General features: G+C 70.0%; 51 protein-coding genes, 2 tRNA genes and 1 pseudogene (1 of these 54 cut by a window edge). 39 read left to right on the top strand and 15 right to left on the bottom strand.

The features are described from left to right. The 4 genes from ACT3T5_RS14250 to ACT3T5_RS14235 form a co-directional block, all read left to right on the top strand. On the top strand, positions 1–1218 hold the 3' portion of the coding sequence (locus ACT3T5_RS14250; protein WP_444594685.1) for an enolase C-terminal domain-like protein. It extends 96 nt beyond the left edge of the window; 1218 of the gene's 1314 nt are visible here — the last part of the coding sequence; its start codon lies beyond the left edge, outside the window; the stop codon is at positions 1216–1218. Further along, the gene (locus tag ACT3T5_RS14245; protein WP_444594684.1) at positions 1202–2530 is read left to right on the top strand and encodes an alpha-L-fucosidase; all 1329 of its coding nucleotides are present in this window, start codon (positions 1202–1204) and stop codon (positions 2528–2530) included. The genes ACT3T5_RS14250 and ACT3T5_RS14245 overlap by 17 nt, the downstream gene beginning before the upstream one ends. A gap of 68 nt (positions 2531–2598) precedes the next feature. Then, a complete protein-coding gene (locus tag ACT3T5_RS14240; RefSeq protein WP_444594683.1) occupies positions 2599–3579 on the top strand; it encodes an aldo/keto reductase in 981 nt (326 codons plus the stop codon). A 61-nt stretch (positions 3580–3640) separates the two neighbouring features. Then, on the top strand, positions 3641–4522 hold the full coding sequence (locus tag ACT3T5_RS14235) for an amidohydrolase family protein (RefSeq protein WP_444594682.1): 882 nt from the start codon (positions 3641–3643) through the stop codon (positions 4520–4522). Positions 4523–4570: 48 nt separating this feature from the next. Here ACT3T5_RS14235 and ACT3T5_RS14230 read toward each other — a convergent pair whose 3' ends face one another. After that, entirely contained in the window at positions 4571–5263 is a 693-nt protein-coding gene (locus ACT3T5_RS14230) for a FadR/GntR family transcriptional regulator (protein WP_444579321.1), read from the bottom strand. Between the two features lie 283 nt (positions 5264–5546). Between ACT3T5_RS14230 and ACT3T5_RS14225 the strand changes: the two genes are divergently transcribed. The 3 genes from ACT3T5_RS14225 to ACT3T5_RS14215 all read left to right on the top strand — a co-directional run bounded on the left by ACT3T5_RS14225 (position 5547) and on the right by ACT3T5_RS14215 (position 9819). Then, on the top strand, positions 5547–8129 hold the full coding sequence (locus ACT3T5_RS14225) for an ATP-dependent Clp protease ATP-binding subunit (RefSeq protein WP_444594681.1): 2583 nt from the start codon (positions 5547–5549) through the stop codon (positions 8127–8129). 203 nt (positions 8130–8332) lie between these two features. Beyond that, positions 8333–9313 carry a DedA family protein gene (locus ACT3T5_RS14220; protein ID WP_444594680.1) on the top strand — a complete coding sequence of 327 codons (981 nt, stop codon included), beginning with the start codon at positions 8333–8335 and terminating at the stop codon, positions 9311–9313. Next, on the top strand, positions 9310–9819 hold the full coding sequence (locus tag ACT3T5_RS14215; RefSeq protein ID WP_444594679.1) for an amino-acid N-acetyltransferase: 510 nt from the start codon (positions 9310–9312) through the stop codon (positions 9817–9819). Before ACT3T5_RS14220 ends, ACT3T5_RS14215 begins: the two co-directional genes overlap by 4 nt. A gap of 38 nt (positions 9820–9857) precedes the next feature. On the opposite strand, the gene ACT3T5_RS14210 is transcribed toward ACT3T5_RS14215, so the two are convergent. From ACT3T5_RS14210 to ACT3T5_RS14200, 3 genes are all read right to left on the bottom strand, one after another. Then, a complete protein-coding gene (locus ACT3T5_RS14210) occupies positions 9858–10847 on the bottom strand; it encodes an A/G-specific adenine glycosylase (protein WP_444594678.1) in 990 nt (329 codons plus the stop codon). 5 nt (positions 10848–10852) lie between these two features. Next, positions 10853–11269 carry a large conductance mechanosensitive channel protein MscL gene (gene mscL, locus ACT3T5_RS14205; protein ID WP_444594677.1) on the bottom strand — a complete coding sequence of 139 codons (417 nt, stop codon included), beginning with the start codon at positions 11267–11269 and terminating at the stop codon, positions 10853–10855. A gap of 61 nt (positions 11270–11330) precedes the next feature. Continuing rightward, the gene (locus tag ACT3T5_RS14200; protein WP_444594676.1) at positions 11331–11966 is read right to left on the bottom strand and encodes an SAF domain-containing protein; all 636 of its coding nucleotides are present in this window, start codon (positions 11964–11966) and stop codon (positions 11331–11333) included. Between the two features lie 167 nt (positions 11967–12133). Here ACT3T5_RS14200 and ACT3T5_RS14195 point away from each other — a divergent pair, with 167 nt between their 5' ends. Further along, positions 12134–12307: a hypothetical protein gene (locus ACT3T5_RS14195; protein WP_444594709.1), complete on the top strand. Its 174-nt coding sequence runs from the start codon at positions 12134–12136 to the stop codon at positions 12305–12307. 62 nt (positions 12308–12369) lie between these two features. On the opposite strand, the pseudogene ACT3T5_RS14190 reads toward ACT3T5_RS14195, so the two are convergent. Then, positions 12370–12561, bottom strand: a pseudogene (locus ACT3T5_RS14190) (FmdB family zinc ribbon protein); the annotation flags it as partial. Next, on the bottom strand, positions 12524–13228 hold the full coding sequence (locus ACT3T5_RS14185) for a 5-formyltetrahydrofolate cyclo-ligase (protein WP_444594675.1): 705 nt from the start codon (positions 13226–13228) through the stop codon (positions 12524–12526). The gene ACT3T5_RS14185 and the pseudogene ACT3T5_RS14190, both read right to left, overlap by 38 nt. 428 nt (positions 13229–13656) lie before the next feature. Here ACT3T5_RS14185 and ACT3T5_RS14180 point away from each other — a divergent pair, with 428 nt between their 5' ends. The 7 genes from ACT3T5_RS14180 (at position 13657) to ACT3T5_RS14150 (ending at position 19772) form a co-directional block, all read left to right on the top strand. Further along, the gene (locus ACT3T5_RS14180) at positions 13657–14283 is read left to right on the top strand and encodes a GNAT family N-acetyltransferase (RefSeq protein ID WP_444594674.1); all 627 of its coding nucleotides are present in this window, start codon (positions 13657–13659) and stop codon (positions 14281–14283) included. A 36-nt stretch (positions 14284–14319) separates the two neighbouring features. Further along, the gene (locus ACT3T5_RS14175; RefSeq protein WP_444594673.1) at positions 14320–15198 is read left to right on the top strand and encodes a hypothetical protein; all 879 of its coding nucleotides are present in this window, start codon (positions 14320–14322) and stop codon (positions 15196–15198) included. A 31-nt stretch (positions 15199–15229) separates the two neighbouring features. Beyond that, a complete protein-coding gene (locus ACT3T5_RS14170; protein WP_444594672.1) occupies positions 15230–16516 on the top strand; it encodes an alanine racemase in 1287 nt (428 codons plus the stop codon). 48 nt (positions 16517–16564) lie between these two features. Beyond that, positions 16565–17875, top strand: coding sequence for a D-arabinono-1,4-lactone oxidase (locus tag ACT3T5_RS14165; protein WP_444594671.1), 1311 nt, complete (start codon positions 16565–16567; stop codon positions 17873–17875). A 125-nt stretch (positions 17876–18000) separates the two neighbouring features. After that, complete coding sequence (locus tag ACT3T5_RS14160; RefSeq protein WP_444594670.1) at positions 18001–18894, top strand: inositol monophosphatase family protein; 894 nt, start codon at positions 18001–18003, stop codon at positions 18892–18894. A 76-nt stretch (positions 18895–18970) separates the two neighbouring features. Then, positions 18971–19043 (top strand) — tRNA-Ala (locus ACT3T5_RS14155). Between the two features lie 117 nt (positions 19044–19160). Further along, positions 19161–19772 (top strand): GNAT family N-acetyltransferase, encoded by a 612-nt coding sequence (locus tag ACT3T5_RS14150; RefSeq protein ID WP_444594669.1) that lies wholly within the window; start codon positions 19161–19163, stop codon positions 19770–19772. Here the strand turns inward: ACT3T5_RS14150 and ACT3T5_RS14145 are convergent. Next, positions 19726–20064 (bottom strand): hypothetical protein, encoded by a 339-nt coding sequence (locus ACT3T5_RS14145; RefSeq protein ID WP_444594668.1) that lies wholly within the window; start codon positions 20062–20064, stop codon positions 19726–19728. The genes ACT3T5_RS14150 and ACT3T5_RS14145 overlap by 47 nt on opposite strands. A gap of 226 nt (positions 20065–20290) precedes the next feature. On the opposite strand from ACT3T5_RS14145, the gene ACT3T5_RS14140 reads away from it, so the two are divergent. From ACT3T5_RS14140 to ACT3T5_RS14130, 3 genes are all read left to right on the top strand, one after another. Further along, positions 20291–21016: an alpha/beta fold hydrolase gene (locus ACT3T5_RS14140; RefSeq protein WP_444594667.1), complete on the top strand. Its 726-nt coding sequence runs from the start codon at positions 20291–20293 to the stop codon at positions 21014–21016. A 54-nt stretch (positions 21017–21070) separates the two neighbouring features. Next, positions 21071–21616, top strand: coding sequence for a LysR substrate-binding domain-containing protein (locus ACT3T5_RS14135; RefSeq protein WP_444594666.1), 546 nt, complete (start codon positions 21071–21073; stop codon positions 21614–21616). A gap of 107 nt (positions 21617–21723) precedes the next feature. Beyond that, the gene (locus ACT3T5_RS14130; protein WP_444594708.1) at positions 21724–22239 is read left to right on the top strand and encodes an S-ribosylhomocysteine lyase; all 516 of its coding nucleotides are present in this window, start codon (positions 21724–21726) and stop codon (positions 22237–22239) included. Here the strand turns inward: ACT3T5_RS14130 and malQ are convergent. Together malQ and ACT3T5_RS14120 are read right to left on the bottom strand one after the other, a co-directional pair. Beyond that, on the bottom strand, positions 22226–24349 hold the full coding sequence (malQ, locus tag ACT3T5_RS14125; protein ID WP_444594665.1) for a 4-alpha-glucanotransferase: 2124 nt from the start codon (positions 24347–24349) through the stop codon (positions 22226–22228). The genes ACT3T5_RS14130 and malQ overlap by 14 nt on opposite strands. Positions 24350–24400: 51 nt before the next feature. Continuing rightward, positions 24401–26002, bottom strand: coding sequence for a dolichyl-phosphate-mannose--protein mannosyltransferase (locus ACT3T5_RS14120; RefSeq protein ID WP_444594664.1), 1602 nt, complete (start codon positions 26000–26002; stop codon positions 24401–24403). A gap of 78 nt (positions 26003–26080) precedes the next feature. Here ACT3T5_RS14120 and rsmI point away from each other — a divergent pair, with 78 nt between their 5' ends. Continuing rightward, positions 26081–26923, top strand: coding sequence for a 16S rRNA (cytidine(1402)-2'-O)-methyltransferase (rsmI, locus tag ACT3T5_RS14115; protein WP_444594663.1), 843 nt, complete (start codon positions 26081–26083; stop codon positions 26921–26923). Between the two features lie 105 nt (positions 26924–27028). Here the strand turns inward: rsmI and rpmF are convergent, their stop codons facing one another. Then, entirely contained in the window at positions 27029–27199 is a 171-nt protein-coding gene (gene rpmF / locus ACT3T5_RS14110; protein WP_193118138.1) for a 50S ribosomal protein L32, read from the bottom strand. A 304-nt stretch (positions 27200–27503) separates the two neighbouring features. Between rpmF and ACT3T5_RS14105 the strand changes: the two genes are divergently transcribed. From ACT3T5_RS14105 to ACT3T5_RS14090, 4 genes are all read left to right on the top strand, one after another. Beyond that, complete coding sequence (locus ACT3T5_RS14105; protein WP_444594662.1) at positions 27504–28559, top strand: TatD family hydrolase; 1056 nt, start codon at positions 27504–27506, stop codon at positions 28557–28559. After that, entirely contained in the window at positions 28556–29524 is a 969-nt protein-coding gene (gene rsmA / locus ACT3T5_RS14100) for a 16S rRNA (adenine(1518)-N(6)/adenine(1519)-N(6))-dimethyltransferase RsmA (protein ID WP_444594661.1), read from the top strand. Before ACT3T5_RS14105 ends, rsmA begins: the two co-directional genes overlap by 4 nt. Further along, complete coding sequence (locus tag ACT3T5_RS14095) at positions 29524–30450, top strand: 4-(cytidine 5'-diphospho)-2-C-methyl-D-erythritol kinase (protein ID WP_444594660.1); 927 nt, start codon at positions 29524–29526, stop codon at positions 30448–30450. Before rsmA ends, ACT3T5_RS14095 begins: the two co-directional genes overlap by 1 nt. Before the next feature lie 768 nt (positions 30451–31218). Continuing rightward, positions 31219–32880 carry a DUF222 domain-containing protein gene (locus tag ACT3T5_RS14090; protein WP_444594659.1) on the top strand — a complete coding sequence of 554 codons (1662 nt, stop codon included), beginning with the start codon at positions 31219–31221 and terminating at the stop codon, positions 32878–32880. Positions 32881–32922: 42 nt separating this feature from the next. Here ACT3T5_RS14090 and ACT3T5_RS14085 read toward each other — a convergent pair whose 3' ends face one another. The 3 genes from ACT3T5_RS14085 to ACT3T5_RS14075 form a co-directional block, all read right to left on the bottom strand. Further along, on the bottom strand, positions 32923–34788 hold the full coding sequence (locus tag ACT3T5_RS14085) for an ABC-F family ATP-binding cassette domain-containing protein (protein WP_444594658.1): 1866 nt from the start codon (positions 34786–34788) through the stop codon (positions 32923–32925). Positions 34789–34885: 97 nt separating this feature from the next. Beyond that, positions 34886–35422, bottom strand: a complete 537-nt coding sequence (locus ACT3T5_RS14080; RefSeq protein WP_444594657.1) for a MarR family winged helix-turn-helix transcriptional regulator — start codon at positions 35420–35422, stop codon at positions 34886–34888. A 299-nt stretch (positions 35423–35721) separates the two neighbouring features. Continuing rightward, positions 35722–36369, bottom strand: coding sequence for a TetR/AcrR family transcriptional regulator (locus ACT3T5_RS14075; RefSeq protein ID WP_444579361.1), 648 nt, complete (start codon positions 36367–36369; stop codon positions 35722–35724). 295 nt (positions 36370–36664) lie between these two features. Between ACT3T5_RS14075 and ACT3T5_RS14070 the strand changes: the two genes are divergently transcribed. The 15 genes from ACT3T5_RS14070 (at position 36665) to ACT3T5_RS14000 (ending at position 53725) form a co-directional block, all read left to right on the top strand. Further along, positions 36665–36736, top strand: a tRNA-Gln gene (locus ACT3T5_RS14070). Between the two features lie 62 nt (positions 36737–36798). Then, entirely contained in the window at positions 36799–38298 is a 1500-nt protein-coding gene (gene glmU / locus ACT3T5_RS14065; protein ID WP_444594656.1) for a bifunctional UDP-N-acetylglucosamine diphosphorylase/glucosamine-1-phosphate N-acetyltransferase GlmU, read from the top strand. Then, a complete protein-coding gene (locus ACT3T5_RS14060; protein ID WP_193118129.1) occupies positions 38295–39275 on the top strand; it encodes a ribose-phosphate diphosphokinase in 981 nt (326 codons plus the stop codon). The genes glmU and ACT3T5_RS14060 overlap by 4 nt, the downstream gene beginning before the upstream one ends. Positions 39276–39573: 298 nt before the next feature. Then, a complete protein-coding gene (locus ACT3T5_RS14055; protein ID WP_444579364.1) occupies positions 39574–40182 on the top strand; it encodes a 50S ribosomal protein L25/general stress protein Ctc in 609 nt (202 codons plus the stop codon). A 226-nt stretch (positions 40183–40408) separates the two neighbouring features. Beyond that, positions 40409–41023, top strand: coding sequence for an aminoacyl-tRNA hydrolase (gene pth / locus ACT3T5_RS14050; RefSeq protein ID WP_444579366.1), 615 nt, complete (start codon positions 40409–40411; stop codon positions 41021–41023). Beyond that, positions 41020–44655, top strand: a complete 3636-nt coding sequence (gene mfd / locus ACT3T5_RS14045; protein WP_444594655.1) for a transcription-repair coupling factor — start codon at positions 41020–41022, stop codon at positions 44653–44655. The genes pth and mfd overlap by 4 nt, the downstream gene beginning before the upstream one ends. A gap of 10 nt (positions 44656–44665) precedes the next feature. Then, positions 44666–45583, top strand: coding sequence for a MazG nucleotide pyrophosphohydrolase domain-containing protein (locus ACT3T5_RS14040; protein ID WP_444594654.1), 918 nt, complete (start codon positions 44666–44668; stop codon positions 45581–45583). A 66-nt stretch (positions 45584–45649) separates the two neighbouring features. After that, positions 45650–46942 carry a phosphopyruvate hydratase gene (gene eno, locus ACT3T5_RS14035; protein ID WP_444579370.1) on the top strand — a complete coding sequence of 431 codons (1293 nt, stop codon included), beginning with the start codon at positions 45650–45652 and terminating at the stop codon, positions 46940–46942. Positions 46943–47188: 246 nt separating this feature from the next. Further along, positions 47189–47659: an FtsB family cell division protein gene (locus ACT3T5_RS14030; protein WP_444579372.1), complete on the top strand. Its 471-nt coding sequence runs from the start codon at positions 47189–47191 to the stop codon at positions 47657–47659. Continuing rightward, positions 47656–48204 (top strand): DUF501 domain-containing protein, encoded by a 549-nt coding sequence (locus tag ACT3T5_RS14025; protein WP_444594653.1) that lies wholly within the window; start codon positions 47656–47658, stop codon positions 48202–48204. The genes ACT3T5_RS14030 and ACT3T5_RS14025 overlap by 4 nt, the downstream gene beginning before the upstream one ends. Then, entirely contained in the window at positions 48201–49154 is a 954-nt protein-coding gene (locus ACT3T5_RS14020) for a Ppx/GppA phosphatase family protein (RefSeq protein ID WP_444579376.1), read from the top strand. The genes ACT3T5_RS14025 and ACT3T5_RS14020 overlap by 4 nt, the downstream gene beginning before the upstream one ends. A 122-nt stretch (positions 49155–49276) precedes the next feature. Continuing rightward, positions 49277–50650, top strand: coding sequence for an NAD(P)/FAD-dependent oxidoreductase (locus ACT3T5_RS14015; protein ID WP_444579377.1), 1374 nt, complete (start codon positions 49277–49279; stop codon positions 50648–50650). Positions 50651–50881: 231 nt separating this feature from the next. Then, the gene (nagB, locus tag ACT3T5_RS14010; protein ID WP_444579378.1) at positions 50882–51679 is read left to right on the top strand and encodes a glucosamine-6-phosphate deaminase; all 798 of its coding nucleotides are present in this window, start codon (positions 50882–50884) and stop codon (positions 51677–51679) included. A 52-nt stretch (positions 51680–51731) separates the two neighbouring features. Beyond that, a complete protein-coding gene (locus ACT3T5_RS14005; protein WP_444579380.1) occupies positions 51732–53255 on the top strand; it encodes an NCS2 family permease in 1524 nt (507 codons plus the stop codon). Then, positions 53252–53725: a MarR family winged helix-turn-helix transcriptional regulator gene (locus tag ACT3T5_RS14000; protein WP_444579382.1), complete on the top strand. Its 474-nt coding sequence runs from the start codon at positions 53252–53254 to the stop codon at positions 53723–53725. The genes ACT3T5_RS14005 and ACT3T5_RS14000 overlap by 4 nt, the downstream gene beginning before the upstream one ends. Positions 53726–53782: 57 nt before the next feature. Here the strand turns inward: ACT3T5_RS14000 and ACT3T5_RS13995 are convergent, their stop codons facing one another. Both ACT3T5_RS13995 and serC read right to left on the bottom strand, forming a co-directional pair. Continuing rightward, positions 53783–54025: a hypothetical protein gene (locus ACT3T5_RS13995; protein WP_444594652.1), complete on the bottom strand. Its 243-nt coding sequence runs from the start codon at positions 54023–54025 to the stop codon at positions 53783–53785. Between the two features lie 22 nt (positions 54026–54047). After that, positions 54048–55205, bottom strand: coding sequence for a phosphoserine transaminase (gene serC, locus ACT3T5_RS13990; RefSeq protein ID WP_444579384.1), 1158 nt, complete (start codon positions 55203–55205; stop codon positions 54048–54050). A 130-nt stretch (positions 55206–55335) separates the two neighbouring features. Between serC and ACT3T5_RS13985 the strand changes: the two genes are divergently transcribed. Beyond that, positions 55336–56034: a demethylmenaquinone methyltransferase gene (locus tag ACT3T5_RS13985; protein ID WP_444579386.1), complete on the top strand. Its 699-nt coding sequence runs from the start codon at positions 55336–55338 to the stop codon at positions 56032–56034. Positions 56035–56401: the final 367 nt, after the last annotated feature.

The raw sequence follows: 56401 nt of genomic DNA, 5'->3' as shown, positions 1-56401 counted from the left end.
TCGGCGGCCTACGCCGAGCTGCGCACGAGCGACGGCGGCGTCGGTTACGGCCTCGTCTTCACCATCGGCCGAGGCAACGACGTGCAGTGCGCGGCCATCGAGGCGCTCGCCGGACATGTCGTCGGGCGCGAGGTCGACGAGCTGCTCGCCCATCTCGGCGACTTCTCCCGAGACCTGGTCGGCGATTCGCAGCTGCGCTGGCTGGGTCCGGAGAAGGGCGTCATGCACATGGCGATCGGTGCCGTGGTCAACGCGGCATGGGACCTGCGGGCACGCCGGGAGGGCAAGCCTCTGTGGTTGCTGCTCGCAGAGCTGAGCCCAGAGGAGATCGTCGATCTCGTCGACTTCCGCTATCTCACCGATGCCCTCACCCGCGACGAGGCCCTCGAGATCCTGCGTCGCGGCGAGCCCGGGAAGGCTGACCGCATCGCCCAGCTCCAGGCACAGGGCGTGCCCGCCTACACCACCACGCCCGGCTGGCTCGGCTACAGCGACGAGAAGCTCGTTCGGCTGCTGCGCGAAGCGCGGGACGAGGGATTCGCGATGGTCAAGCTCAAGGTCGGAGCCGACATCGAGGACGATGTGCGCCGCATGCGGATCGCCCGGGAGACGATGGGGGAGGGTTACCCCATCGCGATGGATGCGAACCAGCGCTGGGACGTGGCCGATGCCATCGCCTGGCTCGAACAGCTCGCTCCCTATGACCCCGCCTGGATCGAAGAGCCCACCAGCCCCGACGACGTGCTCGCCCATGCTGCGATCCGCACCGCCATCGCCCCGCTGCGAGTGGCCACAGGGGAGCAGATGCAGAACCGGATCATCGCGAAGCAGCTGCTGCAGGCCGGCTCGATCGATGTGCTCCAGCTCGACGCGGCGCGGGTGGGAGGAGTCAACGAGAACATCGCGATCCTCCTCCTGGCCGCGAAGTTCGACATCCCCGTGTGCCCGCACGCCGGCGGCGTCGGACTGTGCGAGCTGGTCCAGCACTACGCCTTCTTCGACGCGGCAGCGGTGGCCGGGCCGCGATCGGACCGGTTCATCGAGTACGTGCACCATCTGCACGAGCACTTCGAGGACCCCGTCGTCATCCGGGACGGCGCCTACCAGGCACCGACACAGGCAGGTTCCAGCGCCGGCATGCACGAGGCGTCCATCCGGGATCACCTGTTCCCGGAGGGGACCGTCTGGAAGGATCCGAGCCATGTCGTCGTCGCCTGATCTCGGGGCACCCCCGCACTCTGAGGGCGTGGTCGGCGCGGACCCCCACGCCTGGTTCGACGAAGCCCGTTTCGGCCTCTTCGTCCACTTCGGTCTCTACGCTATCCCGGCGCGCCACGAATGGTCGATGACGCGCGAGCACCGCACGCTCGAGGACTACAGCCGCTATACGGAGTTCTTCGACCCCGACCGCTTCGACGCCCCGGACATCGCCCGCCGGGCCCGCGAGGCCGGGATGCGCTACGCCGTGCTCACCACCAAGCATCATGAAGGCTTCTGCCTGTTCGAGACGGAGCACACGGACTACTCGGCGCCGGACGTCTGCGGCCGTGATCTGGTGCGGGAGTTCGTCGACGCTCTGCGCGCCGAGGGCCTCCACGTCGGGTTCTACCATTCGCTGCTCGACTGGGCGCATCCGGACTTCACGATCGATGTCAGCCATCCGCTGCGCGATCGGCCGGATGTCGAGGCCCTGAACTCCGGGCGGGACATGGCCCGATACCGCACGTACCTCCATGCTCAGGTGCGCGAGCTGCTCACGAACTACGGGCGGATCGACTACCTGTTCTTCGACTTCACCAACCCTGAGCGGGACGGCAAGGGCCCCGAGGACTGGGACGCCGAGAAGCTGCGGGCGATGGTGCGCGAGCTGCAGCCCACCTGCGTGGTCAACGACCGGCTCGGCATCCCCGGGGACCTCGTCACGCCCGAGCAGTACCAGCCGGCCGCCCCGATGACCTCGGCCGATGGTGCTCTCATGCGGTGGGAAGCCTGCCAGACCACCAACGGTTCCTGGGGGTACGACCGCGACAACCACGACCACAAGAGCCCGGACCTGCTGGTGCGGATGCTCGTCGATTCCGTGGCCAAGGGCGGCAATCTGCTGCTGAACGTCGGGCCCGACGGTCGGGGCGCCATCTCATCGGCCGATCGGGAGATCCTCCGCCGGGTCGGGGAGTGGATGGACCTGCACGCCGCGTCGGTCCATGGAGCCGGTCCTGCCGACGGCCTGGTCGCGCCGCAGGGAACCATGCTCACCCGGCGCGGGGACCGGCTGTACGTGCACCTGACGACCTGGCCGATGCAGCACCTCCACCTTCCCGGCCTGTCGGGACGCGTGCGCTTCGCACGATTCCTGCATGATGGGTCCGAGGTCGCCCTGAGCACGATCGACCCGGACCAGCAGGCCATGAACATGACCCCGGCAGGTCTCGGACCCGATGTGCTGACGATGACCCTGCCCATCCGTCGGCCCGACCTGCTGCTGCCGGTGATCGAGCTCCGGCTCGATCAGACCTCCGGTTCGATCTGACTCCCGGCCCGATCCGCCCCGGGCGCTCAGAGCAACCCGTCGATCCCCACCTTCGAGGAGTGAAACCCATGGAGTCAGCAACTCCCGATCCCGTCGAGACCGCCCGCCATCGTCGTCCCGGGCCCGCCCGCCTGCCGGAGCTCGGCTTCGGCGCCGCCCAGCTTGGGAACATCTTCCGGGTCACCACCGACGAGGAGGCCCGCGGCGCTGTCGAGGCCGCCTGGGAGGGTGGCATCCGCCTGTACGACACGGCGCCCCACTACGGGGTCGGCACCAGCGAACGTCGCCTCGGAGCGCTGCTCGCCCCCTACCCCCGCGAGGAGTACCTGGTCTCGACGAAGGTGGGCCGCCTGCTGGTCCCCGGGCCCGGGGACGGCGACGACATGGCGAACGAGTTCGCCGTGCCGAACGACTTCGTGCGCCGGTGGGACATGACCGAGGAGGGCATCCGTCGCAGCCATGCCGAGTCGCTCGAGCGCTTGGGCCTGGACCGCGTGGACATCCTCTACCTCCACGACCCCGAGGAGGCGCCCGAGGAGCACTCGATGGACGAAGCGCTCGCCGCACTCGTCGCGATGCGCGACGAAGGGCTCATCAGCCGCATCGGGGTCGGCTCCAAGGACGCCGACGTGCTCACGCGTGCGGTGCGCACCGGCCTGATCGACGTGGTCATGATGTCGGGTCGCTACACGCTGCTCGAGCAGCCGGCCGCCGCCGAGCTGCTGCCCGCATGCCTCGAGCACGGTGTCGAGGTCGTGGCGGTCTCGGTGTTCAACTCCGGGATCCTCTCGCGCCCTGTGGTGCCCGATACGGCGAAGTACGAGTACGGCGACGCCCCCGAGGATCTTCTGCAGCGAGCGCGCGAGCTGGCCGAGCTCGCCCGGGAGCATGGCGTCGAGCTGCCGGATCTGGCGATCCGGTATCCGCTGCGGCACCCGGCGATCGCCTCGGTCGTGCTGGGCATGCGCACCGCGGACCAGGTGCGCCAGAACATCGAGCGCATCGGCCAGGACATCCCCGAGGAGCTGTGGGAGCAGATCGGTGCGTGAGCCGGCAGGGGACCGTCGCACGAGCGCTGAGCTCCCGGACAGCCCTCCCACCAGCACCGGGATGACCGACACGGGTATCACCGACACCCACCTGCACCTGTGGGACCGCTCCGGCGGCGGGTACGGCTGGCTCGGCGGGGCACCGGAGGCGCTGCGCCGTGACGCCCGCTGGGAGGAGGTCGCCCCGCAGCAGGTCGCGCTCGGCACCACGCGCGTCGTGCTGGTGCAGGCCGACGACACGCTCGCGGACACCAGGGCGCTGCAGGACTCCGCGGCACGCATCGACACCCTGCCGGGGAGCGTGGACCAGGTCGACGTCGTCGCCTGGCTGCCGCTCGCCGATCCCGTGGCCACGGCGACGCTGCTGGATGACGCCGCGGCGATGCGCCGCGTCGTCGGGGTGCGCCATCTGGTCCACGATGATCCCGATCCCGGGTTCCTCGACCGGCCCGAGGTCCGGGAGAGCCTCACGCTGCTCGCCGGCCACGGGGTGCCGCTGGACGTCCCGGATGCCTTCCCCCGGCATCTGGACCAGGCGACCCGTCTCGCCGACGAGGTCGACAGCCTGGTCGTGGTGCTCGACCACCTCGGGAAGCCGCCGCTCGGGGACTCCCGGGACCTGCCTCGATGGGAGGAGTCCCTGAGAGCGTTCGCGGCGCGGGGGACGACGATCGCCAAGCTCTCCGGCCTGGCCACGAGCGGGCAGGGCTACAGCGCCGGTGCGGATCTCCGCCGTGCGGTGGACCTGGCGCTGGAGCTGTTCGGCCCCGAGCGGCTGATGTACGGCAGTGACTGGCCGATCGCTCCCGTGCCCTTCGATCTCGGTTCCGGCACGGGCGACCTGCTGGCTCTGCTGGCGGACCTGCCGGCGGCGGACCGCGAGCAGATCCTGCACGGCACGGCGGCGCGCGTCTATCGGCGAGCGGCCGACGGCGGGCGCTGACCCTTCGGGGTCCAGTCGATCGCGCGGTCCAGCCGATCCCCGGGTCGGTCAGTCGACCGTGGTCCCCTTCAGGATCCAGCTCTCGACGCCTCCGATGTGGGCGGCGGCGTGCACCCGTGCGAGGTCTCCGCGACCGGCCTTCAGGGCGTCGAGGATGCGGCGGTGCTCGGCGAGCGTGGATTCCACGGCGGCATCCTCCGTGAGCCCTCGCCAGACCCGTGCCCGGGCGGTCGCGCTGGCGAGGCCCTCGAGCATCGAGGTGAGGTAGGCGTTGGGGCATCGGCTGGTGATGAGCTGATGGAAGTCGATGTCCGCCTGGACCAGCTCCTCGACCGAGGAGTGGTCGGACAGATCGACCATGAGCTGCTCGAGGCGCTCGAAGTCGTGATCGCTCAGATGCGGGCAGGCCTGTTCGACGGCCGTCGGCTCGAGCAGCCGCCGCACCTCGAGGATCTGCCCTTCACCGGAGCCCTGGTGCAGATCGAGGATGAACCCGAGGGACTCCACGAGCACGCTCGGTGCGAGCGAGGTGACATAGGTGCCGTCGCCCTGGCGCACGTCGAGCACGCGGATCACGGAGAGCGCTTTGACGGCCTCGCGCAGGGAGTTGCGGCTCACGCCGATGCGCTCCGCGAGCTCCTTCTCCGGGGGAAGGCGGTCCGCAGGTCCGAGCTCGCCGTCGATGATCATCTGCTTGATCGCGTCGATGGCCCGGTCGGTCACGGCGTGCGGTGCTGGCATCGCGTCCTACTCCTCGCTGGACCGGCGTACGTGCCGGTCACGACGTGTTCGATGCTAGTCGACCGTCGCCTCCCGCGGGGCGGGTAAGGCGCAGCAGCCCGCGACCGGGAGGGGGACGCCCGAGGCCGGGCAGTCGGGAGGCGGGAGAGCCGGAACTCGGGGGCAGGGGCGAGTCGTGACAGCACGGCATCGGCCGGGCGTCACGCCAGCGGCGAACAGGCGGGGCATCTGCGCCGAACCCGCGTAGTCTCGATCCATCACCACCACCGGACGGGGGAGGACCATGTTCGAACGCTTCACCGATCGCGCCCGCCGCGTCGTCGTCCTGGCGCAGGACGAGGCACGGCTGCTGAATCACAACTACATCGGCACCGAGCACATCCTGCTCGGGCTGATCCACGAGGCCGAAGGGGTCGGCGCCAAGGCGCTCGAAGCCCTCGGCGTCACCCTCGATGCAGTGCGCGAGCAGGTTCGCGACATCATCGGCGAGGGCAACCAGACCCCCAGCGGCCACATCCCCTTCACGCCCCGTGCGAAGAAGGTGCTCGAGCTGAGCCTGCGCGAGGCGCTGCAGCTGGGCCATAACTACATCGGCACCGAGCACATCCTGCTGGGTCTGCTGCGCGAGGGCGAGGGCACGGCCGTCAAGGTCCTCTCCCGTCTCAAGGCCGAGCCGTCGGCCGTGCGCCAGGAAGTCATCGAGCGCCTCTCGGGCTACCAGGGCAAGGAGCCGGCCACGGCCGGCGGTCCGTCCGAGGGCCAGCCTGCCGGGTCGCTCGTGCTGGACCAGTTCGGTCGCAACCTCACCCAGGCTGCCCGCGAGGGCAAGCTCGACCCGGTCATCGGGCGGGACAAGGAAGCCGAGCGCGTGATGCAGGTGCTCTCGCGCCGCACCAAGAACAACCCTGTGCTGATCGGTGAGCCGGGCGTCGGCAAGACTGCGGTCGTCGAGGGCCTGGCCCAGGCGATCACCGCCGGGGACGTCCCCGAGACGCTCAAGGACAAGCAGCTCTACACGCTCGACCTCGGGTCGCTGGTGGCGGGTTCCCGCTACCGCGGTGACTTCGAGGAGCGCCTGAAGAAGGTGCTCAAGGAGATCCGCACCCGCGGTGACATCATCCTGTTCATCGATGAGATCCACACCCTCGTGGGTGCCGGTGCCGCCGAGGGCGCGATCGATGCCGCCAGCATCCTCAAGCCGATGCTGGCCCGCGGCGAGCTGCAGACCATCGGGGCGACCACCCTCGAGGAGTACCGCAAGCACATCGAGAAGGACGCGGCTCTCGAGCGCCGCTTCCAGCCGATCCAGGTGGATCAGCCTTCGGTCGCGCTGACGGTCGAGATCCTCAAGGGGCTGCGCGACAAGTACGAGGCGCATCACCGGGTGACCATCACCGATGCCGCGCTGGTGGCCGCCGCGAACCTCGCCGACCGCTACGTCAACGACCGCTTCCTGCCGGACAAGGCGATCGACCTGATCGACGAGGCCGGTGCGCGCCTGCGCATCCGTCGTCTCACCGCGCCGCCCGAGCTCAAGGAGTTCGACGCCCAGATCGAGACGGCGCGCACGAAGAAGGAGGAGGCGATCGACGGGCAGGACTTCGAACTCGCCGCCTCCCTGCGTGATGAGGAGCAGCAGCTCAAGACGCAGCGCGACGAGAAGGAGAAGGCCTGGCGCCACGGCGAGACCGACGCGGTGACCACGGTCTCCGAGGAGGTCATCGCCGAGGTGCTCGCCGCCTCGACCGGCATCCCGATCGTCAAGCTCACCGAGGAGGAGTCCTCGCGTCTGCTCAACATGGAGGACGAGCTGCACAAGCGCGTCATCGGTCAGCACGAGGCGATCCGGGCACTGTCCCAGGCGATCCGCCGCACCCGTGCCGGGCTCAAGGACCCCAAGCGTCCCGGTGGCTCGTTCATCTTCGCCGGCTCCACCGGCGTCGGGAAGACCGAGCTCGCGAAGGCGCTCGCGGAGTTCCTGTTCGGGGACGACGAGTCGCTCATCCAGCTCGACATGTCCGAGTTCGGCGAGAAGCACACGGCCTCGCGCCTGTTCGGCTCGCCTCCCGGCTACGTCGGCTACGACGAGGGCGGCCAGCTCACCGAGAAGGTGCGTCGCAAGCCGTTCTCCGTCGTGCTGTTCGACGAGGTGGAGAAGGCCCATGTGGACATCTTCAACTCGCTGCTGCAGATCCTCGAGGACGGCCGGCTCACGGACTCCCAGGGCCGCGTGGTCGACTTCAAGAACACCGTGATCATCATGACCACCAACCTCGGTACCCGGGACATCGCCAAGGGCGTCTCCATGGGCTTCACCGCGGGCGGCGATCTGAACACCGATTACGAGCGCATGAAGTCCAAGGTGCACGAGGAGCTCAAGCAGCACTTCAAGCCCGAGTTCCTCAACCGCGTCGATGACGTGGTCGTGTTCCCGCAGCTGTCGCAGGACGAGATCGTGCAGATCGTCGACCTGATGGTCGCGAAGCTCGCCGTGCGACTGGCGGAGAAGGACATGACCATCGAGCTCACCGACGGGGCCAAGAAGCTGCTCGCCGAGAAGGGCTACGACCCGGTCCTCGGTGCGCGGCCCCTGCGCCGCACCATCCAGCGCGACATCGAGGACGTCCTCTCGGAGAAGATCCTCTTCGGCCAGGTCCATGTGGGCGACACGATCGTCGTCGACGCGGAGGGCGAGGGTCTCCTCGGCGAGCTGACCTTCAGCCGCCGCGACGAGAACGGTGTTCTCGAGTCGATCACCGAGACGGTCGATGTGGAGTCGGTGACCAAGGCCCGTGCCGAGGAGCTGTCCCGTCCCGACGGGGCGGCGAGCCCGGGCACGGACAACGCGGAGGCCAGCGCCTCCTGACCGGTATGAGGCCGGCCCCGTCCGTGTGGACAGGGCCGGCCTCTCCGGATTGCGGTGGTACCCGGTCGACCACCGCAGCACGCCCCGCTCGACGGGCTCTTACCGCGGCGACGCCAGTCGCGGTCGGAGCCCGTCGAGCGGCAGCACTGCTGAGACGACGCTGACACCGTCACCAGGACCGAGGAACAGGAGGGACAGATCGCATGGGCGGATTCGTCGACTGGATGCTGTCCCTGACCGGCCAGGTCGAGGACTGGATCATGGTCGTCGCCGACGCCTGGTGGATCTACCTCGTCGTCTACGGCTTCGCGGCGTTCGACGGCTTCTTCCCGACGGTTCCCAGCGAATCGACGATCGTCTCGCTCTCCTCGCTCTGGTCCTCCTCCGGCCGCCCCTACATCATCCTGATCGGTATCGCGGCCTGGATGGGCGCCTGGACAGGGGACAACCTCGGGTACTACCTGGGCCGGAAGATCGGCTGGCACCGCTTCAAATTCTTGCGCGAGGGCAAGGGCCGACGAGCCGTCGAGGCCGCCGAGGCGGGCCTGGAGCGCCGGGCCCTCGTCTTCCTCATGACAGCTCGCTACATCCCCTTCGGTCGGACCGCGGTGAACCTGGTGGCCGGAGCAGTCCGCTACCCGCACAAGGAGTTCTGGCCGCGGTCGTTGCTGTCCACGTTCGTGTGGGCCGCCTACTCCTGCGCCATCGGTGCGGTGGCTGGGGCCTGGTTCGGCGAGCATCACCTGTTGGCGATCACCGCGGCGCTGGTCGCCGCCGTCGTGCTCGCCCTCGTCGCGGAGCGGGTGATCAATGCCGTGCACAACGCCCTCGACCGTCGGGCGGAGCAGAAGGCCGCTGACAGCACAGACAGCACTGGCCCCGCTGCTCACGTCGACGGCACCGGCACCGCATTGGCTCACGATGACACCGCCACCGCTACCGCTACCGCCAGCGCCAGCGCCAGCGCCGCCACCGGCGCTACCGCCACCGCCACGGGTGCCGATGCGACCGCCGGGGCCACCGACGCCGGCGATGGCACCGCCGACCGGGTTGCTGCTGGATCCGCGGCCCCGCTCGAGCGCTCCGAGCAGACCGACGCGGAGGAGCCGAGCACCTCCGAGGAGGATCTGCTCCTCACCGAGTCCGGAAGCATTCCCGCACAGAGTCAGGACAGCCCTGCATGACCCTCATCATCCGCCCTGCTCTGCCGGCAGACGTCCGCGGGATCAATCGACTGGTCGAGCCGATGACCCACACGGGGATCCTGCTCGGGAAGGACCTGGTCTCCTATTACGAGGCCGTCCAGGAGTTCCTGGTCGCTGTCGATGAGGAGGGTGCAGTCGTCGGCTGCGGTGCCCTCCACGTGATGTGGGAGGACCTCGCCGAGGTCCGGACCCTCGCCGTGAGCGATGCGCAGCGCGGCACGGGACTGGGGCACCGCCTGCTGGATGCGCTGCTGGACCGTGCCCTGCAGCTGGGCCTGAGCCGCGTCTTCTGCCTCACCTTCGAGGTCGACTTCTTCACGCGGCACGGCTTCGAGGTCATGGCTGACGTGGTGGACCCTGAGATCTACAACCAGCTTCTGCGATCACCCGACGAGGGCATCGCGGAGTTCCTCGATCTGGCCCGCGTCAAGCCCAACACCCTCGGCAACACCCGCATGATCAAGGCACTGCTCCCGAGCGACTGAGCGCCATGAATCTGTCGACGTCGGCCCACGCTGGTGCCTCAGGGGAGACGCAGTCGCTCTGCCGAGCGCACCGCGAGCCCGTCCGCCACGAGCGAGGCCTCGCATCGGGCGACCCGCTCAGGATCTGTGGTGTCCAGGGCGAGCAGCACTTCGTGCGTCGCCTCTCCGTCACGTCGCAGCACGGCCATGATCTGTCCTCGCAGCTGTCGATCCGTGCCCTCGAAGGTCTGCCGGCGGCGGGACCCCTCGGGCGCGGCAGGGCTGCCTGCGGCCACCCATGCGCACCCGGCCTCGGCCAGAGGGCACTGCACGCACCGTGGGGACCGCGCCGTGCACACGAGGGCCCCGAGCTCCATCACCGCCTGGTTCCAGGCGACGGATCGATGACGTTGCGGCGGAAGGCACCTGGTGGCCAGGGCACGTTCGGCCGCGGAGTAGGACGGGGCCGGGAGGGGGAGCCCCTGGACGCTGCGTGCGAGCACACGACGGATGTTGGTGTCCACGACGACGGCGCGCTGATGATGGGCGAAGGCGGTCACCGCGGCAGCGGTGTATTCGCCGATCCCGGGCAGCGCCCTTAGCGCTTCGAGGCCATGGGGCACTGCACCACCGTGCTCCCGGACGATCATCTGCGCGCACTCCTGCAGGCGCAGCGCCCGACGGGGGTAGCCGAGTCGGTCCCATGCCCGCAGGACCTCTGCGGTCGGGGCGTCCGCGAGGTCGGCGGGCGTCGGCCAGCGCTGCATCCAGTCGGTCCAGCGCGGCAGGACACGGACCACCGGGGTCTGCTGCAGCATCACCTCGGAGACGAGCACGGCCCAGGGAGTGGCGTCGTCGTGGCGCCAGGGGAGGTCGCGTCCGTGGTGTCCGAACCAGTCGATCACGGTGTCGATGATCGTCTCGAGCTCCGGGTCATCCTTCGCGCTCTCGGCATCGAGAGGTGGCTCGGGCTCGACATGACCGACGCGGGGCGGGACCTCTCGGTCCCGCCCCGCGTCGAGGTGGTGCGGTGCGTGAGCACCTGTCATATCGTTCAGGCCTGGGGCGGGGTGGTGCCGCCGTGCTGCACGACGAGCGCATCGCGGATCTCGGTGAGGAGGACGATGTCCTCGGAGATCGCGGTCTCCTCCTCCTCGGGGAGCCCACGACGACGACGGTCGAGCTTGCGGGCATGCGCGATCGGCAGCACGAAGACGAAGTAGACGACGGCCGCGGTGATCAGGAACGCGATGATCGCGGAGAGGATCCCACCGATGTCGACCAGGGTCGAGTCGTTGGTGATCTTGAAGGCGAGGCCGTTGACATTGCCGCCGCCGAAGACGTTGATGATCGGCTGGATCAGGTTGTCCACGAATGCACCGATGAGCGCGGTGAACGCGGAGCCGATCACGACACCGACCGCGAGGTCGATGACGTTGCCCTGCATGACGAAGTCCTTGAAGCCCTTCATGGGACATCCTTACTGAGGAGGGGGAGAGCGGGACGGACCGTCGAGATGGCCCATCGGGACTCTAGCCGATCAGAGAGATGCTCAACCAGCCTTCATGGAGTGAGTGGGCCAGGTCTCCTGATCGGTGCCGCTCCACAGCGACCAGCACCTCCGCGGGGACACCCGCTCCCGGAGCCACGATCGAGGAGCCTGAGGGCTGCGCGGCCGGGACCTCGACCACCCGCGCGGCGATGCGCTCGGGAGTCCCGAGGTCCGGCCCCGTGCTGAGGATCTCGATCTCGGCACCCGGTGTCAGCCGGGAGGCGAGAGCCGCTGGGACCGGGACGGCCATCAGGACGGACCCCTCGGGCACCTCTGTCGCGCCCCCGCCCGTGAGCACCCCGGGAAGCACGGGTGCTCCGGCCGGCAGGGGCAGCGCCGTCTCCCGGCCCACCAGTTCCTCCCGCGTGGCCGGTGCTCCGGCCGGTACCAGTTCCGCCGCGATCCGTATCTCGTGCAGCTGGTGCGCGGAGAGCTCCGTGCCTGCCGGGAGATCGACGGCGGTGACCACCATGGAGCGCCCGTGGACGGCCGGCGGCAGCAGTGCCGGGGCGAGGGCTGCGATCAGGAGCGCCGCCGCGAGCACGGCGAGGGTTCGGCGGCGTCGACGCACGGAGCGTCGCAGGAGCGGAAGCTGTGCACGGATCCAGGTGAGCATGAGGACGACGCTAGGTCGGCGCGCAGGCGCTGATCTCCTCGGGCCCGCTCACGGTGGATGAACGGCCTCTGGGGAGGAGAGGTCGCGGTCCGGCAGATCGGTCCGGCAGATCAGCCCATCAGCTCTGCCGCGGAGATCGTGCCTTGACGTCCCGGTGTCAGGACGCGGTGGTCGCTGCTGCTGCCGGCTTCGAGGTCGAGGCGCCGCTGCTGGAGCTGTCGCTGCTCGAGGCGGAGCTCGCAGAGGATGCGGAGGAGGCTGAGGAGCTCGAATCACTCGAGGAGCTGCTCGACCCCGAGGTCGCGGAGGACGACGAGGAGGCAGCGGAATCCGTGGAGTAGAAGCCGGGGCCCTTGAAGACGATGCCCACGGAGTCGAAGACCTTGCGGAGGGTGTCCTGAGTGCACTCGGGGCAGGTCACCAGCGAATTCTCGCTGAAGCTCTGGTACTGCTCGAACCGATGACCGCAGCTCTTGCAGGCGTAGACATAGGTGGGCACGCGGAGTCCTCCGGAATGTTCTCTCAACAGGGCCGCGGAAGACGCGACCGCGAAGAGTCTACGACTCCTGGACCCATCCCGGCGCTCCGGGGCCATCGATCGTGACCAGGCAGACGAGGCCGGCGGCGGTGAGCACTGCCGGGATGGGGACGTCGTGCTCGCCCCGGGGGAGAGCTCCGGCGTCGAGCACCTCGTCGGGATGCACGACGGCCACGACGTCGGTCCGTGAGGAGATCCCGGACAGGGCCCGATCGTAATAACCGGCGCCGTGGCCGATCCGGGTCCCCGCACGATCCACCGCCACGGCGGGGGCGAGCACCAGAAGCGCGTGCGCGAGGGCGTCGGGCCCGTGATGCCGGCCCGTCGGCTCCTTGCCGAAGCCGCGGCCGGGGGAGTCGACGAAGGGCGAGGTGCCGTCCCAGGACACCCAGTCGAGCTCACGGCCGGCGGCGACGGGGAAGATCAGCTGTGCGCCGAGCTCGGAGAGCCGTCGGGCCAGGGGCATCACATCTGCCTCGGTGGGCGTGGGGTGATAGGCGGCCACGAGCGGAGGGCCGGAGGCGCCGTCGGCGCGGTCTGCTCCGGTGCCGCTCTCGCACGCCGCGCGCACCAGGTCGAGCAGGGGGGCGGCGTGCGCGAGGAGCTGCTGCGACTCCTGGTCGCGCCGCAGGGCGCCCTCGGTGCCGCCGTAGGATCGTGTGCGCCGTGCCCGCATTGTGGTGCGGAGCACTTTCTTGCGAGCCGCCATCGCCTCGGTATCCATGGGCCAAGACTCCCATATCCCCTCGAGCATCCCCACGAGCGCTGCTCGGGCACCGAAACCCGCGCGGTAACGCTTGCGGGAACCAGGGCGGGTGGCATTCCTGCACGGAGTTCTTGCACACGGGTCTCATTCCTTCTCCGACTCGTCCCGGCATCCGTGAATGGCTTTATGCGCCCCTCTCCGAGCTTGATTCCAGCGCCCGGGGAGTTCCCGCCGGGACGCCGTGCCCGGGGTGCCCTGCGAGTCCCGCGAGTCCCGCGAGTCCCGCGAGCAGTGTCCCGCCCGTGCCTGCCCGTGCCTGCCCGTGCCTGCCCGTGCCTGCCCGTGCCTGCCCGTGCCTGTCCGTGCCTGCCCGTGCCCCGCCCGTGCCGGGCCCGAGAGGCCGGACCGCGTGCGGGGGCGGGTCCGCTGACGTCTACGATGACGAGATGGTTCATGTGTGGCCGCTGACACTCCGTGACGGGGAGCTCGCCCTGCGGCCCCTGCGACGCCGAGACCGCGCGGACTTCGAGCGGCTGCGGGAGCGCAATCGGGACTGGCTGCGCCCCTGGGACGCGACCGATCCCGATCGTCCCGCCCGACAGATCCCCTTCGCTGCGCTGCGACGTTGGAACGAGCAGCAGGCGCGGCTCGGGCTCTATCTCCCTCTGGTGATCACGGTGCGTGGTCGGGTGGTCGGCCAGATCACGGCGGGCCCGATCCAGTACGGCGCGCTGCGCAGCGCGGTCCTGGGCTACTGGATCGACCGGGAGCAGGCGGGAGCGGGTCTGGTCCCGCGGTCGGTGGCCCTGGTGATCGACCATCTGTTCGCCGAGCTCGGCATCCATCGGATCGAGGTGACGGTGCGCCCGGAGAACGCCTCGAGCCTGCGGGTGGTCCAGAAGCTGCATCTGCGTCCCGAAGGGCTGAGGCGCTCCGCGATCCACGTCGACGGATCGTGGAGGGATCATCTCGTCTTCGCGCTCACCGCCGAGGAGATCGTCACCGGACATGACGGTCGGGGAGTTCTCGCCAGACTTCATCACGAGTTCCCTCCCGACACGCCCACGGGGTGACCAGGGAAATCACATCGGTGTCATTACTGTAGAGGCGTGGAGTCCATTAATCTCGGCGCCGTCCTGTTCGGCCTTCTGCTGCTGCTCTGGGTGGCCTATGCCCTGCCGCGCACGGCCAGCCGCCGCGAGGTGATGGGACGCGCACGCGCCTCGGAACTCTCCGAGATGTCCTCGGAGGCCCGGGATCTGTCCGCGGCCGTCCATTCCCGCCGCTCTTCCCACGAGGTGAATGCCGCCATGTCCCAGGACCGTCTTCTGCTGCGTCCCGCTGATCCGACCAGTCGACCGCGATTCGACGCGGTGCCCGGTGCCCGCATCGACCTCCTCGAGGAGCGGACCCGGTCGCGCCGTCTGATGCGGATCTTCCTCGCGGGGATGATCGCGCTCACCCTCGCCCTGGCCGCCCTGGCGATCGCAGGGGTCGTCGCATGGTGGATCCCGGTGATCGCTGTCGTCGCCGTGGCGATCTACCTCGTGGGCCTGCGTCGGGCCGAGCTGGAGCGTCGGGCCCGCGTCACGCGAGCGGCAACCCTGAGCCGCCAGGAGCGTGCTCAGCGGGAGACTGCTCGTCGTGCCGCCGATTCTGCCGTCCCTGCGGTCGAGCCCGTGATCGCCCACGCCCCGCCGGAGAAGCCCGTGCAGCGAGCGCCGCTCGAGGCGACGACCGAGCGCGCCGCGCATCAGGTCACGGCCGCCGGCGAGTGGACGCCGCGTCCGGTCCCGCGTCCCACCTACGCGCTGCGCGGTGAGGTCGATGACCTCGCCACCCGCCACGCCGCTCATCGTCAGAGCATGCAGCCTGCGTCGGTGCCGCTCGAGAGCGGCTCCGTCGAGGAGCTCGAAGCGGTTGACGAGGCCTACGCGCCCGCTCAGAACCTGCACCTCGACGAAATCCTCGCCCGCAGACGGGCCTGATCGCCCAGGCCCCCCTGAACGGAGTCTCGAGATGAGTGCGCTGGCACGGATGGCCCGGATCGACCGGGCGCTCGCCCGTGAGGGCTGGGCGGAGCGGCCCGTCGGCGTCCTGGACCTCGATGCGTTCGACGCCAACCTCGAGGACCTCGCCCATCGCGCGCAGGGCACCCCGATCCGGGTCGCCTCGAAATCGCTCCGAGTCCGGGCCCTTCTGGACCGTGTGCTCGCACATCCGGCCTTTCAGGGCGTCCTCGCCTACACGGTGCCCGAGGCGATCTGGCTGGCGGAGCGCGGGGTCGACGACATCGTGGTCGCGTACCCGACAGCTGAGCGCGGCGCACTGCGGCTCCTCCTGACCGATCCGGAGGCGCTGGACGCGATCACCCTCATGGTCGACGAGACCGCGCAGCTCGATCTGATCCTCGCCGCGACCGCCGACATGCGGCCTCGCCGTGGCGGGCGACGCCTGCGGATCGCGATCGAGCTCGACGTCTCCTATGCGCCGGTCCGAGGGCTTCGCTTCGGCGCTCTCCGGTCCCCGGTCCGCACCCCGGAGCAGGCGGTCGCCCTGGCTCGCGAGGTCGTCCGCCGTCCAGAGCTCGAGCTGGTCGGACTGATGGCCTACGAGGGGCATATCGCGGGCGTCGCCGACTCCGCCCGCACGCCGTACGCGGCCGCCGTGCGGGTGATGAAGGCCCTCTCGCGCCGGGAGATCGCGCAGCGGCGGGCCGACGTGGTCGCGGCAGTGCGCACCGTCGCCGATCTGGAGTTCGTCAACGGCGGCGGCACCGGATCGATCGAGTCGACCGGTGCCGAGCCCGCCGTGTCCGAGATCGCCGCCGGATCGGGTCTGATCGGACCGGCGCTCTTCGACGGCTATCGGGGCTTCCGCCCGCAGCCCGCCCTCCATCTGGGGTTCTCGGTGGTGCGGCGTCCCGCCCCCGGTGTCGCGACCCTTCTCGGCGGCGGCTGGATCGCGAGCGGGGTCACCGGCGCGGACCGGCAGCCGACGATCGCCCACCCCGCCGGGCTCACCTTCGCCGCGCAGGAAGGGGCGGGCGAGGTGCAGACGCCCGTGCTCGGCGCCGCTGCGGACACGCTGCGGGTGGGGGACACCGTCTGGCTCCGCCATGCCAAGGCAGGGGAGCCCGCCGAGCACCTCCTGGGCTACGTGCTGGTTGCGGACGTCGGCGCCGGTACTGGAGCCGGCTCTGGCTCTGGCTCTGGCTCTGGCTCCCGACAGAGCGACGACGCGGGCCAGATCGAGATCGTCGAGTTCACCCCGACCTATCGTGGCGAGGGCACAGCGTTCCTCTGAGCAGTGCCGGAGCCTTCGGACCGATCATCACGCAGCGAAGGAGCTTCCGTGCGCAACACCTCCGTCCCCACCAGCACCTGGAGCGGTGCCCATCGATGGGCACCGAGGCACCTCGTGGCCCCGCGCGACGAGGGGGAGGTGCTCGCCGGGATCGCCCGGGCCCGGGGCAGCAGGATCCCGCTGCGGGTGATCGGGGGCGGGCACTCCTTCACCCCGCTGGCCGCGACCGACGGCGTGGCCATGTCCCTCGATGCGCACCAGGGTCTCGTGCACGCGGATCCCGTCACCGGCCTGGTGACCCTGCGCGGCGGCACCCGCCTGTGGGAGATCGCCGACCTGCTCGCCCCGTACGGGCTGGCGCTGCCGGTCATGGGCGACATCGACCGCCAGTCGATCGCGGGCGCGATCCAGACGGGGACCCACGGCACCGGCGCCCGCTTCACCGGATTCTCCGGGATGGTGCGCGGCCTGCGGCTCGCGCTGGCCGACGGCAGCGTGGTGGAGGCGTCACCCGACCGGGAGAGGGACCTCTTCGAGGCGGCCCGGCTCGGACTGGGCACGATCGGTGTGGTCCTCGAGGTCACCCTCGCCTGCGTGCCGGTCTATCGCTTGGACCTGATCGAGAGCACCGAGGAGATCGGGCCGACGGTCGGATCGTTCCTCCAGGACTCCTCGATCACCGATCACCAGGAGTTCTTCTGGTTCCCCCGCACCGGGCGGGCCACGGTGCGCACCAGCCGCCGCGTCGCTCAGGGCACCCCGCGGCAGCGGCCCCACCGCGTGACGGAGGTCATCCAGCAGGAGGTCCTCGGCAACGCGGCCTGGGACCTGATGTGCCGAGGCGCGGCCGTGATCCCCGGGCTCAGCCGACCCGCCGCCGAGCTCGCCTCGCGCCTGTTCGCCGGGCCGCATGTGGTGGACGATTCCGCCTCGGTGTTCACCGCCCCGCGCCGGGTGCGCTTCCAGGAATCGGAATGGGCGATCCCCGCGCACCGCTTCGAGGAGGCCTTCGAGGCGCTGCGCACCCGCTTCGAGGACGAGCGCGTGCGCGTCACCTTCCCGCTCGAGGTGCGACGGGCCGCGGCCGACGACGTCTGGCTCTCGACCGCGTACGGACGCGACACCGTCTACCTCGCGGCGCACCGCTATCACCGTGAGGAGGCCGGGCCGTTTCTGCTGATGGTCCAGCGCACCCTGGCCCCGTTCGCCGCCCGTCCCCACTGGGGCAAGAAGCATTGGCTGGGCCGCCGGGACCTGGCGGCCCTGTATCCCCGCTTCGAGGACTTCCGGGCGGTCCGGGCGGCGGCGGATCCTGACGGGGTGCTGCTGACGGGATATCTCCGGCACCTGCTGGGGTGACCCCGGCACCGGCTGTGCGGACCAGTTCGCCCGAAAGAGTCGTCGGCCCGTCGTGGTGCGTGAAGGGTCGTCCGTGCACTGTCACCGGCGGCGGGCACCGAGCGGTTCGGACTAGGCTCGTGGTGATGAACACCTCGACTGCGCAGACGGCGCCTTCCTCCGTCCCGAGCCCCGACCATCTCCTGGACATCGCGACCACTGCCGCGCGGGCCGCGGCCGACTACATCCGCTCGCTGGACCGCGAGCACCTGACCCGTGAGTACAAGACCTCCAACCATGACATCGTCACCGAGCACGACAAGGCCAGCGAGGACATCATCGTCGCCGAGCTGCGTCGGCTGCTCCCCACCTGCCGCATCGTCGGTGAGGAGGGCGGGGAGCGACCCGCGGAGGAGCGAGCGCCCGGCGCGGATCCCGCAGAGCCCGTCGTGACGTTCTACGTCGATCCGATCGACGGGACCAGCAACTTCGCCGCCGGTCTGCCCCTGTTCTGCGTCTCCATCGGCGTGGCGGTGGGCGACGAACTGGTGGCCGGCGTCATCGACGCCCCGGTCCTCGGCCAGGTGTTCACCGCGGCGGACGGGCCGGCGATGCTCAACGGCCGCGAGCTCAGGCCGCGCTCGACGAACGATCCCGCTGATGCTCTCGTGCTGTCCGGATTCCCGGGACAGCGCGGATGGAAGGAGTTCCCCGAGCTCGCGGGCCGGGCGCAGAGGGAGCTCGAGAACGGCCTCTCCGCGATCCGTCACCTCGGCTCGGCCGCCATCGAGCTCGCCTATGTCTCCGCCGGCTGGGCGGATGCGACGTTCCTCGCCTCCATCAACGCGTGGGACATCGCCGCCGGATTCCACATCCTGCGCCGTGCCGGCGGGTCGGTGCGCACCTGGCCGGGCCGCGGGGAGACGGGGCAGCCCGATTTCCTGAACCCGGCGTATGTGGCATGCACCGGGCCGGAGCGCCTGGACCTGGTGGACCGCGTGTTCGAGGAGGTCCAGGCTCTGCGCGACGCGGATCTGTGATCCTCGTCAAGGCGATCCCGACGAGTTCTCACCCGGGGCTTCCTGGTGGTAATCTGGCGGGGTCGCCATGCGACATGGGGCTATGGCGCAGTTGGTAGCGCGTCTCGTTCGCAATGAGAAGGTCGGGGGTTCGAATCCCCCTAGCTCCACCGAGGAACCCCCTGGTCAAGAAATTGGCCAGGGGGTTCTCCCGTTCCCGGAGGGCCGCCGCGCAACAGGTGTCGCCGTGCCCCCGGTCAGGAACGCAACGGTGCAGAGGAGCTGCCATGGAGATCCGCGATGCGACCGTCGCGCACCTGGAGGGCATCACCACGATCTACAACGACGCGGTCCGGCGCACCACGGCGATCTGGAACGACCATCCCGTGGACCGAGAGGACCGCGCGACCTGGCTCGCCCGGCGACATCAGGAGGGGTTCCCCGTGCTGGTATGCGTCGAGGACGCCGTCGAGGACGCCGTCGAAAACGCGGTCGAGGACGCTGACCGGAGCGATCCCCCCGACGCGGTGCTCGGCTATGCGACCTACGGGGCGTTCCGGCCCCATGACGGCTTCCGGGGCACCGTGGAGGACTCCGTCTACGTGCGCGACGACCAGCAGGGCAGGGGCATCGGCAGATCGCTTCTGGAGGCGCTCATCGCCCGTGCCCGGGAACAGGACGTCCAGGCCATGATCGCCGCGATCGAGGCCGGGAACGCCGGCTCGGTGAGACTCCACGAGAAGCTCGGGTTCGAGCACCGTGGGACCCTGCCGCGGGTCGGCACGAAGTTCGGTCGCCGCCTGGATCTCGCACTGCTCCAGCTGGAGCTGCAGGACCAGCCGTCGGCTGCGGTCAGCCCGGAGGGATCGGCCGGAAACGGCCACTCGTCCCCCGTGTGAGGAGCACGGCCGCGGCCGGCGAGATGCAGCCGACGCTTCCTTCGAGATGGTCGATGACGACCGCGAGCGCGTGCCGAGCGGCGGCATCTTCGTCGGCGGGCGTCGTCGCGTCGACCGCGAACCGCAGGACCGCGCGTCCCACCCGTCGGCCGGCGATCAGCGGCGCCTCGACATCCTGCTTCTCGACCACGTGCAGTGTGCCGAGGGCCAGGGCGGCCTGCTCGATCACGTCGTGCGGGGAGCAGCCCGGGAGGAGCTCCCCGATGGGCAGGTGCATGCGAAAGCTCGGCATGGTGCTCAGGCTAGTGGTCCCCGGGCGCCGTGCCCGCACGGTCCCGCCCTCGCCGTGCGTCCAGTCCTCGTCGTGCAACCCGCCCTCGTCGTGCCTCCTGCCTTCGTCGTGCGACCCATCGTCACCCTGCGGCGCACCGTCGTCCCGACGCAGGCGATAGGGTCCAGTCGGGTCGACGGTCGACGCGGAGAGCGGCACGTCGGACGACGCAGGGGAGAGGGACTCGATGACCGGCAGCATCGTGCTGATCCATGCCGTGCGCTCCTCGCGCACCATGTGGACGGGCCAGACCCGCCGCCTGCGTCGGCGCGGGTTCCAGGTGATCGCTCCGGACCTGCCCGGTCATGGCTTGCGACGCGCAGAACCGTTCACGCTCGAGAGTGCCCTGGCCACGATCGAGGAAGCCGTCGCTGCGTGCGACGAACCCCCGGTGCTGGTCGGTCTGTCGCTCGGCGGGTACCTGACCCTCCACTGGGCCTCCCGCAACCCGGACCGTCTGGAGGCAGTCGTCGCGGCGGACTGCACGATCGTGCCGGGCCCCGCGACGGCGAGGCTCTACGGCCTGTGGATCTCGATGAAGGACTGGCTCCCCGGTGACTCCGATGCCCGGGTGGAGCGGGCCTTCGCCCGGCGTCACTCCCGCAAGGCCGCCCGGCGCTACTACGGAGGCGGGCGCGCCCACGGCGTCGTGCGCACGGTGGTGCGCACCATCAGCTCGCTCGACCTCCTCGCCGACGTCGCGACGATCGACGTGCCGCTGACCTTCCTCAACGGCGAGCACGACCCGTTCCGCCGTCACGAGGCACTCTTCCTGGAGGCCGCCCGCGATGGGGAGCTGGTGATCCTCGACGATGCCGGGCACATCGCCAACCTCTCCCGACCCAAGCGCTTCGCGAAGGTGCTGCGGCGCGTGGCGACCGGCGAGCGGATTCCGCAGCCGCTGTCTCCCTGAGCTCGCCCGGTGTGGCCGGTGCGTTCGGTGCCTCCCGCGCCGTAGGCTGATCCCATGGAGAACCGCACCCTGCGCGTCGGGTTCGTCCCCGGTGTCGAACCTGATCGCTTCCTGCGTCGTTGGAAGTCCGGCCGACGGGACGCCTGGCTCGAGCTCATCCCGATCCCGCTCTCGCAGCAGCACCTCGCCCTTCAGCGCGGCGACGTCGACATGTGCTTCGTGCGCCTGCCGATTCCCACCGACGACCTCCACGTCGTGAGTCTGTGGGAGGAGCGCGGTGCGATCGTGACGGGCACCGAGAACGTGCTGAGCCTTCTGGACGAGGTCACCGAGAGCGATCTCGCGGACGAGACGGAGATCCCCGCCGAGCATCTCGACGATGCCGCGGACCGCGTCGCCGTCGTCGCGGCCGGTGTGGGCTACACCCGCATGTCGCTGTCGCTGGCCCGCCTCCACCACCGCAAGGACGCCGTGCATCGGCCGTTGGTGGACGCCGAGCCCACCCGCATCGCGCTGGCCTGGCCCCGCGCGAGCGATGACGAGGTGCGTCAGGAGTTCGTCGGCGTGGTCCGCGGTCGCACGTCCCGCTCCAGCCGCTGACAGGCCGGCACTCGGGGCGGGATCCCACACCCCCGAGCTGAGACAGATACCCGATACCGAGGAGAGCATCCATGACCGAGCAGAGCAGCACGCCCGAGCAGAACAGCATGACCGAGCAGAACCGCACCCCCGATCAGAGCGCCGCCGGCAAGAACCAGCCGCCGCACATGAACGTCGAGAGCTTCAACCTCGACCACCGGACCGTCGCCGCCCCGTACCTCCGGATCGCCGATCGCAAGGAGCTGCCCGGCGGCGACGTGCTCACGAAGTTCGACGTGCGCTTCACCCAGCCCAACGTCGAGCATCTGGAGTCCGAGACCGTCCACTCCCTCGAGCACATGATGGCCGAGCACATGCGCAATCACAGCGACGTCGTCCTGGACGTCTCGCCGATGGGCTGCCGCACCGGCTTCTACGTGCTGCTGATCGGTGATCACACTCCCGAGAGCTTCGCCCCCGTCCTGGAGGCGACCCTGCGCGACCTGATCGCGGCCGACGAGGTCCCCGCCGCCAACGAGATCCAGTGCGGCTGGGGCGCCCACCACACGCTCGAGGGCGCCCAGGCGGCGGCCCGGACGTTCCTCGCCGAGCGCGGCTCCTGGGAGCAGGTCAGCGCGAGCTGAGGCCCTCGCGCACCGCCGCCAGCAGGCGCGCGGTGCGCTCATTGGTCGCGATGTCGTCGATCGAGACGGGGCGCAGCTCCGCATCGGCCAGCGGGATCCGCCAGTTCGGGTACTCCTCGTCGGTGCCCGGCTGGTTCTGGATCCGGCGCTCGCCCACGCAGTCCACGAGCGAGACGCCCAGCAGCATCGACGGGGTGCGCGCCAGATGCCGGTGCAGGGCGATGACCGTGTCCTCGATCCCGGCGTCGGGAGCGAGCAGACCGTCGCTGCGCAGCAGGTCGAGCACCTGCTCGCGGCCCGCGGCGTCGGCCTCCAGCTCCTCCTCCAGGGGGCGCTCGAGCAGCCCGAGCTCATGACGCAGAGAGACATGGTCCCCGGCGAGATAGCCGGCCGTGGGCGGCAGATCATGGGTGTTCACCGAGGACATGCACAGCGTGCGATAGTCCGCGGCCGGAAGCGGCCGCCGCTCGGCATCGTTCTCGAACCAGAGGATCGACGTCCCCAGGATCCCGCGGTCGACCAGATAGTCCCGGACCCACGGCTCGAACGTGCCGAGATCCTCGCCGACCACGACCGTGCCCGAGCGTTCGGCCTCCAGAGCGAGGATGCCGATCATCGCCTCGTGGTCGTAGGAGACATAGGCGCCGTCGGACGCCTCATGGCCCTCGGGGATCCACCACAGCCGGAACAGCCCCAGCACGTGGTCGATCCGCAGGGCACCCGCATGGCGCATGAGGGTGCGCAGCATGTCCCGCCACGGACGATAGGAGGCCTCCCGCAGTCGCTCGGGATGCCACGGGGGCTGGTGCCAGTTCTGGCCCTGCTGGTTGTACTGGTCTGCGGGAGCGCCCACGGTGGCGCCGCGGGCGAGGACCCTGCGCAGCCTCCAGGAATCGGCGCCGATCTCCTCGACGCCGACGGCGAGGTCGTGCATGATGCCGATGCGCATCCCGGCATCCCGGGCGGCCGTCTGCGCGGCGCTGAGCTGCTCGTCGAGCAGCCACTGCGTCCACACGTGGAAGTCGACCCGCTGCGCGAGCTCGGTGCGTGCCCGCCCGACGGTCTCGTCGTCGAGATCTGCCAGGCTCTGCTCCTTGCCGCCGGACCGTGCGCTCTCCGCGATCGCGGACCACAGCGCGAAGTCCTCGAGGCCCTGACCCTCGCGGCGGCGATAGGCCGCGAGCAGAGCACGGCGACCTGCGGTCAGCGGCATGGCGAACAGCTCCTCGAGGGCCTCCAGCTTCGCCGCGAGCACGTCATCCCGCTCCAGGCGGTCCACCCGGGTGTTCCAGCCCTCGACCCTGCGCCGGGACAGTGCGACGCGCTGCCGGGCGTGCTCCGGCAGATCCCGCCATTCCGGGACGTCCTCGATCCGGAGGTACAGCGCGCTGGTGAAGCGCCGGGTCACCGGGAGGTACGGGGACGGCTCGACCGGTGGCGTCGGATAGGAGGCGTGCAGCGGATTGACCAGGAGGAAGTCCGCCCCGTGGCAGGCGCCGGAGATCGCGGCGAGATCGCGCATGTCGGCGAGGTCCCCGATGCCCCAGGACCGGGAGGAGCGCACCGAGTACAGCTGTGCCTGGATCCCGTAGGCCCGTCGGGCGGCGAACCCCTCATGGACCGTCAGGCGCGCCGGGGTGACGACGACGTCTGCCGTATCGGTCCCCACGAGCGTCTCGGCGACGAGCTGGTGCCAGCCCAGCGGGAGACCCGCGGGGATCCTGAACCGGGCCCGGCCGCGCAGGGTGCCGTCGAGGTCGACGGGCGGGGTGAAATCGTCGACCTGCTCGAGATCACGGCGGCCGCCGTCCTCCAGGAGCAGGTGGACGGTGACCGGGCTGCCGTGATCGACATGCACCGGCACCGTCGTGCCGTGGTCGGTGCGCAGCACCGTCACCGGGGGCAGGGTGCGGGCCCACGGGGCGTGCTCGTGCTCGCGGCGGATGCGGTCGATGTCCTCCGGGGAGTCGGCCTGCGCCCCGAGGGCGGCGAGCACGGAGCGCAGGGTGTTCTCGGCGACATCCTTGAGCGTCCCGTCCCAGCCCCAGTACTCGGTGCTGACACCGAGATCGCGGGCAAGATCACGCAGCGCTGTGGGTTCCGGGGACATGGCGCAATCGTAGCGGCGATCACACGGCAGGAGCGTCCGGCGCCTCCGGGATCAGGTCCAGGAGGGCAGCCACATCCGGTAGCGCCACTGCTCGAGGTCGATGACCTCGCCGGTCCAGATGGGCCAGAAGAAGGCGGAGACCAGGACGATGAGCACGAGCAGGGATCCGGCGAAGAGACCTCCGGCCAGGCGTCTCTCCTTGTCCGCGTCCGCAGGGCCGATGAGCAGCCCCAGCACGTACGCGAGGCACAGGATCAGCCAGGGCTCGAACACGACCGCGTAGAACGTGAAGATGGTGCGGTCCATGTACAGCAGCCAGGGAAGGTAGCCGGCGGCGATGCCGGCCAGCGCCGCCCAGGCTCGCCCGTCGAAGCGCACGATCGCGATCACCAGGGTGATCAGCACGGCGAGGGTGCCCAGCCACCAGATCACCGGATTGCCGACGGAGAGGATGTGCGAGGCGCACTTGGCGACCTCGCAGCCGTTCTCCCCGTACTCGTAGGAGCGGTAGTAGAAGTTCGTGGGCCGCAGCATCAGGGGCCAGCCCAGGGGGTTCGCCTGATACGGATGCTCGGTGTCCAGGCCGATATGGAACCCGTACGCCTGGCGGTGGTAGAGCCACAGGGACCACAGCGAGTCCACGATCCCGTTACCGGTGGCTGAGCCCTCCTCCGCGGCGAGGTGCCGGTTGTACCCCACGGAGGAGGCGAACCAGCCCGCCCAGGACGCGACGTACACGACCAGCGCGGTCCCGACGGTCGCGAAGAAGGCCGGGATCGCGTCCTTCACGAATCCGCCCAGCAGCCAGTTCTTCTGGGCGGCCGTGCGCCGTGCCCACCAGTCCCACAGCACGGTCATGATCCCGAAGACCGCCAGCGCATAGAGCCCGGACCACTTCACCGCGCAGGCCATGCCCAGCAGCACCCCGGCGAGCAGACGCCACGGTCGCAGCCCGCCGGAGATCCCGAGGGTCGGAGGCAGCTCGGCATCGAGCTGGAGCTGCGCGGCCCGGACCGCCAGGTGCTCGCGGAAACGGTCACGATCGATGAGCAGGGCCCCGAACGCGGCGAGCACGAAGACCATGAGGAACGGATCCAGCAGGCTCGTGCGCGAGTGCACGATGTGGAGGCCGTCGATCGCCAGCAGCAGGCCGGCGATGAGGCCGACGGTCGTGGAGCGGAACAGGCGTCTGCCGATGAGCGTGAGCATCAGGACGGCGACGGAGCCGAACACGGCCGTCGAGAGACGCCAGCCCCAGGGCGAGTCGGGGCCCAGCACCATCATCCCGGCGCCGATCAACCACTTCCCGAGCGGGGGATGGACCACATAGGAGCCGGTGTCCTCGTAGGTGTGGACGTCCCCGGATTCGAAGACCGGGTCGTGATCCTCCGGCCAGGACATCTCCACACCCTCCTGGGTGAGGGCGTAGCCGTCCTTGACGTAGTAGGTCTCGTCGAAGATCAGCTCGTCGACGGTGCCCAGGCCCCACAGCCGCAGCACGAGGGCCAGTCCGAACAGGGCCATCGCCCCTGCCCAGGCGAGGCGGGAGACCGGGAGGTCGAAGGTCTTCAGCCGGCGCCGCAAGGACGCGAGCACGGCCTCGGGCTCGTCCTCGGCATCTGCGCGATGGGTCGCGACCTCCTCCGTGTGCACTCGCACATGCTAGGACATCACCTGCGGAGATCCTGGAGGGCTGTCCGCGTCGGGCGTGCGGCTCGCTAGCATGGCGGGATGCTCGAACCCGGAGTCCTCACCCTCGCCGCCACGCCGATCGGCAATCCGTTGGACGCCTCGGTGCGTCTGATGCGGTCGCTCGAGCAGGCCGATCTCATCGCCGCCGAGGACACCCGACGCCTCGCGCGGCTCGTGAGCGCCCTCGAGGTGGAGACCACCGGACGGATCCTCTCGTACCACGAGCACAACGAAGCAGAACGCACCGGGGTGCTGCTCGAGGCGCTCGCCACGGGGGAGCGGGTCCTGATCGTCACCGACGCCGGGATGCCGGTCGTCTCGGATCCGGGCTTCCGGGCGGTGCGCGCCGCGACCGAGGCCGGGTTCACCGTCACGGTGATCCCCGGCCCATCGGCCGTGCTCACGGCGCTGGCCGCCTCAGGGATCGCGCCGGACCGCTTCACCTTCGAGGGCTTCCCACCGAGGCGGGACGGCCGACGGGCGGCGGCCTTCGGCCCGCTCGTCGCCGAGCAGCGCACGATGGTGTTCTTCGAGTCCCCGCGGCGCACGGCCGCGACCCTCGCCTCGATGGCCGAGTCCTTCGGCGAGCAGCGGACCGCTGCCGTCGCGCGCGAGCTGACCAAGACCTACGAGGAGATCGTGCGGGGGACCCTCGGCGAGCTCACGCAGTGGGCGGAGTCGACGGAGGTGCTCGGCGAGATCGTGATCGTCGTGGCCGGGGCGGAGCCGGTCGCCCTGAGCGCCGAGGATCTCGTCGAGGAGGTCCTCGCCCGGGCCGCCGACGGGGAGCGTCTCAAGGACGCCGCGAAGGCGCTGGCGAAGGGGCAGGACGGGGTGACCTCGAGCGAGCTCTACGATCTGGCGCTGAGCAGGAAGGGCTGAGCAGAAAGGGTTGAGCCGGACGGGCGACGACACGACGAAGCCCCCGGCACAGGGCCGGGGGCTTCGTTCGATGATCAGGTGCAGGTCGAGTGGACCTGCGCGGGATCAGTCCTCGATCTGGAGGAGACCGCGCTGGTAGGCCTTGGCCAGACGACGCGGGACAGCTGCGGTACGGCCACGCACCGTCACCTGCACGAGGTCAGGGTTGTTGGCCTTCCACTGCGAACGACGCGAGTGCGTACGAGCGCGGGACATCTTGAACTTGGGCACTGCCATGAGGACGCTCCTAGGACGGTCCGGAGATGAACTGGCGTTGGCATCCGTCCCGAGCAGCGACCCGAACCCGGTCCAGCTGAGTCGGGGCGCTCGGGTGCACGTTAGGACGCGCAACGACGACCCATCTTGTCACATCGAGGTCGGCTTCGCCTGCTCAGGGCTCGTGACGTATCCCACCGCACACCGCGCCGGCGGCTCGGGAGCCGCTCGTGGACCTGCAGACCCCGACCACAGGACGTGACGTCGACGTCGCAGCGGTCACCCGATGGCAGGACCGGACGGCTGACGCTCCTACCATGGTCGCATGCCGTCACCGTACGAGACAGAGCCCGGAACGGGCGCTCGGTCCCTCGCCGCCCAGTCCGACCAGTCCTCTGAGTCCGCTGCGCCGGCCGGGCCTGCGCAGTCCTCCTCATCGACCACACCCTCGGCGGTGCGCAGCCGCGAGGACATCGACCCCCGAGGCCGATCCCGCGACCGCTCCTGGCCGCCGGCGCCGGAACCGCTGCCGTTCCCGGTGATCGACAACCATTGCCATCTGGACTTCGCCGACGGCGACAGGGAGCTCGCCGTCGCGGATCACGTCGAACGAGCCGCTGAGGTCGGCGTCGACGCCCAGATCACGATCGGCTCGGACCTCGAGGCCGTGCGGTGGACCGCAGCGCTCCTCGCGTCCGAGGCGTGCCCCCCTTCCCTGCGGGGCGGTGTCGCGATCCATCCCAACGAGGCTGCGCTGCACGCCCGGGGAACCGACCACGACGGCAATCCGCTCATCGGGCTCGACGAGGCGATCGGCGAGGTCTCCACCCTCCTGCGCGGTCCCGGCATGGTCGTCGTGGGGGAGACGGGACTGGACTGGTTCCGCACCTCGAGGAAGGACGACGTCGCGCGGGCCGCGCAGATCGAGTCCTTCCGTGCCCACATCGCCCTGGCCAAGGAGCTCGACCTGCCGATGCAGATCCACGACCGGGACGCCCATCAGGACGTCCTGGAGGTGCTCGACCGGGATGGAGCCCCGGAGCGGACCGTCTTCCACTGCTTCTCGGGGGACGCGGAGTTCGCTCGCGCCTGCGTGGATCGCGGGTACTTCCTCTCCTTCGCCGGGAACGTGACCTTCAAGAACGCCGACGACCTCCGGAGCGCAGTGGCCGAGGTCGGGTTCGGGCAGGTGATGGTCGAGACCGATGCGCCGTTCCTGACCCCGGTCCCATACCGCGGCCGACCGAACTCCTCGTACCTGATCCCGCTGACGATGGCCACGATGGCGGAGGTCGCCGGCTCCGATCTCGAGCAGGCTTGCCGAGCCGTCCGCGCCACGACCCAGCAGGTCTACGGCTGGCCGGACGGGGTGGTGGCATGAGCGCCCACCCGCCCCAGCCTGCAGACGCCACGCAGCCCGAGAGCGCTGCGCCGCCCGAAAGCTCCGCGCGGGCCGTCGGCGGCTCGCAGGGCCCGTCGGCCCCAGGACTCCTGCTGAGCGCCCGCGATATCCGCGAACTCGCAGAGGCGGCCGGCATCCGGCCCTCGAAGCAGCGGGGCCAGAACTTCGTCATGGACCCCAACACGGTCCGCACGATCGTCGGCCGGGCCGGTATCGCTCCGGGCCAGGCCGTGCTCGAGGTCGGCCCGGGTCTGGGATCTTTGACCCTCGGTCTGCTCGAGGCCGGAGCCGACGTCGCCGCGATCGAGCTCGACCGCGGTCTGGCGGAGCTGCTGCCGCTGACCCTGCATGCCCGCGGGGTCGACGAGGAGCGGTACCGCCTGGTGCACGCCGACGCCCTGCAGGTCACCGAGCTCCCGAACCTGCCGCGCGTCGGGCAGCCGACCGCCCTGGTCGCGAACCTCCCGTACAATGTGGCCACGCCGATCCTGTTGACGATCCTCGAGCGGTTCCCGGAGATCCGCACCTCGCTGGTGATGGTGCAGTCGGAAGTCGTCGACAGGCTGACGGCGGGCCCGGGGAGCCGGACCTACGGCGGCCCGAGCGTGAAGGCCGCCTGGTATGGCCGCGCTGAGCATGCCGGCCGCATCTCCCGTCAGATCTTCTGGCCCGTGCCCAACGTCGACTCCGCCCTCGTGGAGCTGACCCGGTACGACGAACCTCTCGGTACCTCGGAGGAGCGCGCCGAGGTGTTCGCGGTCATCGATGCCGCCTTCGCCCAGCGTCGCAAGACCCTGCGCGCCGCGCTCGCGCCCTGGGCCGGCAGTCCGACGAGGTCCGAGGAGATCCTGCGAGCGGCGGGAATCGATCCCGGTGCGCGCGGCGAGACCCTGGAGATCGAGCAGTTCCGGTCGATCACCCGGGCGAGCGGGGAGATCGTGTGATGGCGAACGCCTTGAACCGGGTGGTGGTGCGCGCACCCGGCAAGATCAACCTGTCGCTCGCCGTCGGCGCCGTCGACGATCGCGGATACCACAGCCTCGCGACGGTCTTCCAGGCCGTCGACGTCTACGAGACCGTCACGGTGACCCGGCAGGAGGAGCTCACCCTCTCGGTCGACTCCGACGTCCCGGGCGAGGTCCCGCTGGACGGCTCGAACCTCGCCCTGCGCGCCGCCGAGCTTCTGCGCTCGGAGCTCGGGGTCACGGCTGGCGCCGCGCTGCATGTCCACAAGCAGGTCCCCGTCGCCGGCGGTATGGGCGGGGGCTCGGCGGACGCCGCTGCCGTGCTCGTCGCCCTCGATCGGCTCTGGGGGCTGGATCTCGCGACCGAGCAGCTGCGGGAGCTCGGTTCTCGGCTCGGGGCGGATGTGCCCTTCGCGATGCTCGGGCACACCGCCCTGGGGCGCGGTACCGGCGCGGACCTGACCACGGCGCTCACCCACGGTGAATGGACCTGGCTGCTGGCGTTCCCGGGCGGACACCTGTCCACCCCGGCCGTCTATCGTCGCCACGATGAGATCGCGCGGTCGGTGGGGCGGGTCCTCCCGGAGCATCCGGAGATCGAGGAGCTGCAGTTCCAGGCCCTGAGCTCGGGTGATGCGCCACTGCTGGGACGCACGCTCCACAATGATCTGCAGTCAGCTGCCTTCGCCCTCCACGACGGGCTGGAGCCCGTCGTGGAGCATGCGCAGCGGGCCGGCGCCTTCGGAGCGATGGTCTCGGGCTCCGGGCCGACGGTCGCGATCCTCGTCGAGGACACGGAGCATGCTCACGAGATCGGTGCGGAGCTGCGTGCGGCACGGCTCGTGGACTCCTATCTGGTGGCGCGAGGATCTGCTGCCGGCGCGAGCGTTCTCGACGCCAGCTGACGCTTCTGTGTGCGAGCTGGGGGTCGGCCGGGGTTGAATGGCGCGACCGCCCCGTCGGCGGGCGCTGGATGGTGCGTCCACGACGATGGTGGGCGTTGGATGGTGCGTCCACGACGATGGCGGGCGTTGGGTGGTGCGTCCACCACGACGTCCCATGATGTGAGGTCCCAGTATTGCGATCTGTGGGGATTTCTTTCCTCCCGATCGGTCGCTTATCCACATTTTTATGATGCACCTTGCGTGGCGGATTGTTTTGCGCTACGGAATGCACTGAATTCCTCAGGTTGTAGGTGGTCGTGATGTCACGAACTGTGTCGCGGCTGGGCTGGGCTGGGCTGGGCTGGGTCGCGACTGTGCGGTGAGAGCGCGCTGCGGTAGCACTATGCCTGTGGCCACTGCCTATGGGAGCGTTGGCGGCACGTCGTCGGTTGCTGGTGGGGCTGTGGCGTGCGACGGGCGACGTGACGCACTGGTGGAACTTTCCTCCACACGGACGAGTTGTCCACATTTTCGGATGACGGCATTCTGACCCTTTGGTAACTGAAATAAGTGTGCAATCCTTGATGCATGGATCGGGAATTCGAAGACGCGGAAAATGCGCAGGGTGGGGTCAAGGGCGAGCCCGAGTACTCTGCGTCTGCGTCTGCGTCTGCGTCTGCGTCTGCGTCTGCGTCTGCGTCTGCGGCCGCGGCCGCGGCTCCGAATTCGGACCCGGATTCAACTGCGGAGCCAACTCCGGGACCCGAGGGTGAGCTCCGCCTCGGAGATGTGGATCTGCCCGCTGTGCTGTCGGCATTGGTCCATGCAGGGGGCGATGGGTCGCAGTCGATCGAGCGCCTCTCGGCGCAGGCCACGCTCTCGCTGCTCGCCGGACTGCGCGAGGTGTCCACGGCGATCGCCGCCGTGCAGGCGCGTGCGCTCGTCCGTCTCGAAGGTGCGGTCAAGGACGAGTGCCTGGCCCAGGAGATGGCGCCGCGCATGGCGGTGAAGACAGCCCGGGCCGAAGCTGCGTTCGCCCTCCATGCCGCACCCGCCGTGGCAGGCCAGACCATGTCGAGTTCCCGTCGGCTGGTGCAGTCGATGCCCGGGATGCTCCGCGCCCTGGCGCACGGTCGGCTCTCACCAGAGGCTGCCCATCGCGTCGGTCGCGTCGTCGGCCCAGCTTCTCCGGAGCTGCGCTCCCAGGTCGACCAGGTGCTCACCGAGCACCTTCCGTATCTCGAGGGCTGCGGGGTGCAGCAATGGGGAGACGAAGCAGAGAAGGTGATGCACGCGCTCGACCCCGAAGGCGCCGCAGCCCGGCACACACATGCCGTGCAGAGCCGCAACGTCTCTGTGCGCCGAGCGGAGAACGGGATGAGCGTGGTGACCGCGAGGCTCACCGCGCTCGATGGTGCCCGGATCCGCAAGAGCCTCGCCCTCGAGGCGGAAAGGGCGCGGGCCCACGGTGACCGTCGAGGCCATCAGCAGATCATGGCGGACATGTTCGCCGATACGCTCCTCGGCCGCAGCGAGGGGATGGAGCCTGCCACCATGGAGATCGGCGTGATCATCACCGACCGGTCGCTGTTCGTCCCGGGCCACGCAGACCCCGCCGTCGTCGAAGGTCTGGGGACGGTCCCGTACGAACACATCCGCGACGAGATGCGCCGCGCCATGGCATCGGCCGGGGACGATCCGGAACTGCGCCTCGCACTGCGCAATCTCTACACGGACCCGGAGGATGGTCAGCTCGTCGCCGCCGAGGCCAGATCGCGGGCATTCCCTCCTGCACTCGCACGATTCCTGCGCTGGAGCCACATCACCTGCCGCGCGCCCTACTGCGATGCACCGATCCGCCAGAACGACCACATCACGCCCTACGCGGCCGGCGGGGCCACGTCCGTGGACAACGGCAACGGGCTGTGCGGCATCGACACCCAGAAGGAGGAGGAAGGGGTGCGCGCGGAGGTCATCCACGATGACACCGGCCATCGCCGCACCGTGGAGTGGACCACCCGATACGGACAGAAGGCACGACGCAGCGGCATCAACTTCGACCCCGTCGGAACTGCCCGGCGTCGAAGGCATCGACGGCTGTCGGCGACGGAGCGGGCCGCCTCGGTGCTCGGAGACCCGGAACAGGTCGCCCCCAGGGAGTCCGCGGCGATGCCGCCCGTAGCAGATCCACCAGAACAGCAGAAGGGGTGGGTCACGTATACCCTCGGTGAGCTGGAGCCGACCCGCGAAGGCGGGCCGACGCCGCCCGACTCCCATGCGATCATCCACCGGGCGATCTGCCGTCTCATCCCCACTGGAATCCTGACGAGGAGACCACCGGATCACCCCGGGAAGCGGCTGCTCTGCGCCCACAGCGACTACGTCTTCGACGCGACGCTCCCGAGCACGAGACGCGAGGCGCGGGATGAGGCCAGAGAAGAGGGGGAGTGATCTCCGCCCCCTGCAACTACGGCCCGCTCCCGGCCGGACCGGTCAGTCGATCTGCTCGGACAGCTCCAGCCACCGCTCCTCCAGGCCCTCCACCTCGGACTCGATGGCGCGCACCTCCTCGGTGATCGACTGCAGCCCCTGGTAGTCGGACTGGTCATGGGCGGCGAGCTTCTCGTGCAGCTTCTTGGTCTGCCCCATCAGCTTCTCCATGCGGCGCTCGGTGGCACTCAGCTCCTTGCGAGCAGCATGCGCTTCCGCGCCACCTGGTGCCGCTGCAGCTCCCGCCATGGAACGAGCAGCGTCACCGGTGCCGGTGCCGGTGCCCGAACCGGTGCCGCTTCCTGCACCGGCAGCGCCGGTCGTGGCCCTGCGGCCTCCAGTTGTCTGCGCAGTTCCCTTCGCATCGGCTGCCGCACGCAGCTCGAGATACTGCTGGACGCCGCCCGGGACATGACGCACGGTCCCGTTCAGCACCGCGTACTGCGTGTCCGTGACGCGCTCGAGCAGATACCGGTCGTGGGACACGACGATCAGCGGGCCGGGCCACGTGTCCAGGAGATCCTCCATCGCCGCGAGCATGTCGGTGTCCATGTCGTTGGTCGGCTCATCGAGAACCAGCACATTGGGTTCCTCCAGCAGGGTCAGCAAGAGGTCCAGGCGGCGCTGCTGGCCACCGGACAGAGCGCCGACCAGCACCTTCTGATGAGCGGTGGTGAACCCGAGCCGCTCCAGGAGCTGCCCCGGGCTGACCTCGTCCTTCCCCGCCCGGAACGAGCTGCGATAGCGGCCCACGACATCGCTGACCCGCGACTGCAGATGGTCCTTGAGCCCCTCGACCCGCTGCGTCACCTGACGCACGGTGACCGTCTTACCGCGCTTGACGCGCCCTGCCTGCGGCTCGAGGTCCCCGGTGATCAGGGCGAGGAGCGTGGACTTCCCGGCACCGTTCGGGCCGAGGATCCCGATGCGGTCGGCCGGGCCGATGTGCAGCGTGACGTCATGCAGCACGCGCACGGCGCCGTACCCGGCATCCACATCGAGCACGTCCAGCACATCTCGACCCAGGCGCGAGGTGGCCAGCTGCGTGAGCTCCACGGCGTCGCGCACAGGGGGCTCGTCCGCGATGAGCTCGGTGGCGGCATCGATGCGGAACTTCGGCTTCGAGGTGCGCGCGGGCGCACCGCGGCGCAGCCAGGCGAGCTCCTTGCGCATGAGGTTCTGGCGCTTGTTCTCGATCGCAGCTGCCTGGCGGTCGCGTTCGACGCGCTGGAGGATGTAGGCGGCGTACCCGCCCTCGAAGGGATCGACCACCCCGTCGTGGACCTCCCACATCCGGGTGCAGACGGCGTCGAGGAACCAGCGGTCGTGAGTGATGACCACCAGGCCGCCGTCCTTGTGGTTCCAGCGCCGGCGCAGATGCTCGGCGAGCCAGGAGATGCCCTCGACGTCGAGATGGTTCGTGGGCTCGTCCAGCAGCAGCACATCCCAGTCGCCGACCAGAAGCTCTGCGAGGTGCACGCGCCGCAGCTGCCCGCCGGAGAGATCCGCGAGCTCCGCCTCGAGGTCGATCTCGTCGAGCAGACCGGCGAGGACGTCGCGGATCCGGGAGTCCGAGGCCCACTCGTACTCGGGGCGGTCGCCGACCACACGGTGGCGCACGGTGGTGTTCGCGGTCGCCTCGTCCTGCTGGCTGAGCACGCCCACCCGGACGCCTCCGCGCACTGTCACCCGGCCCGAGTCCGGCTCCTGGAAGCGGGCGAGGAGGCGCAGGAGGGTGGACTTGCCGTCGCCGTTGCGGCCCACGACGCCGATGCGGTCGCCCTCATCGATGCCGAGCGTGATGTCGTCGAGCAGGACACGGTCCGGCAGCGAGACATGGAGGGATTGGGTGCCGAGCATATGGGCCATACGGAGTCATCCTTCGAGAAGCTGGGTGCTGGGGGACGGACGAGTCACCGGCGTCGTCCAGGACATCTGCATGCCGTGCGGACGCCGGTTCTGCGGATCATCGATCCAGCGGATCGTCCACCTCGAACGTGAGCAGGAGCGAGCGCAGCGCATCCGCCAGGGCGGAGCTGCCCTCAGCGGTGAGCGGGCGCAGCAGGTCCCGTTCCGCCGCGAGCAGACTCTCCATGGCAGCGTCCACCCGGGACACCCCGTCAGGTTGCAGACGCACCTCGACGGCGCGGCCATCGCGCGGGCTCCGGCTCTTGGTGATCAGACCCCGCGTGACGAGCTTGTCGATGCGGGTGGTCATGGTGCCGCTGGTGACGAGGGTCTGCCGCATGAGAGCGCCGGGGGAGAGGGCGTCGTCCCCGCTGCGCCGCAGAGCAGAGAGCATGTCGAACTCCCAGCCTTCGAGGCCCGCCGCGGTGAACGAGTCGCGGCGCGCGGTCTCGAGGTAGCGCGACAGCCGGGAGATGCGGGAGAAGACGGCGAGCGGCTCGATATCGAGGTCCTCGCGTGCACGCTCCCAGCCCTCGATGATCCGATCGACCTCGTCGAGGCGCGGCGCGGCGGCGTCATCAGGAGTCATGGGCATGCTCCGAGTCTAGGGCGGGGGACCAGCGACCGGCAGGTCCGGCCGGTTCCGGGTGGTGCGTTCCACGGCGGATCCCGGTGTGGCCGTGATGCGCTGTGGGCCGCGTGCGTCGGCGGGACCAGCGGCGGCCGACGGGCCCGCGCACCGGCCGATGGGCCCGCGCACCGACTGAAGGGCCCACGCACCGGCCGACGGGCCCGCGCACCGACTGAAGGGCTCGTGCACCGGCTGACGCGCCCGCACACCCGACGACGGGCTGGCGCGTCGGACGACGGGCTCACGCGCCGCCGAGCCGCGGGTCAGTCCCGCGAGCCCTCGTGCAGCGTCGGCGACTTCTGCAGGTCCACGAGCCCGTACCAGGACAGGTTCACCATCCGCGAGGCCACGATCTCCTTGCTGGGGGTGCGGGTCTCCAGCCACCACTGACCGGTGTAGGCGACCATCCCGACCAGCATCTGCGCGTACATCGTGGCGTCGCGCTCGGGATAGGAGTGCAGTTTCAGCTGGGCGGCGAGGATCTCCTCGACCCGCTGGGCGACGTCGGTGAGGAGGGAGGAGAAGGTGCCGCCTGCCTGGCTCACCGGGGAGTCCCGGACCAGGATCCGGAATCCGTCCTCGTTCTCGTCGATGTAGGACAGGAACGCCAGCGCCGCGCGCTCCATGAGCAGGCGGGGATGGAGCCGCTGCTCGCGCAGAGATCTCTCGAGGTCCGCCAGAAGGGTGCTGACCTCGCGATCCACGACCACCGCGTAGAGGCCTTCCTTGCCCCCGAAATGTTCGTACACGATCGGCTTGGAGACGGAGGCTCGGGCCGCGATCTCCTCGACGCTCGACATGTCGAAGCCCTTCTCGGCGAAGACCGAACGCCCCACCGTCACGAGCTGTTCGCGCCGTTCTCGTCCCGTCATCCGGGTGGACCGGCCGCGAGGGGCTCCGTTCTCCGCCATGTCGGAAGTCTCCCACAGGCACCGACGTCGGACTCGGCGGCGGTCGCGTCCGGACAGGGCCGGGGCTCGGTGTGCTCGGCCGGGAGGTGAGCGACACTCCGGGCTGGTGCCCGTGGTCGGACACCGGTTCGGGCGCGATCACCGGCGTGGGCAGGAGCACTTCGGGACGCCGCTGATCGCGGCCCGGAACCCCTGGTCCTGACGATAGGATCGGTCCGCGCCCACGGGCTCGCCTTCGCGTCCGCGCGGCCCTCGACGGCCTGAACGGATCTCTCGGGGGCAGCCTCCGGCGCGCTCCGCCATGGTGTAATCGGCAACACCTCAGATTTTGGTTCTGAAGTTTCAGGTTCGAGTCCTGATGGCGGAACGCCCACTGCCTCCGCGGCGGTGCCGCTGCACATCACCCGTCGATTCCGAGGAGCTGCCGACGTGGAATCCCCTGCCCCCGCCGCTGTCATCGTCCTGGCAGCAGGTGCCGGGACGCGCATGAAGTCCCGCACACCGAAGGTCCTCCATGAGATCGGGGGTCGATCGCTTCTCGTGCATGCGGTCACCGCCGCAGAGGGCACCGGTCCCTCCGAGCTCGTCGTGGTCCTGCGCCACGAGCGCGATCGTGTCGCCGCACATCTCGCCGAGCACGCCGCCGAGGTCTCCGTCGCCGACCAGGACGACGTGCCGGGCACCGGTCGCGCCGTGCAGTGCGGCCTCGACCAGGTCTCCGCGACCGAGGGCACGGTCCTGGTGACCTACGGGGACGTGCCGCTGCTGGAGCCGGCCACCCTGCGCGAGCTGGTCACCGCGCACGAGGACGCCGGCGCCGGCGTCACCGTCCTCACCGCACGAGTTCCGGACCCGACCGGGTACGGCCGCATCCTGCGCAGCGAGGACGGGTCCGAGGTGCTGGGCATCGTCGAGCACAAGGACGCCACCGACGAGCAGCTCGCGATCGATGAGATCAACTCGGGCATCTACGCCTTCGACCTCTCGGTGCTGCGGGATGCTCTCGGGCGGATCGGCACCGACAACGCGCAGGGCGAGATGTACCTCACCGACGTCCTCTCCGTCGCCCGGGCCGACGGCCGCTCGGTCCGCGCGGTCGTCACCGCCGACGTGATGATGGTCGAAGGGGTCAACGATCGTGTCCAGCTGGCCCAGCTCGGCGCGGAGATGAACCGCCGCACACTCGAGCGCCACATGCGCTCGGGCGTCACGATCATCGATCCCGCCACGACGTGGATCGACTCCGACGTCTCGATCGCCCAGGACGCCGTGATCCTCCCCGGCGTGCAGCTCCACGGGGCCACCGACATCGGCGCGGAGGCCACGATCGGCCCGGACACCACGCTGCGCGACACCGAGGTCGGTGAGGGCGCGGACGTGGTCCGCTCCCATGCCGTTCTCGCGGTGATCGGCGCGCACGCCACCGTCGGCCCGTTCTCCTACCTGCGGGCCGGGACGGACCTCGGGGAGAAGGGCAAGATCGGCGGGTTCGTCGAGACCAAGAACGCGAAGATCGGCCTCAGCGCGAAGGTGCCGCACCTCAGCTATGTCGGCGACGCGGAGATCGGGGAGGGCACCAACATCGGGGCCGGCACGATCTTCGCCAACTACGACGGCGTGGACAAGCACCGCACGACGGTCGGCACGCACGTGCGGGTCGGTTCGGACAACGTGCTCGTGGCGCCCATCACCATCGGCGACGGGGCCGCCACCGGAGCCGGGACCACCGTGCGCAAGGACGTGCCCCCGGGCGCGCTGGCCGTGAACGCGGTCTCGCAGCGGAACATGGAAGGATGGACCCTGCGACGCCGTGCGGGGACCGCGGCCGAGGCGGCGGCACGTGCCGCCCTCGACGCCGAGGACAGGTCCGTTGCCGATGCGCCTGCCACAGAAGTTGCCGATGAGCACAAGGAGCACGAGCAGCGATGAGCGGAATCGTCACCACGGGGGAGAAGCGACTGGTCCTCGCCTCCGGCAGGGCCCACCCGGTCCTCGCGCAGGAGGTCGCCGATGAGCTCGGCGTCGAGATCCTGCCGATGGACGCCTGGGACTTCGCCAACGGCGAGATCTATGTGCGCTACGGGGAGTCGGTGCGCGGCACGGATGTCTTCGTCCTGCAGTCCCACCCCGCTCCCATCAACACGTGGGTGATGGAGCACCTGATCATGATCGACGCCCTCAAGCGCGCGTCGGCCAAGCGGATCACGGCGATCGCCCCGAGCTTCCCCTACGCCCGGCAGGACAAGAAGCATCGCGGTCGCGAGCCGATCTCGGCGCGCCTGATGGCGGATCTCTACGAGACCGCCGGGGTGGACCGCATGATCTCCGTGGATCTCCACGCACCACAGGTCCAGGGCTACTTCAACCGTCCGCTGGACCACCTCATGGCCCTGCCGATCCTCGCGACCTACATCCAGGAGAAGTACGGCAACGAGGACATCGCCGTGGTCTCGCCCGACGCGGGCCGGATCCGCGTCGCGGAGCAGTGGGCGAAGAGACTGGGCGGCGTGAACCTCGCGTTCGTGCACAAGTCGCGTGACATCAACCGGCCCAACCAGGCGGTGGCCAAGCGCGTGATCGGTGACGTCACCGGCAAGACCTGCGTCCTGGTCGACGACATGATCGACACGGCCGGCACCATCGTGCAGGCGTCCGACGCGCTCATCGCCAGCGGCGCGAAGTCCGTCGTCATCGCCACCACCCACGCGATCCTGTCCGACCCGGCCACCGAGCGGCTGAAGAACAGCTCGGTGCGGGAGATCGTGTGCACCAACACGCTGCCCGTACCCCCGGAGAAGCAGTTCGACCGGCTCACCCAGCTCTCGATCGCACCGCTGCTGGCGCGCGCGATCCGTGCGGTGTTCGACGATGGTTCGGTCACGAGCCTGTTCGACGGCGAGGTCTGAGCAGCACTCCTGCCCTCGGCCGGTGACGAAGGGCCCGCATCCCGCCGGATGCGGACCCTTCGCGGTGCCGTGCGCTCTGCCGGATGCGGACCCTTCGCGGTGCCGTCCTCGCCGACGGCGATGGCCGTCACGTCGGCGAGGGACTCCGGGCTCCCGCGTGCTAATCTCACCGGGTCACTTCGGCGAGGGAGCGGGCATGAGCCCCTCCGTGATCGACGCGGTGCGGAGACCAGGAGTTGCTCCTGTGCCCCGTGGCGTCGCTCATCGTCGAGCAACCGCATCCACGAGGAGCACCACCATGGCTGAGAACCTGAATGTCGAACTGCGCGAGGACTTCGGCAAGGGCGCTGCCCGCCGCCTGCGCGTCGACGGCCGTATTCCCGCCGTCCTGTACGGCCACGGCGAGGCCCCGCTGCACCTGTCCCTCCCGGGCCACGAGACCGCGCTGATCGCCCGTAACCCCAACGCCCTGCTCGAGCTGAAGCTCGCCGACGGCACCCAGCACCTCGCCCTCATCAAGGAGATCCAGCGCCACCCGCTGAAGCGCTCCCTGAACCACCTCGACCTGATCACGGTCCGCAAGGGCGAGAAGGTCGAGGTCGAGATCCCCGTGATCCTCCACGGCGAGCCCGTCGCGCCGGCCGACGCCTTCGTCGACCTGCAGCACCTCACCCTCCTGGTCGACGCGCTGAACGTCCCCGAGCAGGTCGACGTCGACGTCGAGGGCTCCGAGGACGGCTTCCAGGTCTTCGCCGGCGACGTGACCCTGCCCCAGGGCACCGAGCTGGTCACCGACGCCGAGATCCTCGTCGCCAGCGTGGCGCTGCCCCGCGTGCAGGAGGAGTCCGAGGACGAGGAGTCCACCGAGACCGCCGAGGCCGAAGAGGGCTCTGCCGACGAGGAGTGACCCTCCCGAGCGGATGTCGGGGGACAGGGCGGCGTCCAGCCTCCCCGCACCCGGTCGGTCCGCTCGTTTCCTCACATGCGCCACCCCGGGGCGTCGCGCACTGCGCGGCGCCTCGGTACGGTGTCCGAGGCCGGGAAGAGCGCGCGGTGGATCGCGCCGGCCGCCACCAGGCCGCCCCGGGAGCAGGATCCCGGAACGGCGTCGACGCTGCAGCGAGGAGCAGTCCATGACCGTGAGCGAACGTCGACCCGGACCGTACCTGGTCGTGGGTCTCGGCAACCCCGGCTCGAAGTACGCCGCGACCCGGCACAACATCGGGCATATGGTGCTCGATCACATCGCCGCCGCGGCCGGGGGCCGTTTCACCGCAGCCCGCCGTGCCCAGGCTGTCGTGCTCGAGGGCCGCCTCGGCATCCCCGGAGCCGACGAGCGCGTCATCCTCGCCAAGACCACCACCTACATGAACGTCTCCGGGGGCCCCGTGAAGGCGCTGGCCTCCTACTACGACATCCCCCCGGAGCGGATCGTCGCGGTCCATGACGAAGTGGACATCCCCTTCGACACCGTCCGGCTCAAGCTCGGCGGCGGCGAGGGCGGCCACAACGGGCTGCGCGACATCACCAAGGCCCTGGGCACCAAGGACTACCTCCGTGTGCGAGCGGGCGTCGGCCGGCCCTCGGGCGGCCGGGACACGGCCGACCATGTGCTCGCGCCGTTCACCTCCACCGAGCGCAAGTCCCTCGAGCTGCTGATCTCCGATGCCGCCGACGCCGTGGAGGCCGTGGTCCTCGAGGGCCTCACCGCGGCCCAGCAGCGCTTCCACTCCCGAGAGGCACGATGACCACGAACAGCACGACCACGAACAGCACGACCACGAACCGTCCCGCGCTCGGTCCGACCCGTGCCCCGTTGCGCCCGCTGCTGGACCAGCTGGCGGCCGGGCGTGATCTCACCGCGGTGCGCTCCTTCGTGCAGGAGGGCTCGGACAGCGGCGACGGCGGGAGCATCGTCGCGGCGACCGGACTGTTCCCCTTCGTCGTCGCCGATCTCGCCCGTGAGGCGAGCGCCGAGCGCCCGCTGGTCGTGGTCACCCCCACCACGCGCGCCCTCGAGGACGTGCGCTCCGCGCTGTCCGCGCTGATCGGCACGGATCACGTCGCCGAGCTCCCCGCCTGGGAGACGCTTCCCCACGAGCGCCTGTCCCCGCGCGCCGACACCGTCGCGAAGCGCCTGGCGACGCTGCGGCGGCTCGCGCACCCCGAGTCCGAGGACCCGGTCCACGTGCTCCTGCTTCCGGTCCGTTCGCTGCTGCAGCCCATCGCGACGGGACTCGGGGACCTCACACCGGTGCGCGCCGCCGTCGGGGACACCTATCCGCTGGACGACCTCGTGCGCGACCTCGTCGACGCGGCCTATGCCCGGGTCGACATGGTCGAGAAGCGCGGCGACTTCGCCGTGCGCGGCGGCATCCTGGACGTATTCCCGCCCACCGAGCCGCATCCGCTGCGCGTGGACCTGTTCGGCGACGAGATCGACGACGTGCGCTACTTCTCCGTCGCCGATCAGCGCTCCTTGGACCCCGCGCCCCGCGGGCTCGACGCCCCGCCCTGCCGTGAGATCCTCCTGACCCCGGCGGTGCGCGAACGCGCCCGCGCCCGCGCCGAGGACCTGCCCGGGGTGCGGGACCTGCTGCTGCGCATCGCCGACGGCATCGCCGCCGACGGGATGGAATCCCTCAGCCCGGTCCTCGTGGACGGGATGGAGCAGGTCGCCGACGTCCTCCCGGAGAACGCCCGCCTGCTGATCCTGGATCCCGAGCGGACCCGTGCCCGCGCGGAGGAGCTCGTCGCCACGACCGACGAGTTCCTGGCGGCGGCCTGGTCCAGCGCGGCGGCCGGCGGTGGTCTGCCCATCGACGTCGGGGCGGCGAGCTTCGTCCCGCTGGGGGAGGCCAAGGGGCATGCCCGCGAGGGCGGCCGGCCGTGGTTCACCCTGGCGACCTTCGGCCTGGATGCCGATGTCGATCTCACGCGCGGTGCGCAGACCCACCCGGGGTACTCCGGGAAGCCGGGCGACGCCGCGAAGGACCTCGAGCAGCGTCGCCAGGACGGCTGGAGCGTCGTGGCGACCATGGTCGGTCCCGGCGGCGCCCGTCACGTCAGCGAGAACCTCCGCGCCGAAGGCATGCCGGCACTCTTCTCCCCGGACCTCGAGGGGCCCGTGGATCCCGGCCAGGCCGTGGTCACCGTCGGACCGTTCCCCGAGGGCCTCGTGGCTGAGGACCTCAAGCTGGTCCTCGCCTCCGAGCGCGACCTCACCGGCAAGTCCGGCGCGCGGCGCGGCGAGGAGCGCAAGATGCCCTCGCGGCGCCGCAACGTCGTCGATCCGTTGCAGCTGCGCCCCGGCGACCACGTCGTCCACGCCCACCACGGCGTGGGGCGCTTCCTGGAGATGACCAGCCGCGCCGTCGGCGTCGGTGCCAAGCGCACCACCCGCGAGTACCTCGTGATCGAGTACGCGGCCTCCAAGAAGGGCCAGCCCGGGGACCGGCTGTACGTGCCCAGCGACCAGCTCGACCAGGTCACGAAGTACGTCGGCGGCGAGGATCCCAGCGTCAACCGCATGGGCGGCTCGGACTGGGCCAAGACGAAGTCCCGGGCGCGCAAGGCGATCCGCGAGATCGCCGACGAGCTGGTGCGGCTGTACTCGGCACGGCAGGCCGCCCCCGGGCACGCCTTCGCCCCCGACACCCCGTGGCAGCGTGAGCTCGAGGACGCGTTCGAGTTCGTGGAGACCCCGGATCAGCTCGTGACCATCGACGACGTGAAGTCCGATATGGAGAAGACCGTCCCGATGGACCGTCTGATCCTCGGCGACGTCGGCTACGGGAAGACGGAGATCGCGGTGCGCGCCGCCTTCAAGGCGGTCCAGGACGGCAAGCAGGTCGCTGTGCTCGCCCCGACGACCCTGCTCGCCCAGCAGCATCTGGACACCTTCGCCGAGCGGTACACCGGCTTCCCGGTCACGGTGCGCGGGCTCTCCCGGTTCCAGAACTCCGCGGACTCGAAGGCCACCATCGAGGGCGTCGCCGACGGCAGCGTCGACATCGTCATCGGCACCCACCGCCTGCTCACCGGGCAGGTGCGGTTCAAGGACCTGGGGCTCCTGATCGTTGACGAGGAGCAGCGCTTCGGCGTCGAGCACAAGGAAACCCTCAAGGCGCTGCGCACCGACGTGGACGTGCTCGCGATGTCCGCCACCCCCATCCCGCGCACCCTGGAGATGGCGGTGACCGGGATCCGCGAGATGTCGATCCTCGCGACCCCGCCGGAGGAGCGTCACCCGGTGCTCACCTATGTCGGCGCCCAGGAGGACAAGCAGATCACGGCCGCCATCCGGCGCGAGCTGCTGCGCGAGGGCCAGGTGTTCTACATCCACAACCGGGTCGAGGACATCGACCGGGTCGCCGCGCATCTGCGCGAGCTGGTCCCCGACGCCCGGGTGCAGGTCGCCCACGGCAAGATGAACGAGGCCCAGCTCGAACGGGTCATCGTGGACTTCTGGGAGCGCGACTTCGACGTGCTGGTGTGCACCACCATCGTCGAGACCGGCCTGGACATCGCCAACGCGAACACCCTGATCGTGGAGAACGCCGACAAGTTCGGGCTCTCCCAGCTGCATCAGCTGCGCGGTCGTGTGGGCCGTTCGAGCGAGCGCGCCTATGCCTATTTCCTCTACAACGCCACCAAGCCGCTCACCGAGCTCGCCCACGACCGGCTCACCACGCTGGCCACGAACACCGATCTCGGCGCCGGTATGAAGGTCGCGATGAAGGACCTCGAGATCCGCGGTGCGGGCAACCTGCTGGGCGGCGAGCAGTCCGGCCACATCGCCGGGGTCGGCTTCGATCTCTACGTGCGCATGGTGGGGGAGGCCGTCTCGGCGTTCCGCGGCGAGTCCACGGCCCCCGAGAAGGAGATCCGCGTCGAGCTCCCGCTGGATGCGCATGTCCCGCACGACTACATCGGCTCCGAGCGTCTCCGCCTGGAGGCCTACTCGAAGCTGTCGGCCGTGCGCGAGGTCGCCGAGATCGACCAGATCCGCTCCGAGCTCACGGACCGCTACGGCGCGCCGCCGCAGCCGGTCGAGGTGCTGCTGGACGTGGCGCGGTTCCGGATCGATGCCCGAGCCGCCGGCATCGACGAGGTGCAGGCGCAGGGCAAGATGATCCGCTTCGCGCACCTCGAGGTGCCGGACTCCGCAGCGATGCGCATGAAGCGCCTCTACCCGGGCACGCTGCTCAAGCCCACCACGCGCCAGGTGCTCGTGCCGCGACCGATGACCTCGCGCTTCGGGGGCACCGAGCTGCGTGACCACGAGCTGCTGGACTGGGCCCGCGAGGTGCTGCGCACCCTGGTCCCGGCGGCGGCGGAGTCCATGACCTCGCCCACCATCCAGGGATCGGCGAAGTAACCTCGCACCTGTGAACTCTTCGCAGCCGCCCGCACGGTCCCCGCGACCGTCCGCCTCCGGGCAGCCGCCCGCACGGTCCCCGCAGGAGGCCCCGCCCTCGCGGCGCACCGAGCCGCCCCACGGCGAGGTCGCTGCGCGCGGCAGCGCCCTGCTCCGGGCGGTCGAGGTGATGGAGGCGCTCCGCGCGGCCGACGGGGACGCCTGGTCCCATCAGCAGACCCACGCGTCGCTGGCCAGGTACCTCCTGGAGGAGACCTACGAGGTTCTCGAGGTGATCGACGATCCGCAGGCCCATGGGCCCGGCGCCCTGCGCGACGAGCTCGGGGACCTGCTCTTCCAGATCCTGTTCCACGCCCGGGTCGGGCAGGAGGCGGACCCGGCCTGGGACGTCGACGACGTGGCGCGGTCCTTCATCGCCAAGATGGAGCGCCGGAACCCGCACATCTTCGGCGACCGACGGGACGAGGCGCTCGAGGACCCGGAGGACGTGGAGCAGATCATCGCCCAGTGGCACGCCGTGAAGGCGGCCGAGCGTCGGGCGGAAGGAGCCGGCGACGCCCCCGCGGCGGCGGCCTGGTTCGACGGCATCCCGGAGCGCCTGCCCGTGCTCCAGACCGCCGCGAAGGTCGTGCACCGCACCCGCTCCGACGGTCGGCTCGAGGAGCTGCTCGCCGCCGCCGACGAGGCGGCCGCCGCGCCCGACGCCCAGCAGTGGGGAGGCGCCACCGCACGCGCGATGCTGGACCTGGCGGTGCGTGCCGAGTCCGAGGACATCGACCCCGAATCCGCCCTGCGCACCCTGCTCGCCCGGACGCGCTCGGCAGTCGTCACGGCAGGCGACTCCGCACCGTCCGAGGACGGCCCACAGGTCCCCCACGGGGAGCCATCGGACGGCACCCTGTCGAGCCAGGACGGCCGGACGGCCTAGACTGGCCTGTGGACGGTCAGCGCCGACCGGCCGTGACCGCTCTTCTCCTGATGGAAGGAACAGCCCATGGCAGCTCTGATCGATGCCGTTCACGCCCGCGAGATCCTCGATTCCCGAGGCAACCCCACCGTCGAGGTGGAGATCCTCCTCGACGACGGGATCGTCGCCCGCGCCGCAGTCCCCTCCGGTGCCTCCACCGGTGCCTTCGAGGCCGTCGAGCGCCGCGATGGCGACAAGGCCCGCTATCTCGGCAAGGGTGTCGAGGAGGCCGTCTCCGCGGTCATCACCGACATCCAGCCCAAGATCCTGGGCATGGACGTCCAGGAGCAGCGCGCGATCGACCAGGTCATGCTCGATCTCGACGGCACCACCAACAAGGGTGCCCTCGGCGCGAACGCCATCCTCGGCGTCTCGCTGGCCGTGGCCCGCGCCGCCGCGGATTCCGCCGGTGTGCCGCTCTACCAGTACGTCGGCGGGCCCAACGCCCACATCCTGCCGGTCCCGATGATGAACATCCTCAACGGCGGGTCCCACGCGGACTCCAACGTCGACATCCAGGAGTTCATGATCGCGCCGATCGGTGCGGAGACCTTCGGCGAGGCCATGCGCGTCGGCGCCGAGGTCTACCACGCGCTGAAGTCTGTGCTCAAGGAGCGCGGCCTGGCCACCGGTCTCGGCGACGAGGGCGGCTTCGCGCCGAACCTCGACTCGAACCGTGCGGCCCTCGACTTGATCGTCGAGGCCATCGGCAGGGCGGGCTTCGAGGCCGGCAAGGACGTGGCCCTGGCCCTGGACGTCGCCGCCTCCGAGTTCTTCGAGGACGGCTCGTACCTCTTCGAGGGCGAGAAGAAGACCTCCGCCCAGCTGATCGACTACTACGCCGATCTCGTCGACTCCTACCCGCTGGTCTCCATCGAGGACCCGCTGGACGAGGACGACTGGGAGGGCTGGAAGGCCATGACCGAGCGTGTCGGGGCCAAGACCCAGCTCGTCGGCGACGACCTGTTCGTCACCAACCCCGAGCGCCTCGGCCGCGGGATCACCGAGGGCTCCGCTAACGCGCTGCTGGTCAAGGTGAACCAGATCGGCTCGCTGTCGGAGACCCTCGACGCCGTGGACCTCGCGCACCGTGCGGGGTTCAAGGCCATGATGTCGCACCGCTCCGGTGAGACCGAGGACACCACCATCGCGGACCTCGCCGTGGCCACCAACTGCGGGCAGATCAAGTCGGGCGCCCCGGCCCGAGGCGAGCGCGTGGCGAAGTACAACCAGCTGCTGCGCATCGAGGAGGAGCTGGGGGATGCGGCACGTTACGCCGGCGCCGCAGCATTTCCTCGGTTCACGCGTTTCACTGCCTGAGTCCTCAGCATGAGGTTGTAACCTCTGGTCATGAGCAACAGACGACCGGGCGCCCCGCGATCAGCGAGGCGCCCGGTCGCTGCATCCGGGGGTCGTCGGCCCGGTGCGCGGCCGGCCGCGCGACCGTCGTCCACCCCGTCGCGGGGGACGGCCAAGAGCGCCTCGTCCTCGCGCAACCGCGGCCCGGCGGCGGCATCACGTCCTCGCAGCACCGCCCCGCGCGGTCCCCAGGAGGACGGCCCCGGCGTGACCATCACCCGGCGCACCCTGGCGCTCGTCGCCCTCGTGGTGATCGCGCTGGCGGCCCTCGTGCCGACGGTCAACTCCTATGTCGCCCAGCGTCAGCAGCTCTCCGAGATCCAGGCCCAGGTGAACTCGCAGGAGACCGACGTGGAGAAGCTCCGCGAGCAGGTCGCCCGCTGGGAGGACCCGGCCTATGTCTCCGCCCGGGCCCGAGAGCGACTGCTCTTCGCGATGCCGGGGGAGACCCAGTACCGGCTCACGGACACCTCCGGTCGGGACGTCCCCCTCACCGAGGCGGAGCTGGCCGCGGAGCAGGCGCAGGAGGGCGAATGGTTCTCCACGCTCTGGAAGAGCGTCGAGGGAGCGAGCCGCCTGACCCCCGAGGACATCCCCGACGAGACCGGCTCGACCGACGAGGACGTCTCCGACGAAACACCCGCCGACGACACCGACGATCAGGATCCCCCGCAGTGAGCGCACTCCCACCCCTTCCCTTCGAGACCCCGACCACGCCCGACGATCTCGAGGTGATGCGGGAGCAGCTCGGGCGCGACATGCGCGGCGTGGTGTCCATCGCCCGGCGCTGCAGCTGTGGGCGCCCGGCCGTGGTGCGCACCGCCCCGAGGCTCGAGGACGGAACCCCGTTCCCCACCTCCCTCTACCTCACCCTCCCGTGGCTCACCCTGGACATCTCCCGCATCGAGGCGACCGGCACGATGGCCGACCTCACCCGGCGGCTGGAGACCGATGACGAGCTCGCCGCCGGCTACCGTCGAGCCCACGAGCGGTACCTCGCCCGTCGCGAGGAGCTCGGGGACGCCGAGGAGGTCCGCCACGTCAGCGCCGGCGGCATGCCCACGCGGGTGAAGTGCCTCCATGCCCTGGCAGGTCAGGCCCTCGCCGAGGGGGAGGGCATCAACCCCGTCGCCGACGAGGTCCTCGCGACCATCGACGGCGTGCTGCCCGAGCTCGTGTGCCGATGCGAGCAGGTCGACGCCGCCCCGGAGGACGACGCATGAGCGCCCCCGTCGCCGCGATCGACTGCGGCACCAACTCCATCCGACTTCTGATCGCGCGCCGGGTCGGGGACGGTACCCGGCCCACGGACCTCGAGCGCCGGCTCGAGATGGTGCGTCTGGGCCTCGGCGTCGACCGCACGGGGCGCTTCGATCCGGTCGCGATCGAGCGCACGCTGGAGGCGGCGCGTCAGTTCCGTGAGCTCATCGAGCGGCACGACGTGGCTCCCGAGGCGGTGCGCTTCGTCGCGACCTCGGCGACCAGGGACGCGTCGAACCGGGATGAGTTCATCGACGGGATCCGCGAGATCCTCGGGGTGACCCCTGAGGTGATCACGGGCGAGGAGGAGGCGGCACTCTCCTTCCGAGGCGCGGTCAGCACCGTCACCGGACTCCCCGAGGGCCCTCGTCTCGTGGTGGACATCGGAGGGGGCTCCACCGAGCTGGTGCTCGGGACCACCACTCCGACGCACCGCATCAGCATGGACATCGGGTCGGTACGGCTGACCGAGCGCCACCTCGCCACGGATCCCCCCACTGCGGAGCAGATCGCTGCCGCGAGCGCGGACATCGACGCGCTGCTGGACGAGGCCGAGTCCGCGGTGCCGCTGGACCGCGCACGATCGCTGGTCGGCGTGGCCGGGACCGTGACCACCGTCACGGCGGTCGCGCAAGGGCTCCAGGAGTATCAACCCGACGTCACGCACGGGGCGAGGTTGGCGATCGACGACGTCCAGGCTGTCTGCCTCGACCTGCTCTCGCAGACCCGACAGCAGCGGTCCGCGCACCGGATCATCCATCCGGGGCGCATCGATGTGATCGGTGCAGGGGCTCTGATCTGGTCTCGGATCATGGAACGGGTCTCCACCGCGTCCGGGATCACCGAGACCAGGACCAGCGAACATGACATCCTCGACGGCCTCGCCCTGGACCTGCTGGACCGCACGGACTGACCGCCGGGCCCGACGGACGTGGGCCCCGGCGGTCGACGGGCGACGGCCGACGCGAGCACGCCGTGACGTCCACGACCTGAATCGTTTTGTGCGAAGTGCTCCGCGGTTCTAGGCTAGGGGTCATGAACACCACTTTCGGCGGCAAGCCCCATGTCCTGATCCTCGGCGGCGGTTCCGTCGGCCTGACCACTGCGAGCGATCTGCGCAAGACGCTCGGCTCCGAGGTCGCGATCACGGTCGTGGACCCGCGCCCCTATATGACCTACGCACCCTTCCTCCCCGAGGTCGGCGCCGGCAGCATCGATCCCCGCAACGTCCTCGCGCCCCTGCGCAAGATCCTCCCGGGGAGCAAGGTCGTCACCGGCTCCGTCACGCAGATCCGCAGCTCGGAGAACACCGTCGTGGTGAACACCGAGGAGGACGTGCAGCTCGAGATCTCCTACGACTACCTGGTCGTCGGCCTCGGCGCCGTTCCCCGTCTCCTGCCCATCCCGGGCCTCGCCGAGAACGCCATCGGCTTCAAGCAGGTCGAGGAGGCAGTGGCCGTGCGCGACCGCATCCTCGCCAACCTCGCCGAGGCGGCGTCCACCAAGGACCCGAAGATCCGCAAGCGTCTGCTCACCTTCACCTTCATCGGCGGCGGCTTCGCCGGCGGCGAGGCGGTCAGCGAGACCGAGGACATGGTCCGCGACGCCCTGCGCTACTACCCCGACCTGCACGCCTCGGACATCCGCTTCGTGCTCATCGACGCGGCGCCCTTCGTGTTCCCCGAGCTCACCGAGGACCAGCGCGCCTACGTGCTGAACCAGCTGCGCGAGCGCGGCGTCGAGGTCAAGCTCGAGACCTTCCTGAACTCGGCCGAGGACGGCCTCATCAAGACCAGCGACGGCGACGAGTTCGAGACCGGCCTGCTGGTCTGGAACGCCGGTGTGAAGCCGGCCCCGGTCCTGTCCGACACGGACATCTCTGATCTGCCCGTCATCACCGAGCGCGGCCCCATGATGGGCAAGCTCGAGGCTCTGGCCGACCTCCGTGTCAACGGCGCCGACGGCCCGCTGGAGAACGTCTTCGCCGCCGGCGACTGCGCCGCCGTGCCGGACCTCGCCTCCGGTGAGGGCAAGTTCTGCCCGCCCAACGCTCAGCACGCCGTGCGTCAGGGCAAGCGCGTGGCGGACAACATCGCGCGCTCCGTGCAGGGGCGCCCGCTGGTGGACTACTACCACAAGAACCTCGGCGTCATGGCGACCCTGGGCATGTACAAGGGCGTCGGCCGCCTCAACGTGGCCGACAAGGAGCTCGACATCCGCGGGCTCCCGGCCTGGGCCATGGCCCGCGCCTACCACGTCTACGCCATGCCGACCCTGGGCCGGAAGGCAGCGGTCATCGCCGGATGGGCGACGAACCTGATCTCCCGCCGGGACATCATCGGCATCCCGCAGTCCTCGACGCCGCGCGCAGCGTTCGAGTACGCCGCGAACTCCGGCAAGAAGAAGTGATCCGGCCGGGATCGGGCGCCTGAGCGCCCGCATCCCGCGGCTCCGGAGCCACGGAGGCACCGCCACGCTCGGCGTGACGGTGCCTCCGTGCATGCAGGGACTGCTCACATCGGCGGGACGGAGCATGTCCCGGGAGGAAGCCCGAGTATGCTCGTTCCCGGTAATAGACGAGCACATACGGTCAGCAGGGTGTCGGGGACAGGGCGCGCGCGACCGGAAGGGAAGTACCCCATGGAGATCCATATCGTCACCGACGCCGCCGAGGGCGCTCGCGTCGTCGCCGACGTCTTCGAGCAGACCATCCGAGACGCCGACGACTCCGGCCCCGTCCTCGGTCTGGCCACCGGGTCCTCTCCCGTCCCGGCGTACACGGAGCTGATCCGGCGCCATCGCGAGGAGGGCCTCTCCTTCGCCACCGCGCGCGCCTTCCTGCTCGACGAGTACGTGGGCCTGCCGGCGGGCCACGAGCAGAGCTACCATCGTTTCATCCGTGAGAACTTCACGTCGCACATCGACATCGATGACGCCGCGGTGGTCTCGCCCGCCGGCGACGCCGCCGACCCGGCCGCGGAGGCCGCCTCCTATGACGCGCGGATCTCCGCGGCAGGGGGAGTGGATCTCCAGATCCTCGGCATCGGGTCCAACGGACACATCGCCTTCAACGAGCCCGGCAGCTCGCTCGGCTCGCGCACGCGTGTGGTGGGGCTGGCACAGAGCACGATCGCCGACAACTCCCGCTATTTCGACGATGCGGCGGACGTCCCGGTCCGGGCGCTCAGCCAGGGACTGGGGACCATCCGCGATGCGCGCAGGATCGTTCTGACCGCCTCGGGGGAGCACAAGGCGGAAGCGGTCGCGCATCTCGCCGAGGGCGCGATCAGCGCGCGGTGGCCGGCCTCCAGCCTCCAGCTGCACCCCGACGTGGTCGTCGTGGTCGACGAGGCGGCCGCCTCGCAGCTGGAGCTCGCCGACTACTACCGCTACGCTCGCCGCCTCGAGGCGGAGAACCCGGTCGCACGTCACAGCTGAGGATCCGGAACAGGGGCGGATGCGTCGGCGGGAGCCGGATACGATCGCTCCCATGATGCAGGCCGACCCCTCCTCGCCCCCCTCCTCACCTCCTTCGTCCCCGCCGTCCTCGGGTGCTGTCGCAGCGCCTCGCAGCGGTTTCGACCGGTTCTTCCGGATCTCCGAGCGAGGGTCGACCCTCTCCCGTGAGCTCCGCGGAGGGCTCGTCACCTTCTTCTCGATGTGCTACATCGTGGTGCTGAACCCGCTGATCATCGGGACCGTCCCGGACTCGACCGGGCAGTTCCTCGGTGGCGGCGCAGAGCCCAACCTCCCGGCGGTGGCTGCCGGCACCGCGCTGATCGCCGGGCTCCTGAGCATCTTCATGGGGGCGTGGGCCAAGTTCCCGCTCGCCCTGGCGACCGGGCTCGGGCTCAACGCCTACATCGCCTATTCGGTGGTGCCGCTGCCGGGTATGACCTGGGGCGGGGCGATGGGCCTCGTGGTGCTCGAGGGCGTGGTCATCCTCGTCCTCGTCCTCACGGGCTTCCGCCGGGCGGTGTTCATGGCTGTTCCGCCCTTCCTGAAGACCGCCATCGGCGTGGGGATCGGCCTGTTCATCGCCTTCCTCGGCCTGTTCAACGCCAAGTTCGTGACCACCGCCTCCGGGACCCCCGTGCAGCTGGGCAACGACGGGTCGCTCACAGGCTGGCCCACCTTCGTGTTCGTCGCGGGCCTCCTGCTCATGTTCGTGCTGTGGGTGCGCAAGGTGCCCGGCGCGATCCTCATCGCGATCGTCAGCGCCACCGTCCTCTCGATAGTCCTCGAGCGGTTCCTCCACCTCGGCGCCTTCAGCGCGGGCGATGACACGAATCCCGGCAATCCCGGTGGGTGGGCGATGAACGTGCCCGCCATCAGCGAGTTCCCGATCCAGGCCCCGGACTTCGCGACCCTGTTCACGGTCGACCCCATCGGAGGCATCACCGCCGCAGGCGGGATCGGTGCGATCGTCATCGTCTTCTCCCTGCTGCTGGCGGACTTCTTCGACACCATGGGCACCATGGTCGCCGTCGCCTCGGAGGCCGGGCTGGTCGATGAGGAGGGCGACATGCCGCACTCCCAGCGCATCCTCGTCGTGGACTCCGTCGCCGCGATCGCCGGCGGTGTCGGCGGCGTCTCGTCGAACACGAGCTTCGTCGAGTCCACGTCGGGCGTGGCCGAAGGCGCTCGTACGGGCGTGGCCTCGATCGTCGTCGGCGTCGCGTTCCTGCTGACCACCTTCCTCGCGCCGCTGGTCGCACTCGTGCCCTACGAGGCCGCGACCCCGGCGCTGGTGATGGTCGGCTTCCTGATGATGACGCAGGTGACGGACATCGACTTCAGCGATGTCGAGGTCGCCCTCCCGGCCTTCCTCACGATCATCCTCATGCCGTTCGCGTACTCGATCACCGTGGGCATGGGCGCCGGCTTCCTGATGTACGTCCTGATCCGGCTCGTGCGGGGGAAGGCCCGCGAGGTGCACTGGCTCATGTATGTGATCGCTGCGCTCTTCGTCGTGTACTTCCTGCGCGGTGCGATCGAAGGCCTGCTGCTGTGACGACGGGGGAGCCGCAGGCAGGGGACGAGCACGTCGCACAGGACGACGTCTCCGAGCTGGCGGCCGAGCTGCGTCGCGTGCTGCTGGTCTCTTCCCGCATCCTGCGCTCCCGCACCGCGTCGGACGAGGTCTCCGCGTCGCAGTTCTCGGTGCTCGCGTTCCTGGACCGATCCGGTGAGTCGACCCCGGGGTCGCTCGCGGAGTTCGAGCATGTGAGCCCTCCGGTGATGACCCGGATCCTGGGTCGGCTCGAGGACGCGGGCCTCGTCGTGCGCTCGACGCACCCGGGCGACGGCCGCCAGGTGCTGGTCACGCTCACCGAGCTCGGTGTGCAGGTGGTGCTCCAGGGCAGGGCCGAGCGCGACGGCTGGCTCCGCACCCGGATCGAGGCAGCCGACCCCCAGGAGCGGGAGACTCTCCGTGCCGCGACCGAGCTGCTGCGCCGCACCCTCATCGATCCACCCCGCTGACCGCGGCTGCGTGACCTCACTGACCAGGACTCCGTCACCACGTTGGCCAGGACCCCGTCACCACGTTGGCCAGGACGCCGTCACCACGTTGACCACGACTGTGTGACCACGCAGAAGTTCGACCACGTAGACGTTCTGACCACGCAGAAGTTCGACCACGTAGACGTTCTGACCACGCAGAAGTTCGACCACGTAGACGTTCTGACCACGCAGTAGTGCCGGACGCGCAGTAGTGCCGAACGCGCAGATCGTGCGGCCGATCGGCACCGATGGCCGGGCAGCGCAGGTGAGACGGAGCACGTCGTACGGATCCGCGTGGGGGTCAGGCGCTGTGGTCGAGCACGTGGTCGAGCACAGCGAGCAGAGCCGACACGTCAGCTTCTTCCACTGCGGGGAAGGTCGCGATGCGCAGCTGGTTGCGGCCGAGCTTGCGGTAGGGCTCGATGTCGACGATCCCGTGCGCACGGAGCACGGAGGTCACGGCCGTGGCATCGATCGAGTCGTCGACGTCCAGAGTGGTCACCACCTGGGACCGAGCCTCGGGCTCGGTGACGAACGGCGTGATCTCCTCACGCCCTGCGGCCCAGGCCTGCACCATGCCGCTGGTGGTCCGGGTCCTGGCATCAGCCCAGGCGAGGCCGCCCTGGGCGAGCATCCACTCGATCTGCTCGGCCATGAGCACCAAGGTCGCCACCGCCGGGGTGTTCAGCGTTTGATCCTTGCGGGAGTTGTCGATCGCACTGGTCAGAGAGAGGAACGACGGGATCCATCGGTGCGTGTCTGCTGCGAGGCGCTCGGCCCGTTCGATCGCCGCGGGGGAGAGGATGCTCAGCCACAGCGCGCCGTCCGAGGCGAAGGCCTTCTGCGGCGCGAAGTAGTAGGCGTCGGTCTCCGTGATGTCGATCATCGCGCCACCGGCCGCGGAGGTGGCATCCACGAGCACGAGCTGATCAGCGCGCGCCCCGGCGGGCCGACGCACGGGGACCATGACTCCAGTGGAGGTCTCGTTATGGGGCCAGGCGTAGGCGTCGACGTCCTCCCGAGCTGCCGGCATCGGGCACGCACCGGGATCCGCCAGGATGACCTCCGGCTCACCCAGATGCGGAGCACCGGCGACCTCGCTCGCGAACTTCTGAGAGAACTCGCCGAGCACCAGATGCTGTGAGCGGTGCTCGATCAGTCCGAAGGCGGCGACGTCCCAGAATGCGGTCGACCCGCCGTTGCCGAGTACGACCTCGTAGTCCTCGGGCAGGGAGAACAGCTCACGCAGGCCGGAACGGATCCGTCCGACGTACTGCTTCACCGGAGCCTGGCGATGAGAAGTGCCCATGACCGTGCGGGACACAGAGCTCAGAGCCTCCATCTGCGCGTCGCGGATGCGGGAGGGACCGGAGCCGAAGCGACCATCCGCGGGAAGCAGACCCTGGGGGATCGACAGACCGCGGATCGTGTCGGCACGGACGGTACGGGCATCGGACATTGGTAACTCCTCGTGATGCGGGGGCAGTGCCACCGGCGGGTCCGGCAGCACGCCCTCCTATCCTGCCAGGGGCGCGACCCGTACCTCGCAGCGGTCCGTGCCGAGCGGCCCGGCATGGGAAGATCGGGGTATGAGCCGTGCCGATCTCAAGAAGCAGCCGTATGACGTCGCAGGGATGTTCGACAGCATCGCCAAGCGCTATGACCTGATGAACGACGTTGCCGCCCTGGGGCAGGTCAGGATGTGGCGGGAGGCGATGGTCGAATCGCTCGGCGTCGAGCCTGGCAGCACCGTTCTCGATCTCGCCGCCGGCACCGGAACCTCCTCGACGGCGATCGCACACGCAGGTGCCCAGGTCCTCGCGGCGGACTTCTCCTTGGGGATGATGACCGAGGGACGTCGACGCGGAGCCCCGGTCCCGTTCGTCGGCGCCGACGCTCAGCACCTCCCCTTCACCGATGACTCCTTCGACGCCGCAGTCATCTCCTTCGGTCTGCGCAATGTCCATGAGCCGAAGCTCGCCCTCGCCGAGATGGCCAGGGTCGTGAAGCCCGGCGGGCGAGTGGTCGTGTGCGAGTTCTCGACGCCGAGCTCCCGAGTCTTCCGGACGGTGTACGAGAAGTACCTGCTGCGTGCGCTGCCGGCTGTCGCCCGACGCGTCGCCACGAGCGCGGACGCTTATGACTACCTCGCGGAGTCCATCCTCGAGTGGCCGGATCAGACGTCTCTGCGCGCGTGGTTCGTCGAGGCCGGGCTGGAGAAGGCCCAGTTCCGCAACCTCAGCGGGGGGATCGTGGCGCTACACCGAGGGGTCGTGCCTCACATCTGAGGCGGCCCGTCGCGGGGCCCCAGGCCTCTCGCACCTCGAAGTACGACTTCTGCATGATCGGATAGTGCGGTGTTCAGGCCCATGACCTGCAGTGATGTTCAATCAGCACCGGGTGTGGCGCAGGACACCGCCAAGAGGGTCGTTCTGGCTTGACGGTCCCCGGGGATCTGCGTAATGTTCTTCCTCGTGCCCAGCAGAACGGGAACGAGGGTCGGCCGAGAGGTTGAACCGAGAAAACCGTACTGAGCAGGCATGCAGGTCCCTCTGAAAGTCAGGGAGGCGCGGATCACACCGCACCGAGTTGACATGGAGAGCCGCACCTCGTAAGTTATAGAGGTTGCCCCGGAGCGAAAGAGCCGAAAGGCTT

This window comes from Brachybacterium sp. AOP3-A1-3 (assembly GCF_052378285.1).
Classification (GTDB): Bacteria; Actinomycetota; Actinomycetes; order Actinomycetales; family Dermabacteraceae; genus Brachybacterium.
Note: the sequence above shows the minus strand (reverse complement) of the source record. Positions and strands in the feature narration are given on the sequence as shown.

What these genes read in the sequence shown, in the direction of transcription:
- ACT3T5_RS14245 (WP_444594684.1), top strand. Translation starts at nt 1,202, where the DNA reads ATGTCGTCGTCGCCTGATCTCGGGGCACCCCCGCACTCTGAGGGCGTG.
- ACT3T5_RS14240 (WP_444594683.1), top strand. Translation starts at nt 2,599, where the DNA reads ATGGAGTCAGCAACTCCCGATCCCGTCGAGACCGCCCGCCATCGTCGT.
- ACT3T5_RS14235 (WP_444594682.1), top strand. Translation starts at nt 3,641, where the DNA reads ATGACCGACACGGGTATCACCGACACCCACCTGCACCTGTGGGACCGC.
- ACT3T5_RS14230 (WP_444579321.1), bottom strand. Translation starts at nt 5,263, where the DNA reads ATGCCAGCACCGCACGCCGTGACCGACCGGGCCATCGACGCGATCAAG.
- ACT3T5_RS14225 (WP_444594681.1), top strand. Translation starts at nt 5,547, where the DNA reads ATGTTCGAACGCTTCACCGATCGCGCCCGCCGCGTCGTCGTCCTGGCG.
- ACT3T5_RS14220 (WP_444594680.1), top strand. Translation starts at nt 8,333, where the DNA reads ATGGGCGGATTCGTCGACTGGATGCTGTCCCTGACCGGCCAGGTCGAG.
- ACT3T5_RS14215 (WP_444594679.1), top strand. Translation starts at nt 9,310, where the DNA reads ATGACCCTCATCATCCGCCCTGCTCTGCCGGCAGACGTCCGCGGGATC.
- ACT3T5_RS14210 (WP_444594678.1), bottom strand. Translation starts at nt 10,847, where the DNA reads ATGACAGGTGCTCACGCACCGCACCACCTCGACGCGGGGCGGGACCGA.
- mscL (WP_444594677.1), bottom strand. Translation starts at nt 11,269, where the DNA reads ATGAAGGGCTTCAAGGACTTCGTCATGCAGGGCAACGTCATCGACCTC.
- ACT3T5_RS14200 (WP_444594676.1), bottom strand. Translation starts at nt 11,966, where the DNA reads ATGCTCACCTGGATCCGTGCACAGCTTCCGCTCCTGCGACGCTCCGTG.
- ACT3T5_RS14185 (WP_444594675.1), bottom strand. Translation starts at nt 13,228, where the DNA reads ATGGATACCGAGGCGATGGCGGCTCGCAAGAAAGTGCTCCGCACCACA.
- ACT3T5_RS14180 (WP_444594674.1), top strand. Translation starts at nt 13,657, where the DNA reads ATGGTTCATGTGTGGCCGCTGACACTCCGTGACGGGGAGCTCGCCCTG.
- ACT3T5_RS14170 (WP_444594672.1), top strand. Translation starts at nt 15,230, where the DNA reads ATGAGTGCGCTGGCACGGATGGCCCGGATCGACCGGGCGCTCGCCCGT.
- ACT3T5_RS14160 (WP_444594670.1), top strand. Translation starts at nt 18,001, where the DNA reads ATGAACACCTCGACTGCGCAGACGGCGCCTTCCTCCGTCCCGAGCCCC.
- ACT3T5_RS14150 (WP_444594669.1), top strand. Translation starts at nt 19,161, where the DNA reads ATGGAGATCCGCGATGCGACCGTCGCGCACCTGGAGGGCATCACCACG.
- ACT3T5_RS14145 (WP_444594668.1), bottom strand. Translation starts at nt 20,064, where the DNA reads ATGCCGAGCTTTCGCATGCACCTGCCCATCGGGGAGCTCCTCCCGGGC.
- ACT3T5_RS14140 (WP_444594667.1), top strand. Translation starts at nt 20,291, where the DNA reads ATGACCGGCAGCATCGTGCTGATCCATGCCGTGCGCTCCTCGCGCACC.
- ACT3T5_RS14135 (WP_444594666.1), top strand. Translation starts at nt 21,071, where the DNA reads ATGGAGAACCGCACCCTGCGCGTCGGGTTCGTCCCCGGTGTCGAACCT.
- ACT3T5_RS14130 (WP_444594708.1), top strand. Translation starts at nt 21,724, where the DNA reads ATGACCGAGCAGAACCGCACCCCCGATCAGAGCGCCGCCGGCAAGAAC.
- malQ (WP_444594665.1), bottom strand. Translation starts at nt 24,349, where the DNA reads ATGTCCCCGGAACCCACAGCGCTGCGTGATCTTGCCCGCGATCTCGGT.
- rsmI (WP_444594663.1), top strand. Translation starts at nt 26,081, where the DNA reads ATGCTCGAACCCGGAGTCCTCACCCTCGCCGCCACGCCGATCGGCAAT.
- rpmF (WP_193118138.1), bottom strand. Translation starts at nt 27,199, where the DNA reads ATGGCAGTGCCCAAGTTCAAGATGTCCCGCGCTCGTACGCACTCGCGT.
- ACT3T5_RS14105 (WP_444594662.1), top strand. Translation starts at nt 27,504, where the DNA reads ATGCCGTCACCGTACGAGACAGAGCCCGGAACGGGCGCTCGGTCCCTC.
- rsmA (WP_444594661.1), top strand. Translation starts at nt 28,556, where the DNA reads ATGAGCGCCCACCCGCCCCAGCCTGCAGACGCCACGCAGCCCGAGAGC.
- ACT3T5_RS14095 (WP_444594660.1), top strand. Translation starts at nt 29,524, where the DNA reads ATGGCGAACGCCTTGAACCGGGTGGTGGTGCGCGCACCCGGCAAGATC.
- ACT3T5_RS14085 (WP_444594658.1), bottom strand. Translation starts at nt 34,788, where the DNA reads ATGGCCCATATGCTCGGCACCCAATCCCTCCATGTCTCGCTGCCGGAC.
- ACT3T5_RS14080 (WP_444594657.1), bottom strand. Translation starts at nt 35,422, where the DNA reads ATGCCCATGACTCCTGATGACGCCGCCGCGCCGCGCCTCGACGAGGTC.
- ACT3T5_RS14075 (WP_444579361.1), bottom strand. Translation starts at nt 36,369, where the DNA reads ATGGCGGAGAACGGAGCCCCTCGCGGCCGGTCCACCCGGATGACGGGA.
- ACT3T5_RS14060 (WP_193118129.1), top strand. Translation starts at nt 38,295, where the DNA reads ATGAGCGGAATCGTCACCACGGGGGAGAAGCGACTGGTCCTCGCCTCC.
- ACT3T5_RS14055 (WP_444579364.1), top strand. Translation starts at nt 39,574, where the DNA reads ATGGCTGAGAACCTGAATGTCGAACTGCGCGAGGACTTCGGCAAGGGC.
- pth (WP_444579366.1), top strand. Translation starts at nt 40,409, where the DNA reads ATGACCGTGAGCGAACGTCGACCCGGACCGTACCTGGTCGTGGGTCTC.
- mfd (WP_444594655.1), top strand. Translation starts at nt 41,020, where the DNA reads ATGACCACGAACAGCACGACCACGAACAGCACGACCACGAACCGTCCC.
- eno (WP_444579370.1), top strand. Translation starts at nt 45,650, where the DNA reads ATGGCAGCTCTGATCGATGCCGTTCACGCCCGCGAGATCCTCGATTCC.
- ACT3T5_RS14020 (WP_444579376.1), top strand. Translation starts at nt 48,201, where the DNA reads ATGAGCGCCCCCGTCGCCGCGATCGACTGCGGCACCAACTCCATCCGA.
- ACT3T5_RS14015 (WP_444579377.1), top strand. Translation starts at nt 49,277, where the DNA reads ATGAACACCACTTTCGGCGGCAAGCCCCATGTCCTGATCCTCGGCGGC.
- nagB (WP_444579378.1), top strand. Translation starts at nt 50,882, where the DNA reads ATGGAGATCCATATCGTCACCGACGCCGCCGAGGGCGCTCGCGTCGTC.
- ACT3T5_RS14005 (WP_444579380.1), top strand. Translation starts at nt 51,732, where the DNA reads ATGATGCAGGCCGACCCCTCCTCGCCCCCCTCCTCACCTCCTTCGTCC.
- serC (WP_444579384.1), bottom strand. Translation starts at nt 55,205, where the DNA reads ATGTCCGATGCCCGTACCGTCCGTGCCGACACGATCCGCGGTCTGTCG.
- ACT3T5_RS13985 (WP_444579386.1), top strand. Translation starts at nt 55,336, where the DNA reads ATGAGCCGTGCCGATCTCAAGAAGCAGCCGTATGACGTCGCAGGGATG.